This is a genomic window from Micromonospora sp. bgisy143, assembly GCF_057708145.1.
This window is the reverse complement of record NZ_JBYIRN010000009.1, coordinates 1-56,053: the sequence shown is the minus strand read 5'-3', so window position 1 is coordinate 56,053 and position 56,053 is coordinate 1. Positions and strand designations below refer to the sequence as shown.

The window sequence follows — 56,053 nt, the reverse complement described above, 5'->3', positions numbered from 1 at the left end:
ACGAGCGCCTGGACGCCGGGGTGGTGTTCGCCGGCACGGCGGTCGGTGTGGGTACGGCGTTCGCGGGCGCGTCCGCGCCGCAGTTGTTCGTGCACGGCGAGTTGGACGAGGTGGTCGACTACGCGGCGGGCAAGGAGGCGTACGACAAGGTGCCCTGGCCCAAGGCGATGCTCAGCCTGCCCAAGGGCGACCACGGGCGGGCGCTGCTCGGCGACGCCGCGACGCTGCGGGTGGTCTCGGACACGGCCGTGGAGTTCCTGCGCTGGACCCTGTACGGCGACCCGGAAGCCAAGAAGCGCATGGCGACCGAAGCGACCCGCGACGACATCGCCACCTTCGACGACCACCTCTGACCGTCGCCCCCTCGCCTGCGCGATCTTGCACTTTCTGTGGCGACACAGCGGGACTTAGGTCGCAAAACGACAACAGAAAGTGCAAGATCGCGGAGAGCGGCGGGGTGGCGCGGCGGGGTGCGGTGGGTCAGGCTTCGTGGTTGATGACGATCTTGCCGAAGGCCTTGCCGGAGTGCAGGCGGGCGAAGGCGTCCTCGACCCGGCTGAACGGCACCACGCTGTCCACCACCGGGCGGACCTCGTTCTCGGCACAGAACGCCAGCAGCTCGTACAGCTCCCCGGGGGTGCCCATCGAGGTGCCCAGGATCTCCAGCTGCATGGCGAAGACCCGGCGCAGGTTGACCGACGGCTGGTGGCCGGCGGTGGCGCCGGAGACCACGATCCGGGCCATCGGCGCGGCCGACTTCATCGAGTGCTCGAAGGTCGCCGCGCCGACCGTCTCGATCACCACGTCGACCCGCTCCGGCAGCCGGGCGCCGGTCTCCACGGCGGTCGCCCCGAGGGCGGTGATCCGCTCCCGCTTGTCGGCGTCGCGGCTGGTCGCGTACACCCGCTTGCCCATCGCCACGGCGAGCGCGACGGCCGCGGTGGCGACGCCGCCGCCCGCGCCCTGCACCAGCACGCTGTCGGCGTCCGCGACGCGGCCCTTGGTGGTCAGCATCCGCCACGCGGTCAGCCAGGCCGTGGGCAGGCACGCCGCGTCGGTCGCCGCCATGCCGTCGGGCAGCGGGACCAAATTCGACCGGGGTACGGCGACCCGCTCGGCGAGGGTGCCGGCGAAGTGCTCGGAGAGGATGGAGACGCCGCGCGGGTCACCGGGAGTGACGACGACCGGGTAGACGACCACGTCGTTGCCCTCGGGGTCCACACCCACCGCGTCGCAGCCGAGGATCATCGGCAACTGGGCCTCGGTGAGCCCCACCCCGCGCAGCGACCACAGGTCGTGGTGGTTGAGCGAGGTGGCGCGCACCTGCACGGTCACCCAGTCGTCCTCCGGGTGGGTCGGCTCGGGCTGCTCACCGACGGTGAGGGCGGCGAGCGGATCGGCGTCGTCGAAACGGGAGGCGAAGGCAGCACGCATGATCGGCACGGTAACAAGCTGAGCGTTCGTTAAGAAGGGCTCACCGCCGGGCCACGCCGTCCCGGCGGGCGGCCTCGGCCACCGCCTCGGCGACGGCCGGGGCGACCCGCGGGTCCAGCGGCGACGGGACGATCGCCTCGGGGGTCAGCGACTCGGCCACCACGCCAGCGATGGCGTCCGCCGCGGCGACCTTCATCGCATCGGTGATCCGGGTGGCGCCGGCGTCCAGCGCGCCGCGGAACACGCCGGGGAACGCCAGCACGTTGTTGATCTGGTTGGGGTAGTCGCTGCGGCCCGTGGCGACCACCGCGACGTGCCGGGCGGCCACCTCCGGGTGCACCTCCGGCGTGGGGTTGGCCAGCGCGAAGACGATCCCACCGGGGGCCATACCGGCGATGGCGGCCTCCGGGATCTGGCCTCCCGAGACGCCGATCAGCACGTCCGCGTCGCGCAGCGCCTCGGTGATGTCGCCGTGGCGGCCGTCGGCGTTGGTGCTCGCCGCCAACTCGGCCTTGCCGCCGGTCAGCTCCGTACGGTGCGCGCCGATGATCCCCTTCGAGTCGCAGACGACCACCTGGTCGGGGTTGACGCCGCCGGCGATGAGCATCTTCGTCACGGCCACCCCGGCCGCGCCCGCGCCGCTCACCGCGACCCGCAGGTCACCGAGCTTGCGGTTGAGCAGGGTGGCCGCGTTGCGCAGCGCGGCGAGCACCACGATGGCGGTGCCGTGCTGGTCGTCGTGGAAGACCGGGATGTCCAGCGCCTCGTCCAGGCGACGCTCGATCTCGAAGCAGCGCGGCGCGCTGATGTCCTCCAGGTTGATCCCGCCGAACGAGGGGGCCAGCGCCCGCACCACCGCGACGATCTCGTCCACGTCCTGGGTGTCCAGGCAGACCGGCACCGCGTCCACCCCCGCGAACTGCTTGAACAGCACCGCCTTGCCCTCCATCACCGGCAGGGCGGCACGCGGGCCGATGTTGCCGAGCCCCAACACGGCCGAGCCGTCGGTCACCACCGCGACGGCGTGTGCCGCCCAGGTGTACTCGTCGGCGAGGTCGGGGTCGGCGGCGATCGCCTCGCACACCCGGGCCACCCCCGGGGTGTACGCCAGGGAGAGGTCCTCGCGGCTGGTGAGCGGCACCGTCGAGGCGACGGCCATCTTGCCGCCGACGTGCAGTTGGAAAACGGGATCAGCGGGGTCCACGGTGGATGCAGACATGGCGGTGACTCCAGGATCTGTCGAACAGATGTGAGGCGGCGGGCCCGGCCGCGAGGTGGGCGGCGAGCGATGGCACGCGGCGCGGGGGGTCACCCGGGCACTTTCCGAGCATAGTGTCGACCCTGCCCCTCGGATGTGAGCAGGGTCATATAACCCGACGAGGCACCCGTCCGGGGCGCGGCCAGTACCGGGCCACCACCCGGCCGCGCACATCGGCCACCCCGTACGCCCGGGAGTCGTCGGTGATCAACTCGTTGTCACCGCGCAGCCACCAACCGCCGTCCTGCGGCCGGACCGCCCGCTTGACGACCAGCAGCTCCGGCCGGGTCCGGAAGACCGCGACCACCACGTCCCCGGGTCGGATCGGACGTCCGCCCGAGCGCACCAGCACCGCGTCCCCGTGCCGCAACGTCGGCGCCATGGACGGCCCGGTGACCGCAACCGCCGTCAGCGGGCCGCGCAGGCGAGGCGGCTCACCCGGGTGATCGGTGTCCACTGGTTTCACCTCCACCCGGTTCGGGGAGCATTCCCAGGAGTAATGTCGCCTTTGATCATCGCAAACTTCCCATGGAGGATCCCGATGCGACTTCCGCGCATCCTTGCGCCTCGCGTCACCGCGAGCGCTCACTGCGACCTGCCGTGCGGCGTCTACGACCCGGCCCAGGCCCGGATCGAGGCCGAGTCGGTCAAAATGATCTGCGAGAAGTACCAGGCGAACACCGACCCGGAGTTCCGTACCCGGGCGGTCATCATCAAGGAGCAGCGCGCCGAGCTGGTCAAGCACCACCTGTGGGTGCTCTGGACCGACTACTTCAAGGCTCCGCACTTCGAGAAGTACCCGAACCTGCACACCCTGTTCAACGAGGCCACCAAGCTCGCCGGCGCCAGCGGCGTCAAGGGCAGCCTCGACCCGGCCACCGCCGACCAGCTCCTCGCGAAGATCGACGAGATCGCGAAGATCTTCTGGGAGACCAAGAAGGCGTGACCAACCCGGTCACCCCGACGATCCGGCCGGTACGTCCCGAGGACGTACCGGCCGTCGTCGCCATGGTGCACGAACTGGCGGCGTACGAACGCGCCCCCGACCAGTGCCACCTCACCGAGGAACAGCTCACCTCGGCGCTGTTCGCGACTGCTCCGGCGCTCTTCGGTCACGTTGCAGTCGACGAGCACGACGCTCCGCTCGGCTTCGCCCTGTGGTTCCTCAACTTCTCCACCTGGGCCGGCGTGCACGGCATCTACCTGGAGGACCTCTACGTCTCCCCGGCCGCCCGGGGCACCGGCGCGGGTCGACTGCTGCTCGCCACGCTGGCCGACATCTGCGTACGGCGGGGTTACCAGCGGCTCGAGTGGTGGATGATCGAGTGGAACCCGGCCGCCGGCTTCTACGCATCGATCGGCGCCCAGCAGCTGAACGAGTGGGTTCCGTACCGGCTCAGCGGTGCGGCCCTGCGGGATCTGGCCACTCACGCGGAGGCCGCCGTCACGCACCCGGGCGACTGACCGGGTAGAGTCCCCGACCGGGGGGATGAGCGTGACTCAACTGACCGGCCAGCCAGCGACCGACGACGACGTGGTGCACCTCACGGTGCCCGCCGACGGCGGTTACCTCGGCGTGCTCCGCACCGCCACCGCCGGCCTCGCGGCCCGGTTGCAGTTCGCGCTCGACGAGATCGAGGATCTGCGGATCGCCGTCGACGAGGCGTGCGCCATGCTGCTCGCCATCGCCACTCGCGACGCCGAGTTGGAGTGTCGCTTCGCTGTCACCAACGACGCGCTGACCGTTGAGGTGACCGTGCCGACCGTCCGCGGTGCCACGCTGCCCGCCGAGTCGTCCTTCGCCTGGAAGGTGCTCACCGCGCTGACCACGTCGGCGTCCGCCGCGGCCACCGACGGCCGGGCGACGATCTCGTTGCTGACCCGCCGCTCCGGCGGCTACTGACCAACCGGCCCCGCGCGGCGCTGGGCCGCGAGGCGCGGTGTAGCGGGCGGGGTTGACCCCCTCGCGTCAGCGCCGCGACGGGCCGCTGAGCCCGCCGTACGACGTCACTCGAAGCCGAGCGCCTTCGTCGTGGGCGGGCTGACCAGCAGCCAGCCGACGCCCAGGCCGAGCGCCATCAGCGGTACGCCGAGCCAGCCCATCCCGCCCTGGATCATGAACCAGCCGATCGGCAGCAGCATCAGCTGAAGGACGATCGCGGGGGCCCGTGCGCCGGCCCGACGGCGCAGCAGCGCGCGGCCCAGGGCCCAGAGCGCGACGGCCGCCCCGACGGCGAACGCGGTCACCAGCAACGCCGACGCGAGGTCGGTGGTGGTGGCGGTCAGGTCGGCCCAGACCAACCAGACCGCGATCAGCCCGACGGCGACCGCCTCCGCCCACAGCAGCCACACCGCCCAGCGGAGGGTGCTGGGAATCCGGGCCGAGTCGATGGTCACGCGCGCCACGATACCTGTGCTACCGAGAGGTACAGTGCCGCCCATGCGGGCCGTCCTGGTGGTCAATCCGAAGGCCACCACCACCAGCGAACGCAGCCGGGACGTGCTTGTCCGTGCGCTGCGCAGCGAAGTCGACCTCAGTGTGCGCTACACCCGCCGCCGGGGGCACGCCATGGCGCTGGCCCGGGAGGCCGCCGTCGAGGGCGTCGATCTCGTCGTCACCCTGGGTGGCGACGGCACCGTGAACGAGGTGGTGAACGGCCTGATGACGGCCGAACCGCCGGCCGGTGCCGACGGCGCGTCGATGGCGCAGCGGCTGCCCGCGCTGGCCACCGTCCCGGGCGGTTCGACGAACGTGTTCGCCCGCGCGCTGGGTCTGCCCCGGGAGTGGCCCGATGCCACCAGCATGATCCTGGAAGGGCTGCGTCTGGGCCGGCAGCGCACCGTCGGGCTGGGGCGTGCGGACGACCGCTACTTCACCTTCTGCGCCGGGTTCGGGCTGGACGCCGCCGTGATCCATCGGGTGGAGCAGGCCCGCCGCAAGGGGCGGGTCTCGACGCCCGGGCTCTACTTCCGCTCGATCATGAGCCAGTACTTCTTCGCCTCCGACCGGCGGCATCCGGCAATCAGCCTGGAACGGCCGGGTGAGGCGGCCGAGGAGGAGCTGGCCACCGTCATCATCCAGAACACCGCCCCGTGGACGTACCTGGGTGACCGGGAGGTCAACCCGAATCCGGAGGCGTCGTTCGACCTCGGCCTCGACGTGCTGGCGCTGCGTCAGCTCCGGGTGGCTAGCACAACACGGACAGTCACTCAATTCATGTCCCGGCGACCGGATCCGAACGGACGTCAGGTGTTACGACTCCATGACACTGCGGAGTTCACCCTGGTCTCCAGCCGCCCGCAGGCGTTCCAGCTCGACGGCGACTATCTTGGCGAGCGGGAGAAGGTCAGATTCACCTCCATTCCGGCCGCACTGAGAGTAATCTGCTAGGTCTCGGGTACTGCCCTTGGTCGACGCGGCACCGCAACCGCACCGACAGGCGCCGCCACACCGAGGGGCAGGTGCCGGAAATGTCAGCAATGTCACGCGGACTGTACTATATTGATCCTCGACTGTGGCACGGCGGGTAACCAGGAAGGCACTGGAACCCGGACAAATGGGTTGTGGGCTTGCTCACCGCGCGGAGTTTTTCCGAGCGTCACCCTTGACATCGCGAGCGTTCGTGAAAGTATTCACAAGCGAACTTGAGTTACCGGGACATTGCCTGGATATGCTCGACAGGTTGAGCTGTTCCAGCAGGTCCCCGGGGCTGACTGCCTGCTCACGCACTGCCGAATGGTCAGACGCGAACGGTCACCATAGGCACTGCGGATGCATATAGGAAAAGCACTACCCGCAATAAATTGCCACCCATCCAGAATGAGGAGTGTTGCCGCCATGGACTGGCGTCACCATGCTGTCTGCCGCGACGAGGACCCGGAGCTGTTCTTCCCGATTGGGACGTCCGGACCGGCTCTCCTGCAGGTCGAGCAGGCCAAGGCCGTCTGCCGGCGCTGCTCCGTCACCGACCAGTGCCTGCAGTGGGCGCTCGAGTCGGGTCAGGACGCCGGCGTCTGGGGCGGGATGAGCGAGGAGGAGCGGCGCGCTGTCAAGCGGCGCGGCGGCCTCCGGGTGCTGCGCGCTCACTCCGCCTGATCCCCCAACGACACCGCGGTAAGCCCTGGCAGGCGACTGCCGGGGCTTACTGCTGTCCGGGGGCGGCCCAGGTCGACCAGCGGTCAGGCCGGCTCGTCGACCCGACGCAACACCAGCTCGGCCAGCTCGGGCGCATCGGTCAACGGGGCCGCCACCGCCACCGCGCCAGCCGCCCGCGCCGACTCGGCCACCGCGTCGTGGAACAGGCCCGGCGCGAGGAAGTACGCGGACACCGCTACCCGGCGCGCGCCCGCCGCCCGTAGCCGGGCCACCGCCACCCCCGCCGCCGGTGGAGCTGCCGAGGCGTACGACACGCGGCAGGGCACCCCGAAGCCGACGCCGAGCGCGTCGGCCACCCGGCCCACGGACCCGCGCGCACGCGCGTCCCGGGTGCCCGCGGCAGCCAGCACCAGGGCGTCGAAGCGGCCCGGAGCGACCTCGTCGAGCCGCCGCCGCAGCCCCGCCAGCAGGGCCGGAGCCACCGTCCCGTCCGCCGGGCCGAGAACGTCGGTCACCCGTACCGTCAGCGCCGATCCGGCGGCGGCCACCGCCGCCGGGATGTCCACCCGCCGGTGGTACGCGGCGGTCAGCAGCAACGGCACCACCACCGCGCTCCGGTGCCCGGCCTCGGCCAGCATGCGCAGCACCTCGGTCGGCCCCGGCTCGGTGTGGTCCAGCCAACTCGCCCACACCGACAGACCAGGTCGGGCCGCCGACACCGCCCGGGCCAGCGCCCGGGTGGCCTCGGCGGCCCGCGGATCCCGGCTGCCGTGCGCGACCAGCACCACCGGGGCCGCCCCGCCGGCCACACCGGGGCCGGTCGGGGTGGTCGACGACGAGGTCAGACGTGCAGCCCGCACTCGGTCTTCTCGAACATGGCCCACCGGCCGGCACGCGGATCCTCGCCCGCCTTCGTCCGCCGGGTGCACGGCCAGCAGCCGATCGAGCCGTAACCCTGCTTGAACAGCTCGTTGACCGGCACGTTCCAGCGGGCGATGTAGGCGTCCACGTCCCCCTGCGACCAGGCCGCGATCGGGTTGACCTTGACCTTGCCGCGCCGGGCGTCGAAGGTCACCACGGGCGTGTTGGCCCGGGTCGGCGACTCGTCCCGGCGCAGCCCGGCGGCCCAGGCGTCGTACCCGGACAGGGCCCGCTCCAACGGCTCCACCTTGCGGAGCTGGCAGCAGTCGTCCGGCGACTTGTTGAACAGCCGGGGACCGTACTGGCCGTCCTGCTGGCCGACGGTGAGCCGGGGTCGGATCGACCGGACGTTCACCGGCAGCGTACGGGCGACCTCGTCGCGGACCCGGAGCGTCTCGGGGAAGTGCAGACCGGTGTCCAGGAAGACCACGTCCACGCCCGGGGCGACCCGGGACACCAGGTGCGCCAGCACGGCGTCCGCCATCGAGCTGGTGACGCAGAAGCGGTCGCCGAAGGTCTGTGCCGCCCAGCGGGCGATCTCCAGCGCGGGAGCGCCCTCCAGCTCCCGGCCGGCCTCCTCGGCCAGCGCGCGCAGCTCGTCCGGGCTGCGCCCGGCCGGAGCGGTCGACGTCTGGGCGCCCGGACCGACCAGGCGCAGGCTCGCGGCGGAGACGAGACTCACCCGAGCCGGCTCTTCGCTCGCGACTGCGGGGCTCGCAAGCTCACTCCTCGCGCTCACCGGGTCACCGCCCGCGAGAGCAGCCCGGTGAACTTCACCGAGAAGACCCGGGCGCAGGCGTGGCACTCCCAGGCGCCGTGCCCCGCCTCGTGCGGCCGCAGGTCCTCCTCGCCGCAGTACGGGCAGTACAGGGGTGCCGCTCGGTTCTCGCTGCTCACCGCAACTCCTCCTCGTCGACTCTGATCACCCAGTTGGCGAACGTCTCGCCCGCGTCCCGCCCGGCCAGGTAGCGGCGGGCCAGTCGTTCCACGTACTCCGGAAGCTCTTCGGCGGTTGTCTTCAGGCCGCGCAGCTTGCGGCCGAAACCGGCGGTCTGCCCCTGCGCCATGCCCAGCCCGCCGCCCAGGTGCACCTGGAAGCCCTCCACCTGCCGGCCGTCCGGGCCGACCACCAGCTGGCCCTTGAGACCGATGTCGGCCACCTGGGTACGGGCGCAGGCGTTCGGGCAGCCGTTGATGTGGATCGAGATGTCCGCGTCGAAGTCGCGCAGCCGCTGCTCCAGCCGGGCCACCAGCTCCTCACCGCGGGCCTTGGTCTCGACGATGGCGAGCTTGCAGTACTCGATGCCGGTGCACGCCATGGTGCCCCGCCGCCAGGCCGACGGCCGGGCCTCCAGGCCGATGCCGCGCAGCGCGTCGACGAGCGACTCCGTCCGCTCCGACGGCACGTCGAGCACCAGCAGCTTCTGGTACGGGGTGAGCCGCACCCGGTCGCTGCCGTGCGCCTCCACGACGTCGGCCAGTTGGCCGAGCTGGGTGCCGGAAACCCGCCCGACCACCGGGGCGGCGCCCACGTAGTGCCGCCCGTCGGACTGCTCGTGCACGCCGACGTGGTCGATCGGCTTCGACGGCAGGGTCGGCGCGGGACCGTCGAGCAGCGTACGGCCCAGGTATTCCTTCTCCAGGACCTCGCGGAAACGCTCCACGCCCCAGTCGGCCACCAGGAACTTCAGCCGGGCCCGGTTGCGCAGCCGGCGGTAGCCGTAGTCACGGAAGATGCCGACCACCCCGGCCCAGACGTCCGGCACCTCGGCCAGTGGCACCCAGACGCCGAGTCGCTGGGCGAGCATGGGGTTGGTGGAGAGGCCGCCACCGACCCAGACGTCGAAGCCGGGGCCGTGCTCGGGGTGGTCGACGCCGAGGAACGCGATGTCGTTCGACTCGTACGGGGTGTCCACCAGCCAGGAGATCGACGTCTTGAACTTGCGGGGCAGGTTGGAGAACTGCTTGTCGCCCACGTACCGGGAGACGATCTCGTCGAGCGCCGGGGTCGGGTCGAGCAGTTCGTCGCGGGCCACCCCGGCGACCGGGCTGCCCAGCACGATGCGCGGGCAGTCACCGCACGCCTCGGTGGTCTGCAGACCCACCGACTCGAGCCGACGCCAGATCTCCGGCATGTCCTCGACCCGGATCCAGTGGTACTGGATGTTCTGCCGGTCGGTGATGTCGGCGGTGTCCCGCGCGAACTCCCGGGAGATGTCCGCGATGACCCGCAGCTGGGCCAGGCTCAGCTGGCCGCCGTCGATGCGGACGCGGAGCATGAAGAACTCGTCCTCCAGCTCGTGCGGCTCCAGCACGGCGGTGCGCCCGCCGTCGATGCCGGCCTTGCGCTGGGTGTAGAGGCCCCACCAGCGGAACCGGCCGCGCAGGTCCTGCGGGTCGATGGAGGCGAAACCGCGGTGCGCGTAGATGTTCTCGATGCGGGCCCGGACGTTGAGCGGATCGTCGTCCTTCTTGATCCGCTCGTTGGGGTTGAGCGGCTCGCGGTGGCCGAGCGCCCACTGGCCCTCGCCCCGGGGCCGGCGCGGCGGCCGGGCGGGCCGGGCCGTCGGGTCCTCGGGCCGGGACGGGATGCTGCTGACCGCCATCGCGGCGTCCTCCGTTGTCTGCTGTGCCTCGGGGCACGCGCGGGGCGCGGCGGCCGGCCCGACGAAGCGGGCGGACAACGGTGTCTTCAGACAGCCGGCGCGGAGCGCGCCCGAGACGGATTGGTCGGGCGTCGTCAGTGAGCCGGACAGATGGCGCTGCGCACGCGGCCGTAGTCGACGTGGCGACGAGCCACGAAGCGGCGCACGACTGCGGCGGTCATGCAGTCATGCTGCCACACCGCGTAGGGCCCGGCCAATGTCCACGTGCCGGATCCCACATCACGGGCTCGCCCGCTCCCCTCCCCGCGATCTTGCACTTTCTGTGGCGACACAAGGGGCACCGCACCCATTTCGGCGACCGAAACTGCAAGATCGACGCGGGTGGGTGTGGCCAGGTCACCCGGCAGTTCGCGGGGTTCGCCCGGAGGGCTTGGCGGGGTGGCAGGCTCGGGCTGTGGGCGTGGTGTTCGGGAGGATGGTCGGGGTTGCGCGGGGAGTGCCCGTCTGGCTTCCTCCGGCGCTGCTGACCCTGGCGGTCACGCTGACCGGGATCGGCTCGGCCCAGCTCTGGCGCGACGAGCTGGCGACCTGGAGCGCCGCCACCCGGTCACCGGAGGAACTCGCGCGACTGGCCGGGACCATCGACGCCGCCACCGGGCCGTACTACCTGTTCATGCACGTCTGGGTCCGGCTCGTCGGGGACTCCACAATCGCCCTGCGGGTGCCCGCCGCGGTGGCGATGACGGTCGCCGCCGGGTTGCTCGCCGTCCTGGGCGCCTGGCTGGTCGACCGGCGGGCCGGCCTGTTCGCCGGGCTGCTGTTCGCGGTGCTGCCCAGCACCTCCCGGTACGGGCAGGAGGCCCGCCCGTACGCCCTGGCCACCGCCCTCGCGGTGCTCACCACCCTGTTGCTGGTGGCCGCGCTGCGCCGGCCGGGCTGGGCCCGGTGGGCCGGGTACGCGGCAGCCGTGGCCGCGCTCGGGCTCACCCACCTGATCGCGCTCACCCTGCTGGTCGCGCACGCGTTGGTCGTGCTGATCTGCTGGTGGAGGGGCCCCGCCGTGGCGGGCGTCGCCGGGCCGGCCGGCGCGCAGACCGGCGGACCCGGGACGATCGCCGCGGCCGGCGGTCGGGACCGGCGGGTGTGGCGCTGGGCGGTCGCGCTGGTACCGGCCGTGCTGGTGGTGACCCCACTGCTGTTGCTCGCCCGCGCGCAGCGGTCGGAGCAGTTGGACTGGGTGAACCTGACCCGGCCGGACGACCTGAGCGCGCTGCCGGGCGGGGTGGCCCAGAGCAGCGTGGTGGGCGGCCTGCTGGTCGGGGTCGCCGCACTCGGCGCGGCCCGGCTCGGACGGCGTGCCGTGCTACCGCTGGGCGCGGTGCTGCTGCCGGTCCTGCTGCTCTTCGGGGCCGGCGCGGTCGTACCCCTGTGGGTTCCTCGGTACCTGGTCTTCGTGGTGCCGTTCGCCTGCCTGCTGGCCGGCGCGGCGCTGGCGTGGGTGCCCGTGCCGGCCGCGCTCGTGGTGGTGGTCCTGGCCGGGCTCCTCGGCCTCCCCGACCAGGCCGCGCTGCGGCGGACCCACGAGTGGCCGCGCAGCGCGCCGGTGGACTACGCCGGGGTGGCACGGGTGATCGCCGACGGCCAGCGCCCTGGGGACGCCGTGGTCTACTCCCCCCGGCACAGTTGGCTCTTCCTCGACCTCGGCATCGAGTACCACCTCGACGACCCGCCACGGGACGTGCTGGTCACCGAGGACGAGGTCGCCCGGGGCGACCTGTGGGCCGCCGAGTGCCGGCAGCCGGCACAGTGCCTGACCGGTACGACGCGCGTGTGGCTCGTCGTCGCCGGACGGCACGCCGAACCGCTGGCCGCCGTGCCGGGCGCCAAGGGCGACGCGCTGCGCGCGCGGTTCACCGTCACCCAGGTCTGGCCACGCCCGGGCCTGACGGTCGCGCTGCTGACCAGCCGGTGATTGACGAGCCACCGGGCGGACGGGCGCGTCGGCCTGATCGCTCGGCAGGCGGAGCCGGCCAGGCGACGTCGATCCCGGGCCCGACGGCCCACCCACTCGGCGTCGCCTGACGACCTCATCGCCCAGGAGGCGCGGCCGGCCACTGCGATGAGGTTGATGCCGGTGAGTCATCTTGATGACTCACCGGCATCACGCTCATTCCGGTATCCGCGCTCCCCGGAAGGGGGGCGCCGGCAGTGGGCGGCTCAACCCTGGGAGCGGCCGTCCAGCCCGCTGCGGCCCAACGGCACCACGAGCAGCGCCTCGGTGCCACCGTTGACGCCCGCGCGCAACTCGATGGTGCCGCGCAACTCCCCCGTGACCAGGGCACGGACGATCTGGAGGCCGAGTCGGCTGCCGCGTTCGGCGTCGAACTCCGGCGGCAGCCCGCGTCCGTTGTCGGTCACCGAGACGTGCAGCATCTTGCGGAACCGGTGCGCCGAGACGACCACCTCGGGTCGCAGCGCCGGGTCGACCTCGGGTGCGGCGACCGGGACCATGCCCGAGGCGGCCGGCACGGGCTCGTCGGCCTCGTCCGACGATGGGAAGCCGTGCTCGACGGCGTTGAGCAGCAGTTCGTTGAGGACCATCACCAGCGACGTGGCGATCTCGGCGGGCAGTACCCCGAAGCTGCCCTGGCGGCGCATGCCGACGCTCACCTCGGTCGCGGCGACCTCGGTCGCGGCGCTGGCGACCCGGTCGACGATGCCGTCGAACTCGACCGCCTCGTCGCTGGACATCGAGAGCGTCTCGTGCACGAGGGCGATCGAGGCGACCCGGCGGACGGACTCCTCCAGGGCGACCCGGGCCTCCGGCATGGCCACCCGGCGGGCCTGCAACCGCAGCAGCGCGGCCACCGTCTGGAGGTTGTTCTTCACCCGGTGGTGGATCTCCCGGATGGTGGCGTCCTTGGTGATCAACGCCCGGTCCCGGCGACGGACCTCGGTGATGTCCCGCACCAGCACCAGCGCACCGATCGGTACGCCGGCGGGCATCAGCGGGAGCGCACGGGTGAGCATGGTGGCCCCGCGCGCGTCGATCTCCCGGCGGGGCGGGGCCTCGCCCCGCAGCGCGGCCAGGATCCCGGTCGCCGCCTCGGTGCCGTCCAGCGGGTCGCCGGCCAGCCGGCGGTGCAACGCCGCCAGGTCCTCGCCCACCAGGTGGGAGGCGTAACCCAACCGCCGGTACGCGGACTGCGCGTTCGGGCTGGCGTAGGTGACCTTGCCACCGGCGTCGAGGCGTACCAGGCCGTCACCGACGCGCGGTGCGGAGGTGGTCTCGCCCGGGTGCCGGGGCGGCGGGAAGGTGCCGTCCGCGATCATCTGGGCGAGATCGTCGGCCGTGGTCAGGTAGTTGAGTTCGAGCTGGCTGGGCGTCCGCGCGGTGGAGAGGTTGGTGTCCCGGCCCACCACGGCGATCACCTCTCCGGCCTCGCCGTCGGCGGTGCGCAGCCGGACCGGGATCGCCTCGTGCCGGGCCGGCACGTCGCCGTACCAGACCGGATCGCCCTCGCGCCAGATCCGCCCCTGCGAGTAGGCGACCGCCAGGTGGGCCACCTCCGAGCCGCCGATGATCCGGCCCACCTGGTCGTCCTGGTACGCGGTCGGCGCGGTCGTCGGGCGCACCTGGGCGACGCAGAGGAACGTGCCGTCGGCGTCGACCGGCACCCAGAGCAGCAGGTCGGCGAAGGACAGGTCGGAGAGCAACTGCCAGTCACCGGCGATCCGGTGCAGGTGGTCGATGTCGGCCGGACGGAGGTGGGTGTGCTCCTCGGCGAGGTCGCGCAGCGTGGACACGGTGACCAGGGTGCCACGCCGCGCCACGCCTCACATCGTCGCGGTGACCTTCTTCAGGCCACGCGGCGCGTCCGGGTCCTCACCACGGGTCAGCGCCAACGCCAGCGCCAGCCGCTGCAAGGGCAGGATGTCCAGCAGCGGGGCGTACCGCTCGTCGACCTCCGGGACGGCGAGCCGCGCGGTGCCCGGCACGTCGGCGGAGCCGACCACCACCACGTCGGCGCGGCGCTCACCGAGGCGGGGCAGCACCTCGCCCATCGACCGGCCGCCGGGGCCGGAGCCGACAACCGCGAGCACCGGTACCTCCGGGTCGGTCATCGCGAGCGGGCCGTGCAGCAGGTCGGCGCCGGAGAAGGCGAGCGCCGGCAGGTACGAGGTCTCCATCAGCTTCAGCGCGGCCTCGCGGGCCGTCGGGTAGGCGTACCCCCGGCCGGTGGTGACGAGTTGGCGGGCGAAGCGGTACCGCGGCGCGAGCTGGGCCGGGGTGTCGTCGGCGAGGGTGCGCGCGGCCAGGTCGGGCAGCGCGGCGAGCGCCTCGCGCTCGACCGCCGGGAGCGCGCCGTCGCCGGCCCGGATGCCCTCCACCAGCATCAGCAGGGCGAGCAGCTCGGCGGTGTACGTCTTCGTCGCCGCCACCGCGCGCTCGTGCCCGGCGGCGATGTCGATGCTCAACTCGGCCGTCTCGACCAGCGGGGAGTCGGGGGCGTTGGTCACCGCGAGGGTGAGCGCGCCGGAGGCCCGCGCGGCGCGCAGCACCTCGGCCAGGTCGGGTGAGCCACCGCTCTGGCTGACCCCGACGACGAGCGCGTCGGACAGGTCGGGACGCGCGCCGAAGAGGGTGACCACGCTCGGCGAGGCGAGCCCGGCGGGCAGGCCGAGCCGGATCTCGGTCAGGTACGCCCCGTAGAGGGCGGCGTGGTCGGAGGTGCCCCGGGCGGTGAAGACGACGTGCCGAGGCCGACGCTCGGCGACGACCGCGGCCACCTCGGCGATCGCCGCCGCGTTGGCGCTGTCGAGCAGGCGCGCGTAACCGGCGGGCTGCTCGTTGATGTCGGCGGCCATCCCGGACCCTGCACGTGACACGGACACTCCCCTCCTGCGCGATTGCCGCGCGTTTCCTGCTCAGTCTTGCACCCTTCTGCCGGTCACAGCAATTATTCGAGCAGTAGTGCGCAGTTGATCACTTGATCATCTCAATATCAACTACGCTGGCCCCGCCGAGAAACTGCGACGAGAGGACACCGTGCCCGAGGGAAGGGACAACCCCGCGCTCTCCGCGACGGAGGAGCTGGCCCTGGCCCGGCTGGCACTGGGCGAAGGTGACCTCCACCATGCCGCCCGCCACCTCGCCGGTGCGCTGGCCCGCGCCCCCACCCTGCCCGAGGTGCACGAGACGCTGGCCCACCTCGCCGCGGCCGACGGCGGAGGTCTCGACCTCTTCCCGATCAACCACCACACCTTCGTGGGCGCGGTCGTCGCCCGCGCTCACCTGCTGGCCGCCGCCGGCCGCCCCGCCGAAGGGCTGGAACTGCTCGCCGCCGCGACCGGTCACGCGCCCGGCGCCGAGTGGGCCGGCGTGCCCTGGGTGACCGCCCCCGAACTGGCCGAACGGCTGGATCCGGACCGCCTGGCCCGCGTCCTCATGCAGGTCTGCGCGGGGCTGGGCGACCCGGTGCCACGCGCCGGTCGGGCCGCCCTCACGCCGTACCTCACGCTGGCCCGCAACGCCGTCACCGTCCATCCGGACAACGGGACGCTGCTGGGCGCGGCGTCCGCGCTGGCCCGGCGTCTCGGCGAGGTCGCGCTGGCGATCCGCTGGGCCAGCCGAGGGGTACGGAGTCAGCCGTCGAAAATGGGCGAGGTCTGGCTCGGGTACGCGTACCGCAGCGCGGGCCGGACCCGCGACGCCCTCGCGGCCCTGTACCGGGCGGTCGACCTGGACCCCGACGACCTGGCCGTCTACGCCGACATCGCCGGCACCCTGGCGGACATCGGGCGGCTCGACGACGCGCTGGAGTGGACCGAGCGAGCGCTGGCCCGGGACCCGACGTTCGACTGCGCGGTGCACACGACGCACCGCCTGCGGCACCTGCGCGACGGCGACGTGTCCCACCTCGTCGCGCTCGCCGACTTCATCCGTGACCACCCGGACGACAGCCACGAGCACGGCGACCTGGCCCAGTGCTGCCGGGGACGGCCGTGGCTCGGGCAACTGACGCCAGCCGGCGGCCCGCTGCTGGACGCGCTGCGCCGGGCGGTCGCCGACGACGACAACGGTCTCGGCGGCGTCGTACGCCTCGCGGCGGCAGCCCCACCGAGCGCCCTGCGGACCGCGACGTCGGTGGCGCCCGGGCTGCGGATCGAGGTCGAGGCCGAGGACGCGGTCGAGCCGGACCCCCGCGAGCCCCGGCGCGCGTCCGGGCGGCGGCTCTGGACCTTCACGGGGCACCTGCCGACGCCCGCGCTCGCGGCCCCGTCGGCGACGGCGGTCGAACGGATCGGTCAGGTGACGCAACCGGCCTGGCCGCACCCACCGGCCGCCTACGACGCGGCGGTGGGCCTGGCCGGTCTCGACGTGGACGACCTGCTCGGGCTGCTGGTGCACCCGCCCGCCGCGCCGGCCAACGCGCTGGGCCGGCTGCTGGCTGCCCAGGACCCGTCGATCTGGGTACGCGGGGTGCAGGTGTGGGCCTGTCTGGGGCTGCTGCACCAGCGCACCGACGAGCCCTGGGACGGCTCGACGAGACGACAGGTGCTGCTCGACCTGGTCTGGGGCGTGGAGGACTGGGTCACCGAGGCGGCGCTGTTCGCCCTGGTCACCGCCGCCTGGGTGGACCCGACGGCACGGTCGGACGTGGCCCGGGTGGTGGCGGAGCGGTTGGCCGACGCGGCGACGGTGACCCGGACGCGGCCGGTGCCGATCGCGACCTCGCTGGCCCACCTCGCGCTGGCCGCCCCCGCCGTCGACCCGGCCACCACGGCCCTGGCCACCCGGATGCTCGGCGAGCGGGCACCCCGCCTGCCCCGGCCCCGCAACCCGCTGCGCCGGCTCTGGCAGCGCCTGACCCACCGCCGCTGAGCCTTCCGCCCCGCACGCGAGAAGCGCCCCGCCACTGTCGTGGCGGGTCGCTTCTGGTGGAAGGGTCAGGCCACCGGGGCCTTGCCGAGGGCGACCTCGGCCTCCTCCTCCGGAGTCGCCTGCGGCGGCGCCTCGTTGGCGGTGCGCAGCGGGATCTCCTTGATGAACCAGGCGAGCACCGGGATCACCACGGTGAACAGCACGGCCCAGAGGAACACGTGCGAGATCGCGTCGGCCAGGCCGCTGAGGACCAGCTCGCGCGCCTGGGCGGGCAGCTGCTTGAGCTTCTCCAGGTCCATCCCGCCGCCGCTGGACTCGCCACCGAAGGCCGCGCCGGCGGCGGAGTCGGCCAGCCGGTTGGCGAAGATCGCGCCGAACAGCGAGATGCCGAACGAGCCGCCGATGGACCGGAAGAACGTGGCCGCGCCGCTCGCCGCGCCCAGGTCCTTCTGCTCCACGCTGTTCTGCGCGATCAGCATCGAGGTCTGCATGAGGAAGCCCATGCCGACGCCGAGCACGACCATGTAGAGCGAGGACGTCAGCTTGCTGGTGTCGGTGTCGAGCATCGACAGCAGCGCCATGCCGCCGGCCATCACCACACCACCGATGATCGGGTACGCCCGGTACTTTCCGTTCTTGGTGATCGCCCGACCGATGGCCAGCGATACGACGAGCATGCCGAACATCAGCGGCAGCAGCAGCAGGCCGCTGTTGGTGGCCGAGGCCCCCTGCACGGTCTGCTGGTACAGCGGCAGGAAGTTCATCGCGCCGAACATCGCGAAGCCGAGCAGGAAGCCGATCACCGAGATCAGCGCGAAGTTACGGTTGGCGAAGAGCGTCAACGGCAGGATCGGCTCCGGCACCCGGCGTTCCACCAGGCCGAACGCCACCAGTGCGACAAGCGCCAACGCGGCCAGGCCGAAGATCTGCGGCGAGGTCCAGTCGTACTCGTTGCCACCCCACGTGGTGATCAGGACGATCGCGGTGATGCCCACCGAGAGCAGCCCGGCACCGAGCCAGTCGATCCGGTGCTCGGTCCGGTACTTGGGCAGGTGCATGGTGGTGATGAGCACCAGCAGCGCGAGGCCACCGAGCGGCAGGTTGACGTAGAACGCCCACCGCCAGGAGAGGTTGTCGGTGATGAAGCCGCCGACCAGCGGACCGGCGACCATGGCGATGGCCATGATGCCGGCGATCATGCCCTGGTAGCGCCCGCGCTCGCGGGGCGGAACCAGGTCACCGATGATCGCCATCACGCCGACCATCAGACCGCCCGCGCCGAGGCCCTGCACGGCCCGGAAGGCGATGAGCTGGACCATGCCGTCCCCGGGCCCACCGAACATCGAAGAGCCGGCCATACCGCAGAGGGCCGAGCCGACGAGGAAGATGCCGACCGAGGTCAGGAAGACCGACTTGCGGCCGTAGAGGTCACCGAGCTTGCCCCAGATCGGGGTGGAGACGGTCGTGCCCAGGACGTACGCGGTGACCACCCAGGTGAAATGGTTGAGACCGCCGAACTCGCCGACGATCCGCGGCAGCGCGGTGCTGACGATCATGTTGTCGAGCATCGCGAGCATCATCGCGATCATCAGCCCGAACAGCACGACCCGTACATTGGGTCGCACGTCGGCCTGGGTTGCCTGAGTCATGGGTAAGCTCCCCCCGAGGATTGTCGTACTTACTTGCCGCCCGGCTAGTCACCTTACTAGCCGCACGGTAAGTTGGGTACCAACTAGCGGTCAACCGAATTGGAGGGCGTGGGTGAGGGAGAGCACAGGCGGCACCCGAGAGCGGATAAAGGCCGTCGCGTTGGAGCTCTTCACCGAGCAGGGCTACGAGAAGACCTCGCTGCGGGAGATCGCCGAACGCCTCAACGTCACCAAGGCCGCGCTCTACTACCACTTCAAGAGCAAGGACGACATCGTCGCCAGCTTCGTGGAGGATCGGCTCGACCAGATGGACGCGCTGACCGCCTGGGGTGAGTCCCAGCCGGCGACCCTGGAGACCCGCCGCGCGCTGATCTCCCGCTACGCCGACACGATGTTCGGCGGCGACATGCCCTCGGTGATGCGCTTCTTCGAGCAGAACCAGACCGTGCTCAAGAGCCTCTCCTCCGGCCAACAGATGCGCGGCCGGATGATGCAGCTCGCCAACGCGCTCTGCCGCGGCGACGACTCTCCCGCCGCCCAGCTCCGCGCCGCGCTGTCCCTCTTCGCCGTGCACACGAGCTGGTTCGCCGTACGGGCACCCGGCATCACCGACTCCGAGCGCCGCCGGCTCGCGCTGGAGGTCGCCGACGAGTTGCTGGCCGCCATCGGCACACCACGAGACGAGGACGCGACCCCGAGCAGCACGGCCGACGCTCGCGGCTGACCCGCGGCACTCAACCCCGGGGCAGTTCCCGCCGCAGGCCGAGCAGGTCCACGCCCGGCACCGGCGACCAGTCCTTCTCCGGGGTCCGGACGAACCCGAGCCGCTCGTAGAGCCGATGGGCCGGTACGGCCATCCCCGCCCGGACGCAAATCACGACCGCCGTGCAGCCCAGCTCGGCCGCCCGGTCGACACACGCCCGGGCCAGTGCCGCGCCGACGCCCCGCCCCTGGGCAGCCGGGTCGACTGCCAGCATGCGGAACTCCGCCTCGCCCGGCCCGGACAGCTCGGCGAACGGGGTGCCCGGCAGCACGAACGTCACCGAGCCGAGCACCGCGCCGGTCGCCTCGTCCACCGCGACCAGCACCGCGCCGGCGGCGGCCCGGGTCGACACGTCGGCCAGCACCGCCGCGTACCCGTGCTCGCCCTTGAGCTGACCATCCGCCTCGTACGCGGCAACGGTCAGGCGGGCGACCGCCGGGAAGTCGGCCGGATCGGCGAGCCGGACCAGAAGGCCGGTCAACCGATCACCGCGATCAGGTCACCGTCCTGCACGACGTCACCCTCGTGCACGGCGAGCTGCTGGACCACGCCGTCGGCCTCCGCGACGACCGGGATCTCCATCTTCATCGACTCGAGGATCACCAGGGTGTCGCCCTCGGACACGGTGTCGCCCGCCGACGCGACGACCTTCCAGACGTTCGCCACCATCTCGGCGCGGATCTCCTCGGCCATGTCCACGGCCCTCCCTTTTCGCGATGTGCCTGCCGACGTATCCAATCACGCGAGGCTGGGGCGTGGGTGCGCAGCGGCGCGGTCGGCCCCGGGGGGAGGGACGAGGTGCCGGTCGCACTACCATCAGCGGGTCGGACCCGACGCCGGGCGGCCGGTGGGTGCAACCGGCGCGCGGCCGCGCGTGAGACGGATCCGACCCATCACGAGGAGGTCAGCATGGCGAAGAAGGCCCGCAAGAAGAAGGCCCGCAAGAAGAGCAGCGCGAACCACGGTAAGCGCCCCAACTCCTGAACGCGCCGACGGGCGGACAGCCCGTCGACGGTCAGCTCAGCCCCGGCCGAGGCCGGGTATACCGGTGGCCCGGGTCGGTATCGACCCGGGCCACCGGTATGTGTGCTTCGGTACGGCGACGCTCAGTCGGCCAGTTCGCGCGAATCGCTGGTCTCGAAGACCACCAGCTCGGTGAGCTTGACCCGCAGCCGCTCACGCAGCTGATCCGGCGCGGTCTCGTTGCCGCAGCAACGCGCGACCAGCGCCCGCACCTCCTGCTCGAGCCCGTACTCGCGCAGGCACGGCCCGCACTCGTCGAGGTGGTGCCGGATCAGCGCGCGCCGCTCGTCGGCGCACTCGAGATCCAGGTAGAGGTAGACCTCCGCGAGCACCTCGCGGCAGTCCGTCTCGTGCGGCTCTCCACAGCTCACGTCACACCTCCCGGCCGGCAGCGGCAGCGGTCGAGCCCTTCGCGGACCGGGCCGGGCTGAAGCCTCGCTCCGCGGCGTACTGCTCGAGCAGCTTGCGCAGATTACGACGGCCACGGTGCAGACGCGACATCACGGTGCCGATCGGCGTGCCCATGATGTCGGCGACCTCCTTGTACGAGAAGCCCTCGACGTCGGTCAGGTAGACGGCCAGGCGGAACTCCTCCGGCAACTGCTGGAGGGCCTCCTTCACGTCGCTGTCCGGCAGCCGGTCCAGTGCCTCGGTCTCCGCCGAACGCAGACCGCTGGAGGTGTGCGACTCGGCCTCGGCGAGCTGCCAGTCGGTGATCTCCTCGGTCGGCGCCTGGATCGGCTGGCGCTGCCGCTTGCGGTAGGAGTTGATGTAGGTGTTGGTCAGGATCCGGTAGAGCCAGGCCTTCAGGTTCGTGCCCTGCTCGAACTGGTGGAAGGCGGCGTACGCCTTCAGGTACGTCTCCTGGACCAGGTCTTCGGCATCCGCCGGATTACGCGTCATGCGCAGCCCAGCAGCGTAGAGCTGATCGACGAATGGCATCGCGTCCCGCTCGAACCGGGCCCTGCGCTCGTCCGTCTTCTCGGTGGTCAACCGCACATCCCCTCGCGTCGGATGCTTTCCCGCCGAGGATACGCGCACGGACCTGCCCACAGATTCACTTCCGGCCGGTGTGCTCGTGCTCACCGCACCCACCCCGCCCGGTCCCGCTGTCACGGGCCAGTCCGGACCAGCCAGCAGCCGCCGTAGCTGCCGGGCGTCCCGCTCGTCCCGTTCCAGGCTTCGTGTCTCGGTCGGCACCGGTCACCCCCCTCGCAGAAAAGTCGTCCGGGGTTAGTAACGCGAGATGACCACTGGGGCATTCCGTCCGGCTCTCCCGTTCCTGGTCCCGGCCCCGGTGACGCCGGCGCTGGGACCAGGAAGGGCCTGGGAGGACTGGCACCACCTGTCCGGATCGGACCGGCGGCACCATCGGATGCAACGACCCGCGCCCGGCACCGGAAACGGTCGGCCGATCAGTCCGCCGTCCACCCGTGGGAGCGCAGCCAGTCCCGTACCACCGCGCCGGTGCCGGCCGGGTCCCGCCGCAGGTCGTGCGTCTCCCCCGGCCGGATCACCACCTGCACGCCCGGCCCGGACTCCGGTACGCCGAACGGGTCCCGGTCGCCGTTGACCACGAGCGTGGGCAGGCCGGTGGCGAGTTCGGCGGCCCGGGACCGCTCCGGCTTGCCGGGCGGGTGCAGCGGAAAGGCCAGCGCGAGGACACCGGCCGCGCCGACCACGCCGGCCGTCCGGCAGGCGACCCGCGCGCCGCTGGAACGGCCGCCGACCAGGATCGTGGGTACGTCGGCGTACCGCTCGCGCAGCGCGGCGAGCACGGCGGTCCAGGCCTCGTCGAGGTGCCCGGCGGGAGCCGGCGCGCGACGACCGGCGACCCGGTAGGGCTGTGTCACCCGGATCACCGTCAGGCCGGCGGCCACCGCCGCGTCCCGCACCGCGAGCAGGTCGGGCGCGTCCACGCTGCCGCCGGCCCCGTGCCCGAGCACCAGCAGGGCGGCCGGCGGCCGAGCCGGTGCGGCGCCGGCCGGACGGCCCGGCGCGCCGGTCGGCCCGGCCGGTGGGTCGGTGTCGATCCGCGCCGGACCGCGCGGTGTGTTGATCTCTTCGCTGGGCGGCACCGGCCCATTCTGCGCCGACCGGACCGGTCAGCGCGCTCGGTTCACCACCATGGTCAGCTCAGCGGCACCAGGGTGAGCAGGCGGTCGCGCACCGGAGGCCCGGCGTCGTCGGCCGCGTCCGGATCGGGCTCGACCTCGCCGCGCCAGGCGACAAGCATCGCCCGCCGCTCGCGGGGGGTGGTCGCCCCCCACACGCCGTGGCAGTCGCCGACCTCCAGTGCCCATGCCAGGCAGGAACCCTGCACGTCGCAACTGCGGCACAGCGCGACGGCGGCGTCCGCCGGTTCGTTCGGCGCCGGAAAGAACGTCTCCGGATCGACGCTCTGGCACGTCCCTCTGGTGCGCCACGCCTCGTCCTGCCGACGTTCCCGTAGCGCCCGTAGCAGCCGCGGATCTCTGCGTGCCGCAGCAACCTCGTGCGGGCGGGGCATACGCGCCCGTGTCATTTCACCCACCTCCCCCGTGGGACCGGCAGGATCGGTGAAGTCGTCCGCCCCGTGCGAATCGACAGCCACTACCGGCGCTGTGTTGTATCGCACTTTCGGACACCGGGACAAGGGGCTTTCGAGAACATGACTGAACGGCCAGGCGACGAATCGATCAGAACCTGGCAAATCGGCGCTCGACGATGCCTCTCATTGTCAGAACAGAGTCAACTCCGGCGCGGACGACATTGACGGAACGGACACCCGGGCGGTCAACTCCGGGCCGTCGTTGCGGACGTCACCCACCGCCGGCCCGACCGGGCGGATCTCCAACCCGGCGAGAAGGTCGGATGACACGGGCGCGAGCAGACGCTCCGGCTCGTCGCACGGCGTCAGCCACGACGACCACCGGTCGGGGGCCAGCAGCACCGGCATCCGGTCGTGCACCTCGGCCAGCTCGCCGCGCGCCGCCGTGGTCAGCACGCTGAAGGTGAGCCGACTGTCCGCGCCGGACTCCCAGAACGACCAGATCCCGGCCAGGGCGAGCACCGAACCGTCGGTCGGGGTCATGAAGTACGCCTGCCGGCCACCGTCGGGGCGGCGCACCCACTCGTACCAGCCGTCGGCCGGCACCAGGCAGCGGCGGCGGGCGAACGCGCCGGCGTACGCCCGGCTGGTCGCCACCGTCTCGGCCCGCGCGTTGATCATGCGGGCCGCGCCGGCGGCAAACCGCGACCAGTGCGGCAGCAGGCCCCAGCGGGCGACGCAGAGGCTGCGGTGTCCCTCGGCGCTGAGCCGGACCAGCGGCACGCGATCGGTGGGCGCGACGTTGTGATCCGGCCGGAGCACCCCGTCGGTGTCGTCGGACGACTCGAACAGGGCGCTCAGCTCACCGGCGCCCCGGGTCGTCGCGTACCTGCCGCACATGCGCTCACGCTAACCCGTGAAGGGCCCCGCCTGCTGTCCCGCCAACCGGGAGTACGTAAGCCGGTCGACGTCACCCACCCGCCGACACGGCAGAATGTAACCGTGGGGAATCTGACCGCGACCCGGCCGCCACAGCCGTGGTCCGCACCGACCGCGTCCGATCCGGTGGCGGCGACACTGCGCCTACCCGGCTCCAAGTCGATGACCGCCCGCGCCCTGGTGCTCAGCGCCCTGGCCGCCGGGCCGTCGACCCTGGCCGAGCCGCTGCGCGCCCGGGACACCGAGCTGATGTCCGCCGGCCTGCGCGCGATGGGCGCGCACGTCTCGATCAGTGACGACGAGCGCTGGCTGGTCCGGCCGCACCCGCTGGTCGGCCCGGCCCACGTGGACGTCGGCCTGGCCGGCACCGTGATGCGGTTCCTGCCGCCGGTGGCCGGGCTGACCGACGGGCAGGTCACCTTCGACGGCGACCCGTACGCCCGCACCCGGCCGCTCGGCCGGCTGGTCGACGCACTGCGCTCGCTGGGCGTACGGATCGACGTCACCGGCACCGGCAGCCTGCCGCTGACCGTGCTCGGCACCGGCGGGGTCACCGGCGGGGAGGTGACGATCGACGCGTCCGTGTCCAGCCAGTTCGTCTCCGCGTTGTTGCTGGCCGCCCCGCGGTTCGACCGGGGCGTGGTCGTGCGCCACGTCGGCCCGCCGGTGCCCTCCGCGCCACACCTGCGGATGACCGTGCAGATGCTGCGCGCCGCCGGCGCGGCCGTGGACGACACCACCCCCGACGTGTGGACCGTCGAGCCCGGCCCACTCACCGGGCGCGGCTGGGAGATCGAGCCGGACCTCTCCGGCGCGGTGCCGTTCTTCGCCGCCGCGCTGGTCACCGGCGGTGAGGTGACGCTCCAGGGCTGGCCGCACCGCAGCGCGCAGCCGGTCGAGCAACTCCGCTCGTTGCTCCAGCAAATGGGCGCCGAGGTCACCCTCTCCACCGGCGGGCTGACCGTCCGCGGCACCGGGGTGGTGCACGGGCTGACCGCCGACCTCTCCGACGTCAGCGAGCTGACCCCGGTGCTGACCGCGCTGGCCATGCTCGCCGACTCGCCCTCGGTCTTCACCGGGGTCGAGCACATCCGCGGCCACGAGACCGACCGACTCGCCGCCCTCGCGCAGGAGTTCGCCGCGCTCGGCGCGGACGTCACCGAGTCGCGGGACGGCCTGGCCATCCGGCCCCGGCCGCTGCGCGGCGGGGTCTTCCGCACCTACCACGACCACCGCATGGCGCACGCCGCCGCGGTGGCCGGGCTCGCCGTGCCGGGCATCGAGGTGGACGACGTCGGCTGTACCTCGAAGACCATGCCCGAGTTCCCGGCACTATGGTCAGCGATGGTGACCGGCAAGTGATCTGACGCGGAGAAGGGGACGGGTTCTGGCGACCAAGCGGCGGGAGTACGACGAGGACGACGTACGGGTGCGGCCCGGCAGGTCGTCGCGTCCGCGTACCCGCACCCGACCCCGGCACGATGACGCGGTGGACGGCTTCGTCATCGCCGTCGACCGGGGGCGCTACCAGTGTGTGCTGGCCGGCGCCGAACGGGGCGTCGTCGGGGCCGAACTGCCGACGGTGACCGCGATGCGAGCCCGGGAACTGGGCCGCAAGTCGGTGGTCGTCGGTGACCGGGTCAGCCTCGTCGGGGACACCTCCGGCGCGCAGGGCGCTCTCGCCCGGATCGTCCGGATCGCCGAGCGCCGCTCGGTGCTGCGCCGCACGGCCGACGACGACGAGACCACCGCCGAGGGCCGGCTGGAACGGGTCGTCGTGGCCAACGCCGACCAGTTGGTGATCGTCAGCGCGCTGGCCGACCCGCCGCCGCGCACCGGGTTCATCGACCGCTGCCTGGTGGCCGCGTACGACGCGGACGTCGACCCGCTGCTCTGCCTCACCAAGGCCGACCTGGCCGGGCCGGAGGAGGTGCTGGGCTACTACACGGAGCTGGAGCTGCCGTACGTGCTCAACCGCCCCGACTCCGACCTGGACGCGCTGCGCGCGCTGCTCAGCGGCAAGGTTTCGGTGCTCGTCGGGCACTCCGGGGTGGGCAAGTCGACGCTGGTGAACCGCCTCGTCCCGGACGCCGCGCGCGCGGTCGGGGTGGTCAGCGCCATCGGGCGCGGCCGGCACACCTCCACCAGCGCGGTGGCGCTGCGGCTACCGCCGGTGCCCGGCGTCGACAGCGACCCGGGCTGGATCATCGACACCCCGGGCATCCGCAGTTTCGGGCTGGCGCACGTCTCCGCCGACAGCCTGCTGCACGGCTTCCCCGACCTGGTGGAGGGCACCGTCGACTGTCCGCCCAACTGCCCGCACACCGCCGACGAGGCCGACTGTGGGCTGGACGCCTGGGTGGCCGCCGGCAAGGCCGACCCGCGCCGGCTGGCGTCGTACCGCCGGTTGCTGGCCTCTCGGGCCGGCGACGGCGACGCGCGCGGCGAGAGCGACCAGCGCGGGCCTGGCGAGGGCGATCAGCGCGGGCCCGACGAGTGACCCGCGGCATGCGACGGTGGGCGTCGGCTAGGTTCCCGGCATGACCGGGTACGCCGACGACCTCGCCCTCGCCCACCTGCTCGCGGACCGCGCCGACATCATCGCCACCGCCCGCTTCCGGTCGCTGGACCTGCGGGTGGACACGAAGCCGGACCTGACGCCGGTCTCCGACGCGGACACCGCCGTGGAGCGGGAGATCCGCGCCCTGCTGGCCGAACACCGCCCCGACGACGGGCTGCTCGGCGAGGAGTACGGCGCACAGCCGGCCGGCGGGCCGGGGGGCCGCCGGTGGATCGTCGACCCGATCGACGGCACCAAGAACTTCGTTCGAGGGGTGCCGGTGTGGGCCAGCCTGATCGCGCTGTACGACGGTGACCGGCCGGCGGTCGGTGTGGTCTCCGCCCCCGCGTTGGGCCGGCGCTGGTGGGCGAGCGCGGGCGCGGGCGCGTACGCCGGTCCCGGTCCCGCCGCGGGCGAGCGGATCGGCGTCTCCGCGGTCGGCGACGTCGCCGACGCCAGCGTCTGCTACTCGTCGCTGACCGGCTGGGAGGACGCCGGGCGGCTCGACGCGATGCTCGACCTGCTGCGGGCCGGCTGGCGCAGCCGGGCGTACGGCGACTTCTACGGCTACATGCTGCTGGCCGAGGGCGCGTTGGAGGTGATGGTCGAGCCGGAGCTGTCCCTGTGGGACGTGGCGGCGCTGGTGCCGATCGTGACCGAGGCGGGCGGCACGATCACGGATCTGACCGGTCGACCCGCGCCGACGGGCCGGCCCGGCACCGAGAGCAGCGTGGTGGCCACCAACGGTGTGCTGCACGCCGACATCCTCGCCCGCCTGGCTCGACCAGCCGAGCGCTGACTCCCGACAACCTCTATCCTCGCCAGGTGGTCTCCTCCGGCTGGTGCTTCCTCGCGGCGATGATCGTCGCGTACGGCTTCGCCAACCTGCTCCAGTCGGTGGCCGCGGCCCGGACCACCGTGCACCACACCTTCGACCCGGGTCTGCTGCTGAGACTGGCCGGGCACCGGACGTACCTGGTCGGGTTGATCTGCCAGATCGGCGGTTTCGTGCTCGCCTTCCTGGCCCGGCGCGACCTGCCCCTGTTCCTGGTGCAGGCGAGCGTGGCGGCCGGGCTCGGCGTGACCGCGATCATCGGGGTGCTGGTGTTGAAGTGGCGGCTGCCGATGGCGGAGGTGGCCCTGTTGGCCCTGCTCTTCGCCGGGATCACCGCGCTGGTGCTGGCCGCGCGGCCCGCGCCGTCGAAGCAACTCGGCACCGCCGGCTCGGTGGCGCTGCTGGTGGCGCTCGGCGTCATCGCGGTGCTCGGCATCTTCGCCGTCCGGCTGCACGGCGCCCCCGGCTCGGTGGCGCTGGGCTCGTTGGCCGGCCTGGCGTTCTCCTCGGCCGCGGTCGCGGCGCGACCGCTGGCCTCCGCGCCGTCGGCCGAGGCGTTCCTCGCCGACCCGCTGTTCTACCTGCTGATCGGTCATTCGATCGTCGGCCAACTACTGCTCGGCCTGGCCATGCAGCGCGGCTCGACGACCGCCGCGGTCGCCGCCATGGACGCCGCCGGCGCCGTGCCCGCGGCGATCGTCGGCCTGCTGCTGCTCAACGACAAGATCTGGCCGGGGCGGGAATGGTTGGCCGCCGCCGGTTTCCTGGTCACCCTGGCCGCCGTGATCGGCCTGACCCGGTACGCCCAACCGCAGCAGCACCGGGCGTTGGCACGCCGCCGTGACCGGGACATGGTCGGCGCCGGCCGGCCCGCGTGAACAGAAGACCCACGCCGCGTCGCACCGACACGGCGTGGGCTGCTGTCGCGATCTCAGGCCTCGACCGGCTTGCGGCGACTCACCACCCGCTCGTAGAGGCGTTCCAGCGCACCGGCGGTCCGTTCCCAGGTGTAGCTGCTGCGGACCCGGTCCACGGCGGCATGACCGTAGGCGAACCGGCCGGCGTTGTCGGCGAGCAGCCGGCGCAGGGACAGCCCCAGCGTCCGGACGTCACCGGGTGGCACGAGCCGACCGGTGACCTCGTCGACGACGGCGTCCGCCAGGCCGCCCATCGCGTAGCCGACCACCGGTACCCCGCACGCCATCGCCTCCAGGGAGACGCGTCCGGCCGAGGAGTAGTGCGGGGTGCAGGCGACCACGTCGGCCGAGCGGTACCAGGTCGCCATCTGGTCGTGCGGTACCGCCCCGACGAGGCGTACCTGCTCGGCCACCCCGGCGCGCTCGGCAAGCTCGCGCAGGCGGCGTGCCTCCGTGTGGTGGGACAGTTGCTCGGCGGGTGGGCCACCGGCGATCACCAGTTCGGCGTCGCCGACCAGCCGCATCGCCCGGATCAGGTCGTCCTGGCCGTGCCCCGGGGACAGCCCGCCGACGGAGAGGATCCGGGCCCGCTGTTCGCGGGGGGCCGCCTCGCCGTCCGGATGGAACTGCGCGGTGTCCACCCCTGCCGGCACCATCGCGACGGAGGTCCGTTGCAGACCCATCCGGGTCAACTCGTCCACCTCGTCGTTGGACTGGGCCACCGCGATGTCCACCGCCCGGGTCAACGCCCGTTCCAGCGGGATGCGCTCCCCCGGGCCGTCGTACCCGCCGCCGAGGTGGCGTAGCTGCTCCACCCCGAGCGAGTGGAAGGTCTGGACGACCGGGATGTCGGTCTCCCGGACGGCGTGCGCGGCGGCCAGCCCGCCGATCCAGTAGTGCCCGTGCACCACCTCGGGACGCCAGGCGCCGCCCCACTCGTCGGTCAGCCAGCGCCCGAACTCGGTGACGTGCGGGATGAGTCCGGCGGTGGGCAGGGCGGTCGGCGGACCGACGGGTACGCGATGCACCCGGTAGCCGTCGACCTCCGCCGTAGGCGGCAGCTCGGGATCGTCCCGACGCTCGTAGATGCGGACATCATGGCCCCTGCCAGCAAGCTCGGCGGCGACCCGGGCGATGTGTTGTCGGGTGCCTACCGGCGGGCCGTCGGCGTGCCGGTACGAACTGCTGTGCGCGCAGACGAGGCCGACGCGCATGGGTCACCTCCCTGCGAACTCTTCCTCGGCGGTCCCGGTCAGAGCGTCCCATTAACCTGGGGGCCCCGAGTCGAAACCTGGCAGATCGGGAACAGTCACCGCAGGTGCCACCGACACTTGCGCCACGGCAATCACAACGGTCCCGAATCGGATCGTCGCCGGCCGGGGGTATGACCGGCCCCGCCCCGGGGTACCGCTGGAGAATGCCGCTGACCCGGAGCCTCGACGACTCGACCGTGGTGATCACCGGCGCGTCCAGCGGGATCGGCACAGCCACCGCGTACGCGCTGGCCCGCCGTGGTGCCGCCGTGGTCCTCGCCGCCCGCAGTGAGCAGGCGCTGGAGCAGGTGGCGCAGCGCTGCCGGCAACTGGGCGGCCAGGCGTTGGCCGTACCGACCGACGTCACCGACCTCGACTCGGTACGCCGCCTGGCCGAGCGGGCGGTGGTCGAATTCGGACGGGTCGACGCCTGGGTGAACAACGCGGCGGTGAGCGCGGTGGGTCTGTTCGATGAGATTCCGGTCGCCGAGTTCCGGCGCGTGCTGGAGGTCAACCTGCTGGGCACGGTGCACGGCATCAAGGCCGCACTGCCGTACCTGGAGGCGGCCGGCGGCGGCGTGCTGGTCAACAACGCCTCGGTGCTGGCCGAGGTGGCGATGCCGTACCAGTCGGCGTACAACGCCGCCAAACACGGCATCCGTGGCCTGGCCGACACCGTCCGGCAGGAACTGCGGGTGACCGGTCGTGGGCAGATCTCCGTCTGCACCGTGCTGCCGGCCACCATCGACACCCCGTTCTTCCGGCACGCGGCGAACCACAGCGGTCGGGAACTGGTACCGCCTCCGCCGATCTACCCGCCGGAGGTGGTCGCCCAGACGATCGTGCGGCTGCTGCGCCGGCCGCGCCGGGAGGCGTACGCCGGTGGGGCCGCACGGCTGCTCGGCCTCCAGTGGCGGCTGGCGCCGGCGCTGGTCGAACGGACCCTCGGGTGGTACGCCCACCGCACCCAGTTCGGCCCGGGCGCGCGGCTGGACAGCACGGGCAACGTCTTCCACGCCGACGGGCAGGCCAGCCGGGACGGTGGCTGGCACGGTCGACGGCGTCAGCTGGTACGGATGACGGCGGCGTTCGGTCTCGCCGCGGCCGGCACCGCCGTCGGCACGATGGCGGCGATCAACCGGCGCTCCCGGTCGCCGCGCTGATGACAGGCTCTCCTTCCGGTTACGGCGGGAGGGCAGCGGGTAGTGATCAGACATGCGCGACAACGAGTACCCGACCCCCGTGTCCGACACCGAGGCGGAGGGTCTGCCCGACACCGCCGATGACGACTCGACCGCCTACGACGACGTCCTGACCGGGCGCGAGGCGGACGGCCCGGAGCCGGCCCAGATCCCCGGTGACCGGACCCCGGTGGCGGTGGACCGCTTCGGGACGACCGCCGAGGAGCAACTGGACGGGGAGTCGTTGGACTACAAGCTCGGTCGGGAGATGTACGAGCGCCCGGTGGACGACCCGCTGGCCGGCCCGGTCGACCCGAAGATCGCCTTCGAGGCGGAGAACGAGGCCGCCGCGGCGGAGGCACAGCTCGACGCCGACGTGATGGACCCCGGTCCCACCTCGGACCCCAACTCACCGGTCTCCCTCTACGACCACGGTCAGCTCGGCACGGTCGCCGACGCCACGGTGGGTCGGCTGGTGGAACCGGACGAGGGGGCACACACCGACCAGGAGACCGACTCGGTGGCGTACGACGCCGGTTCGGCGGGCGGCGGCGCCACCGCGGAGGAGTTGGCCATCCACGAGACCGAGCCGCCGCGGTCGGTCTGAGCGGGTCAGTCGTCCAGCCCACGCTCGATGGCGTAGCGGGTCAACTCGACCCGGTTGTGCAGGTGCAGCTTGCCCAGCGTGTTCTGCACGTGGTTCTGCACCGTCCGGTGGGACAGGCCGAGCCGCTGGGCGATCTGCTTGTACGACATCCCCTTGGCCACCAGACGCAGCACCTCCGTCTCCCGAGCGGTGAGCCGGGGCGTCCCCGGCTCACCGTCGTCGGCGGCGTCCGCCGTCGGTCCGGAGGCCAACCGGCGGTACTCCCCCAGCACCAGCCCCGCCAGGCCGGGCGTGAAGACCGGATCGCCGTTGGCGGTGCGGCGCACCGCGTCGAGGAACTCGCTGGGCGCCGTCGACTTCACCAGGTAGCCGGTGGCGCCCGCCTTGACCGCGTCGAGCACGCTCTGCTCCTCGCCACTGGCACTGAGCATGAGCACCCGCACGTCGGGCAGGGCGGCGCGCAGCCCGACGACCACCTCGACCCCGGAGATGTCCGGTAGTTGCAGGTCGAGCACGACCACGTCGGGTCGGACGGCGGCGGCGACCCGGATCGCCTGCCGCCCCTCGCCGCTTGTCGCCACGACCAGGAAGCCGGCCTCGGCCAGGTCCCGGGCCACCCCCTCACGCCACATCGGATGGTCGTCGACGACCATCACCCGCACGGCGGTCACCGCCGCGTCCTCGGCACGGTCAGCTCGACCTCGGTGCCGGCGTCGGGACTCGACATGATCCGGACCGTCCCGCCCAGGTCGGTCACCCGGCCCCGGATCGACTGGGTGACGCCGAGCCGCCCCTGCGCGGCGGCCTCGGCCAGTCTGCCCTCCTCGATGCCCGGCCCCTCGTCCCGGATCGACACGGTCACCGTCTCCCCCTCGTCCTCGACCAGCACCCAGGCCCGTCCCCCGGCGTGCCGGCCGACATTGTCCAGGGCCGCCCCGGTGGCGGCCGCCAACTCGCCGGCCACCTGCCGGGGCAGGGTCACCGGGGTGGCGGGCGCGGAGAGCGACACCGCCGTCGAGGCGTACCGGCCGAGCAGGTCCCGCAGGTCCACCGCGTCCGTCCCGGTGACGGCGGCGGGTGTGGTGCCGGCGATCAGGGCACGCAGCGCGGCCTCCTGCTCACCGGCGAGCCGGGCCAGCTCGCCGGCCTCGCCGGGCAGGTGCGCGCCACGCCGCTGCACCAGCGCCAGCACCTGGAGGACCGAGTCGTGAATGTCCCGGGCCAGCCGCTCCCGCTCGCGGGTGGCCGCCTCCAACTCCACCGCGTGTTGCAGGCGCTCCTCGGCGGTCACGGCGAGCCGGGCGACGTGCCCGACCACCACCCCGGCGAGCAGCAGCAGAATCACCCCGGTGAACGAGGACTGGCCGATCCGCTCCCGGGTGGCCAGGTCCGCGCCGGCCACCAGCAGCGCGGCCACCGTGCCCCGCCGCCGGCCACCGGAGACGGCCCAGGCCAGCACCGGACCGGCCATCCAGGCCACCCCGAGAGTGGGTACGCCGTGCCCGAGCGCCTGCCGTCCCACCACCCACGGGCTGGACAGCACGATGGCGATCACCAGGCCGAGGTCGACCAGCAGCAGCGGCCAGCGGCGCCAGGCCGGCCGGGCGTACGCGACGGCGGTCACCCCGGTCCAGACGACCATCACCAGCACCAGGACGCCGACGGCGATCGGATGGGCGTACCGGTCGGCGTCGCGCACGGCGAGCACGCAGACGTACCCGAGGGAGGCCAGCCGGAACACGGTGAGCGCCCGCCAGAGCGGCACCTCGAACCCACCCGGCGGCGACGGCATGGCGGTCAGGATGCCACAGTCGGGTCGCCGACGCGGAGGCCACGTGGTGCGCTCCGAGAAACCCTGACGTACGGTGGAAAAGCCGCGAAATACTTCGAGATCCGCTGCCGGGACAGGGCCATGACGAATGCAGATCCGCACGCACCGCGTACGGTTGTGCCCATCGAACCGTCCCTGCTGATCGCCGAGGCCTTCGACCAGGCCCAGGTGACCGAGATTCGACACTCGGTCACCTCCTGCGCGCATGCCTGCGGGCTGGACGGGCAGCGGCTGGACGACTTCGTGCTCGCCGTCAACGAACTGATCACCAACGCGGTGCGGCACGGCGGCGGTCGGGGCTGGCTGCGACTCTGGCGGGAGCCCGGCGAGTTGCTCTGCGAGGTGGCCGACCACGGGCACGGCATCACCCCGCAACGGCTGGGCGACCGGAGCCGTCCCGCCCCGGACACCGCCGGCGGATGGGGCCTCTGGCTGGCCCGCGAACTGACCGACGCAATGGAGATCGCCACCAGCTCCTCCGGCACCACCGTCCGCATAACCGCAACCCTCCCCAAGCTCTAACCCCCACCCCCTTTCGCGTCGATCTTGCACTTTGTGTTGACGAAATGCTGCCTTAGGTCGGCTTTGTCGCCACAGGAAGTGCAAGATCGACGGGAAAAGAGGGGCGGGGACGGGGGCGGGGCGCTCAGCCGAAGAGGGCGGAGACTGACTCGCCGTTGTGGATCCGGCGCATCGCCTCGGCCAGGGCCGGGGCGACCGAGAGGACCTGGAGCTTCTCCACCCGCTTCTCGGCCGCGATGGGGACGGTGTTGGTGCAGACGATCTCCAGCACGCCGTCCTGTTCGCTGAGCCGGCGCAACGCGTCGCCGGAGAACAGGCCGTGCGTACAGGCCAGCCGGATCGAGCGGACCTTCAGGTCGCGCAGGTGCTCCATCAGCTCGATCACCGTGCTGCCCTTGGCGATCTCGTCGTCCAGCACGATGACGTCCCGGTCGGCGACCTCACCGATCACCGCGCTGATCTTGACGAGGTCGTCGCTGAACCGCTGCTTCGCACCGGCCGCGACGGGCGTGCCGAGCAGTCGGGCGAACGCGGCGGCCTCCTTGGCGTTGCCCAGGTCCGGCGAGACCACCACGGTGTTGCTGAGGTCGTACCGCCGGAAGTGGGTGGCCAGCTCCCGCAGCGCGTGCAGGTGGTCGACGGGGACGCTGAAGAAGCCGTGCACCTGCGGCGAGTGCAGGGTCAGCGCGAGCACCCGATCCGCTCCCGCCGAGGTCAGCAGGTCGGCGACGAGCCGGGCGCCGATCGAGATCCGGGGCGCGTCCTTCTTGTCCGAGCGGGCGTAGGCGTAGTGCGGCAGCACCACCGTGATCCGGCCGGCGGACGCGCCGCGCGCCGCGTCGATCATCAGCAGCAGCTCGACCAGATTTTCCTGTACCGGTGGCACCAGCGGCTGGATCAGGAAGACGTCCCGCTCCCGGCAGTTGGCCTGCAACTGCACTTCGAGACAGTCGTTGGCGAACCGGGAGACCCGGACCGGGTGCAGCGGCACCCCCAGGTGGGCGCAGATCTCGGCGGCGAGGTCGGGATGGGCAGTTCCACTGAAAACGGCGATGTCGCGCACGTTCGCACATCGTAGGCGACGTGCGGGCCGACGTGACGCGTGTCGCACCGCGCGGCGGCTGCGGGTACGGTGCTGCCGTGACCCCCCAGTACGTCGCCGCCATCGACCAGGGCACCACCTCCTCGCGGTGCATCGTGTTCGACTCCGCCGGGGAGATCGTCGCCGCTGCCCAGCGCGAGCACCGCCAGATCTTTCCCCGGCCCGGCTGGGTGGAGCACGACGCCGAGGAGATCTGGGACAACGTCCAGCGGGTGGTCGGCGAGGCGCTGCGATCGGCCGGCATCGAGCCGTCGGGGCTCGCCGCCGTGGGCATCACCAACCAGCGGGAGACCACCGTCGTCTGGGACCGGGCCACCGGCCGGCCGGTGGCCAACGCCGTGGTCTGGCAGGACACCCGCACCGGGCCGCTGCTCCGCGAGCTCGCCTCGGCGTACGGCGAGGAGTGGTTCCGGGCCCGCACGGGTCTCCCGCTGGCCACCTACTTCGCCGGCCCGAAGCTGCGGTGGCTGCTCGACGAGGTGGAGGGCCTGCGCGAACGCGCGGAGCGCGGCGAGGTGCTGTTCGGCACGATGGACAGCTGGCTGATCTGGAAGCTCACCGGTGAACACGTCACCGACGTGACAAACGCCAGCCGGACCCTGCTGATGGACCTCACCACCCTCGACTGGGCCCCGGAACTGCTGGACGCGCTGGGTGTGCCCGCCGCGATGCTGCCCGAGATCCGCTGCTCCGCCGAGGTGTACGGGACGGCCGGCGGGGTGCTCGCCGGGGTACCGGTGGCCAGCGCGCTCGGCGACCAGCAGGCCGCCCTGTTCGGGCAGACCTGCTTCCAGCCCGGCGAGGCCAAGTGCACCTACGGCACCGGCAGCTTCCTGCTGCTCAACACCGGCGCCAGCCCGGTCCCGTCCACGCACGGCCTGCTCACCACGGTCGCCTACCGGATCAAGGACCAACCACCGGCGTACGCCCTGGAGGGCGCGATCGCGGTCACCGGATCGCTGGTGCAGTGGCTGCGGGACAACCTCGGGTTGATCTCCTCCGCGTCCGAGGTGGAGGACCTGGCCCGCACGGTGGACGACAACGGCGGCTGCTACGTCGTGCCGGCGTTCTCCGGCCTGTTCGCCCCGCACTGGCGCAGCGACGCGCGTGGGGTGATCGCCGGCCTGACCGGCTACATCACCAAGGGGCACCTGGCCCGGGCGGTGCTGGAGGCCTCGGCGTGGCAGACCCGCGAGGTGGTCGACGCGATGGACGCCGACTCCGACGTGGCGCTGCGCCGGCTCCGGGTGGACGGCGGGATGACCGCCAACGCGCTGCTCATGCAGTTCCTCGCCGACGTGCTCGATGTCCCGGTGGTCCGCTCCCGGATCACCGAGACCACCTGCCTCGGCGCCGCGTACGCCGCCGGCCTGGCGGTGGGCTTCTGGCCCGACCTGGCCACGCTGCGCGCGCAGTGGCGCTCCGACGCGCAGTGGGAATCGACAATGGCCCCCGAGCTGCGCGAGGCGGAGCTGCGCCAGTGGCGCAAGGCCGTCCAGCGCACTCTCGACTGGGTGGAGTGAGTCATGCCGCTGGTGGTCCTGATCATCCTGGCGGGCCTTGGCCTGGCCGGGATGGCGTACGCCCTCGTCCGGTTCCGGCGCGACCTCGCCCTGCTGCGCCGGGGCGTACGGACGCCGGGTGAGGTGGTGGAACTTCGTCCGGTCACCCGGGGGAACGGTCCCCGCACCTACTACCCGGTGGTGCGGTACCGAACGGCCGACGGCGCCGTGGTGACCGCGACGCCGGGCCGCTTCCGGCAGACCCCGCTGTCGGCCGCGCCCGGACCGGTCACCGTGGTGTACGAGCCTGAGCGTCCGAACCGGATCCTCGTCGAGTCGCCGAGCATCGTGGGAAGGTCCTCGGTGCTGGTGCCGTTCGTCTCCCTGCTCACCGTCAGCGTGGTGGTGCTGGTCGTCGGCGTCGGGATCTTCCTGAGCCTGGGCTGATCCCCGCTCCACAGTGGTCCGGCCCCCCAACGGTGGGTCGCGGTGGGTACCGTCGGCCGGTCAGACCGACGACAGCGGGAGGGGCACGATGAGCGGGCCGATCGGCGGCGCACCGAACCCGGACGTGATGGCGCAGTTGGCCGCACGGATGCGGGAGCAGTTGGGTCGCGGGGAGGAACTGCGCGGCCGGTTGACCGGGCTGACCGGTCACGCGGAGAGTGAGAACGGGTTGGTGCGCGTCACCTGCACCGCCGACGACCCGGCCCGGGAACTCCACATCGACCCACGGGCCCTGCGCCTGCCCGCCGCCGAGCTGTCGGAACTGGTCGCCGGCCTCCTGCGCGAGGCGCGGGCCGACCTGGCGCGGGCTACCACCGAGGTGATGCGTGAGTTGGGCGGTCCGGCCGGGCCCGCGACGCTCGTGCACGATCCGGCGGCGGCGCAGGCGAAGCTGGCGCAGCTCAACGACATGGTCAGCGGGCCGCTGCGGGAGAGCACGGAGATGCTGGAACGGCTGCGGCGTCAACTGGGGGTGTGACGGACGCCGGCCCGGGAGCGGGTCAGCGGCCGCGCCGCACCCGCTGCACGGCCGCCCGCAGGAAGACGACGGCGAGCGCCACCATGGCGGCCAGCAGGGCCAAGCCCACCAGCAACGGGGCGATGGCCCAGGCCATCAGGCTGACGGTGGCCTGGTCGTCGTTGGCCCAGCCGTCGACCCGATCGCCGGTGTGCAGCGAGCCGCCGCCCACCGGGCCACTGACCACCCTTCCGTCGGACATGGTCCAGGTGCCCCGGCACCGCTGGGTCCCCTTGGCACCACCGTTGTCACAGGACTCGACCTGGATGCTCGCCCGCTCGGCGCCGATCAGATTGCGGCCGAGGCCGACGGGCAGCACCAGGAGGGCCAGGAGCAGCAGGATCGGCAGCAGAATCCGCTGCCAGCGCGGCCGGCGGGCCATCCGGGCCGCGTAGTTGTCGGGGGGCGTCGACGGTCCGGCTGGCATGGGTCGCAGGCTACCAGCGACGGGCACTCACGCCCATCCATGATCCTGTTAGGCTGTCCGCGCTCCGGCACCATGAACATCGATCGCGTACACGGGGAGAGTCGATGATCGAGGTTGACCCGCCGGCGATCCGTGCGCTCGGCGAGACGATCGAACGTCAGGTCGGGCCGCCCCTCGACGCCTGCGCCGAACTGCTGGCGTCCGCCCGCCTCATCGAACACAGCAACTTCACCTCGGTGGTGCCACAGCTCGCGGTCGCCTACGTCGGCGCCGTCGAGTTCGTCGAGGAGCAGTTGCGCACCAAACGCGAGCACCTCGCCGAGGTCCGTTCCCGGTTGGCCCGCACGGCGGACAACTGGGAGGCCGCGGAGACCGCCAGCACCATCGCTCCCCGCTGAGACCGCCGGAGACCGACATGGCAAACCCCAGCTACCCCGCGGCCGCCGCGAAGATCGCGATGGCGGAGATCAGCGTGGCCGCCTCGGTCATCCCCGCCGCCTGGCCGATCGCCCAGATCGTCTACTTCAACCAGTGCGACCCCGAGACGATCATGCGCAAGGGCGGTGACTGGTTGTCCATGTACGACCAGCTCGGCACCGCCCACGGCAACCTCGACGACGCCCTCGCGACCCTCACCCCGGCCCAGTGGAGCGGCAAGGACCGCGACGCGTTCGGAGTGCACATCAAGGCGTACGGCGTCCAGGTCGTCGGCACCCAGGTGCTGGCGGTCACCGTGGGCGTCACGATGCTCTGCGTCGGCGCCGCCCTGCTCTGCCTCGTCGTGGCGTACGCGGTGGTGTCCACCATCCTGCTGGCCTTCGCCACCTTCATCGTGGCGGCCTCGGCGACCGTCGTCGGAGCGCCCGCCGCGGCGTCGGCCGAGGCCACGGCAGCCTCCTTCGCCGCCTCGGCGCTCAGTTTCCTCAAGGGCATCGAGACGATGGCCGAGGCGATCGCCACCGGCGGGGCGGCGGCCATCGCGGGTGCCGCCTCGTTCGACGTCGGCACCCATCTGGGCAGCGGCGACACCCAGGTGCTCAAGGACCTGGTCCAGGCCACCGTCGACGGGCTCGACAACGTGGCCGCCGGGTTCCTGTCGAAGTGGGAGCGCGACTTCGTCGGGTACGGCATCCACAGCAGCGCCCGACACGCGGTGGGCTCCCCGACCGGGCCGGGCTACCTGGTCTACGGCGGCGGCACCCAGCTCGCGCCGGCCGGGACGGACGACGACGGGGACACCGTCTGGGGCACCTCGGGCGTGGTGGACAACCTGTGGTCGCGGCTGTTCGGCAACGACGCCTGGAACCACTGAGCGGGTCGCCGTGCCGCCGGGGTCACTCCCAGCGGTTGCCGGTGAGCTTCTCGTACACCTGGACGTAGCGGGCGCGGGTCGCCTCGACGACCTCGGCGGGTACGTCCGGCGCGGGCGGCAGCTTGTTCCAGCCGCTACCGGTGGCCCAGTCCCGCACGTACTGCTTGTCGTAGGAGAACTGCACCCGGCCCGGCTGGTACGACTCGGCGGGCCAGAACCGCGACGAGTCGGAGGTCAACAGCTCGTCGGCGAGCACCAGGGTCCCGTCCGGCGCCCAGCCCAGCTCGATCTTGGTGTCGGCGATCAGGATGCCCCGGTCGGCGGCCAGTTCGGCCCCGCGCCGGTAGATGTCGAGGGTGATCTGCCGCAGCCGTTCTGCGGTCTCCCGACCCACCTTGGCCACCACGTCGTCGTACGTGATCGGCTCGTCGTGCTCGCCGGCCGGCGCCTTGCTCGACGGGGTGAAGATCGGCTCGGGCAGGATCGACGCCTCGCCGAGCCCTCGGGGCAGCGGTACGCCGGAGACCGTGCCGGTGCGCTCGTACTCGCGCAGGCCGCCGCCGGTGAGGTAGCCGCGGGCGACGCACTCGACGGGCACCATGTCGAGCCGCTGGCAGCGGATCGCCCGGCCGGCGAACTCGGCCGGCACGTCGGTGGCCGAGATGACGTGGTTCGGCACCAGGTCGGCGAGCTGCTCGAACCACCACAGCGAGAGCGCGGTGAGCAGTCGGCCCTTGTCCGGGATCGGTGTCGGCAACGGCACGTCGTAGATCGAGATGCGGTCCGAGGCGACCAGGATCAGGTCGTCGCCGTCCGCGTACACGTCCCGAACCTTGCCCGAGTGCAGAAGTTCCACGTGCCCTAGTACACCATGTGACGTCGCCGGGCCCGTTCCGGCCACCTATCCGCCCACGGGCCGACGGGCGTGACCGGACGGACGTTGACACCCTCCTGCGCCGCCTGCGTGAATGGTCCGGCCCCCGTCCGTTGGTGCCAGGAGACCCCGTGCCCGCTGTTCGTCCCCCGATCGACCGGTTTGACGCCGACCCGGGCCGACGCCGGGTGCTCACCGCGCTGTTCGGCGCTCCCCTGTTGGCGACCGGTGGACTGGCCGGATGCAGCGACGGCGCCGACACCTCGACCGGGAGCGGACCGGTCGAGCTGTCGATCTTCTGGTGGGGAGGGGCGAAGCGGGCCGAGCTGACGGAGAAGGTCCTGCGGCTGTACTCGGAGCGCAACCCCGGGGTCACCTTCCGGGTGACCTGGCAGGGCGCCGACGGCTACTACGAGCGGCTGGCCACCCAGGCGGCCGGCGGCAACGTCCCGGACCTGATCCAACTCGACGACTCGATGCTGGCCGAGTACACCCAACGCCAGATCACCCTGGACCTGACCGAGCCGATCGCCGCGCACCGGCTGGACCTGCGTGGCCTGCCCGAGGGCCTGGTCCGGTACGGCACGGTGGACGGGCGGACGACGGGGGTCGCCGCCGGGCAGACCCTCGCGGCCGTGGTCTTCAACCGGGACCTGCTGCGTGAGCTACAGGTGCCCGAACCGCGTGGCGGGATGTCCTGGGCGGACTACATCGCGTGGGCGCAACTGGTCACCGAGGCCAGCGACGGCCAGGTGGCCGGCACGATGGACGCGTCCGGCGACTACCGCGCCCTCTGGCTCTGGCTCCGGTCCCAGGGTGGCGAGTTCTACCGGGGGCGGGAGCTGGGCTTCGGCGCCGACGAGCTGATCGCCTGGTTCGAGCTGTGGCAGCGCGCCCGCGCCGGCCGTGCCACTCCGGGCGCGGCCCTCGTCGAGCAGGCCGACAGCGGGGAGCCGTCCCGGCAGCCGGTGGTCACCGGGTTGACGGCCGCGTCCTTCGCCTGGTCCCACCAGCTTCCGGAGCTGCAACGACTCACCGACTCCGAGCTGGGCGTGGTGGGGTTCCCCGGGCCACCGGGCGCCCAGTGGGCGCGCGCGTCGATGTACTGGGCCGGGTTCCGGGGAACCCGGCACCCGGACACGGTGGCCGACGTGATCAACTTTTTGACCACCAACGGCGAGGCCGGGACGGTCCTCGGCCACGAACGGGGCCTCAACGCCAGTCTCGCGGTCCGCCGGTACACCCAGGGCAGCATCACCGACCCGGCTCAACTGCGTGCCGCCGCCCTCGGTGACACCCTGGCCGACCAGCTCGGGCCGGCGCCGGCGCCGCCGCCGAAGGGCCACGCCAAGGTACGCACCCTGCTGGTCACCGCCGCCGAGCGGGTCCGGGTCAAGCGGGACGGCACCCGCGAGGCCACCGCCCGCTTCCTGTCCCAGGCCATCGGCGCCCTGGCGGGCTGAGCCCCGCCGGTCGTCAGCGCGGCGGGCCGCCGCGGCGGTTACGGGTGAGGCGCAGCACCAGGAACACGATGATCGCCACCACCACGAGGCAGCAGAGCAGACCGAGGAAACCGAAGCCGCCACCACGGGAGCGCCGCCGTGCCGCCTCCACCACCACCTCGCCGGTCCCGGTGGAAGCCCAGGCAGCGACCGGCACGAAGACCGCCAGGACGACGGTACCGAGGACCGCGCTGAGCCGGCCCCACCACTTTGCGAAGGAAGACATGCGCCCATCCTCGCCGAAGGGCGCAACCTCGGCACGGCGGTCCACGCCGAATTCACGGGACCGGGCGGTGCCGCCCGCGCAATACAGCCGCAACGCGGCGGTAAAGAAGATGATCTTTACATGAATGCCTTCGGATGATCAGATTCGGCAACTGGTCATCTCTGGAGGCACTGTGCGGCTCTCTCTCACCCGAAGATCTGCGGCAGCAGCGGTGGGCGTTACCCTCGTCACCGCTCTCGTCAGCCCGACGACAGCCCACGGCGCTCCGGCGTCCCCACCACCGACAGCGCCGACGGGCCGGGGCGCGGACGCCCACGGCGCACCCGTGACGGTCACGCTCATCACCGGCGACCGGGTGACCGTCACCCCCGGGCGTGCCGGCGCGCCGCCCACGGTGGACGTCGCCCGGCCGTCGGGCGCCACCGGCTCCGTACGCGTCGCCACCGAGCGCGGCGACACCTACGTGTATCCGGACGAGGCGCTGCCGTACCTGGCCACCGGTCGCCTCGACAAGCAACTCTTCGACGTCACCCAACTCGTCGCGCAGGGCTTCGACGACGCCCGGGCCAGCGCGCTGCCCCTGATCGTCACCCGCGCCGCGGACTCGGCGGCGCTCCGTACCCGCACCGACCTGCCGGGCGCGGAGACCACGCTGGACCTGCCGTCGGTCCGTGGCGAGGCGATCCGGGCCCACCGCCCGCAGGCCGCCGACTTCTGGTCGGCCCTCACCGGTGGCAACCGGCCCGGGGCGGCGGCGTCGACCGCCCGCTCCTCCGACGCCGCAGCGCCCTCCTTCACCGCGGGCGTCGACAAGGTCTGGCTCGACGGCCGGGCGAAGGCCGCCCTCGCCGACACCACCGCGCAGGTCGGCGCGCCGGCGGCCTGGGCCGCCGGCGGGACGGGCGCCGGCGTACGGGTGGCCGTGCTGGACACCGGGGTGGACACGACCCACCCGGACCTCGCGGACCGGATCGTGGCGTCCCGGAGCTTCATCCCCGGTCAGGACGTCATCGACCGCGGCGGGCACGGCACCCACACCGCGTCCACCATCGCCGGGACGGGCGCCGCCTCGGGTGGCCGGGAGAAGGGCGTTGCCCCCGGCGCCGACCTGGTGATCGGCAAGGTCCTCGACGACTTCGGGGGCGGATCGATCTCGGGGATCATCGCCGGCATGGAGTGGGCGGCACGGACCGAACACGCCAAGGTGATCAACATGAGCCTGGGCGTCAGCGCCTGGCACAGCCAGGACGATCCGCTGAGCCAGTCGCTCACCCAACTGACCGCCGAGACGGGCGCGCTCTTCGTCGTCTCCGCCGGCAACAGCGGCCCCGACGCGTACACCCTGGGAGCGCCCGGGACGGCGGACGCCGCGCTGACGATCGGCGCGGTGGACGGCGCCGACCATCTGGCCGACTTCTCCAGCGCCGGGCCCCGGATGGTCGACGAGGGCCTGAAGCCCGACCTGACCGCCCCCGGTGTGGACGTGCTGGCGGCGCGCTCGCAGTACATGGAGTTCGGCGAGGGCTTCTACCGGCTGGACAGCGGCACCTCGATGGCGGCGCCGCACGTCGCCGGGGCCGCCGCCCTGCTCGCGCAGAAGCACCCGACCTGGAGCGCCCGGCAGATCAAGGACGCCCTGATGGGCACCAGCGTGCCCACGCCCGACTACAGCGCCTACCGGGCCGGTAGCGGGCGGTTGAACGTGGCCGCCGCCTACCACCAGGACCAGATCATCGCGACCGGCTCGGTCGACGCCGGTCTCGTCCCGTCGTCGCCCGGCGCGCAACCGCAACGGATCACCCGGAAGATCACTTACACCAACACGACCGACAGCGCGGTCACGTTGGCGCTCTCCGTCGACGGCGCCGACGCCCCCGCCACGACCTTCACGGCGGGTGCCGCCCAGGTGACGGTGCCGGCGCGGGGCAGTTCGACGGTCGACGTCGTGGTCGACCCGAAGGGGCTCGCACCGGGCCGCTACTCGGCCCGGATCACCGCCCGGCACGCGGGCGGCGTCGTACACACGGCCGTCGGGGTCAGCGTGGACTCCAAGAGGTACGACCTCACGATCAACCTGAAGGACCGCACCGGTCGGCCGGCGAGCGGCGAGGTCGAGGTCGTCAGCGCCGACGGCGTCTCCACCTTCATGTGGGTACGGGACGGAAAACTCGTGAGCCGCTGGGCCCCCGGCACCTACGCCCTGATCGGTGCCATCGACGTGCAGGGTCAGCACGGCGAGGCGTCGCTCGGACTCGCGATGCTGACCGCGCCCGAAGTCGAGCTGACGGCCGACCGGGTCGTCGACCTCGACGCCTCGAAGGCCCGCCAGGTGAAGGTGGCGACACCGCAGCCGACCAGCATCACCGACAGCCGGATCGACATCTTCCGCTCGTTCACCTCCCGCGAGCCGGCGCCCAACGACTACGGCGCCCTGCGCGAGGTGTTCTTCCCCGGGGCCACCTACGACAGCCTGTGGGCGCTCCCGACCAGGGTTCCGGTACGACAGGGCAGCTTTGTCTTCACCACCCGGATCCGGGCCCAGCAGACGCCGCTGGAGATCACCCACAACGGTCGGCCCATCGGTGACCCGCTCACGCAGCCCGGTTCCCGCCCACTGGCCGACGGCACCTCGCGCCTGGACGCCGTCTTCGCCGGCACCGGTGCGGCGGCGGACTACGCCCGCGTGTCGGCCCGTGGCAGGGCCGTCGTCGTCCGCCGCGACGATTCCGTACCCCCGTCGGAGCGTGTGCGGGCGGCGACCGCCGCCGGCGCGGCGCTGCTCCTGGTCGTCAACGACGGCAAGGGCCGGGCCAGCGAGTGGTACGGGAACTCCGACGGGAGGACGCCCGGGTCGCTGCCGGTCGCGTCGCTGGTCGGCGGCGAGGGCGAGAAGCTGATCGCCGCGATCACCGCCGCCGGCCGCAAGGGGGTACGGCTGACCGTCACCGCGCACCCCTCGCCGAGGTACCTCTACGACCTGGTCGACTACCACCCGGGCGGCGTACCCGACGACCCGTCGCCCCGGACGGACCCGAAGCACCTCGCCCGGATCGACCTCGTGTTCGCCCCGCCGACCGGCAAGCCGGCCGCCGAGTCGCGGACCGACTTCCCGCCGTACTCGTACGTGGCCGCCCCGGCGTTCCCGATGCGGTCGGTGGCCCCCGGGCCGCGTACCGACTGGGTGTCCGCCGGTGACGGCGTCCGCTGGAAGCAGACCGCCGACGTGGTCGGGTGGGGACGCTCGTACACGGAGGAGATCGCCTACCGGCCGGGCAGCGTCCAGCAGGACCGGTGGTTCGGGCCCGTCACCCGACCGCGCCTGCTGATGTACGACATCCCGTTCCGTGGCGAGTTCGGGATGAGCGCCTACATCCAGGGGTTCGGCGACGGTGGTTCCGTGCACAGTGGCAGCGGCAGCGGCGAGATGCGGCAGCGGATCTCGCTCTACCAGGGCGACAAGAGACTGACGCAGATGGAGAACGCCGCGGAGCTGTTCGTCGGCGACCTTCCCACGGAGACGGTGCCGTACCGGCTGCTCGTCGAGACGGAGAGCATTCCCGAATACAGCCCGTACTCGTCGAGCACGCGCACCGACTGGACCTTCTTCTCCGGCGCTGTCTCCGGCACGGACGTGCAGGCGATGCCGCTGGTCCAGTTGGACTACGCCACCGAGGTGGACCTCGCCGGTCGCGCACCGCGCCGGAACGACCTCACCATCACCCCGGTGGTGATGGGCAGCACGGCCGCGAAGGACGGGGTCTCCTCGCTCGACCTCGAGGTGTCGTACGACGACGGGCGCACCTGGCAACGGCAGAGCCTCAAGGAGCGCAAGGGTGCCTGGACGGCGGCCCTGAACGCGCCGGGCCGGGCCGAGTACGTGTCGATCCGGGTCACCGCCAAGCAGCGCAACGGCGGTGGCGTCACCCAGACCGTCATGCGGGCCTACGGCCTGCGGTGACCTGCGGGCGGGGGCCGCTTCGCGCCGGCCCCCGCCCACGGCGGCGGCGACGTCGACCGGGAACGACAGAACCCGGCCCCCATCAGGGGACCGGGTTCTGTCGTACGTGGTAGCGGGGACAGGATTTGAACCTGCGACCTCTGGGTTATGAGCCCAGCGAGCTACCGAGCTGCTCCACCCCGCGTCGGCTGTTAAAGCTTAACCCACTCGTCCCGGCGATGATCAGCCGGGGTCACCGCCGGGCAACCGCACGGGCGGGCACGACAATGACGAAAGCCCGCCTCCGGAAGATCGGAGACGGGCTTTCACTCTCGTAGCGGGGACAGGATTTGAACCTGCGACCTCTGGGTTATGAGCCCAGCGAGCTACCGAGCTGCTCCACCCCGCGTCGGCTCGATAACCGTAGCGCACCGACCCGGGACACCGCAAAGCGACTCCGATACCGCCGTCAGCCCAGCCAGTTCTCGATCGCCGCCACCGCCCGCCGGCTGTCGGCGTCGACCTGCGCACGCTCGGCGGCGGTGTACTCCCACCCCTGCTCCCAGAGCACCGTCACCACGTCGTCGATCCGGACCGCCCGGACCAGCCGCACCTCGTCCGCGCCCGGGTCACCCATGCCCGCCGGGTACGGGGCCCGCAACTCGAACAACACCGACTCGTCGCCGTACGCCCCGGAGTCCAGCAGGCGCTGCCGCCACACCCTGGTGTCGTCCGACAACGTCTGCCGGGGGCACGCCCGGACGGCCTGCCGCAACTCCCGCAGCGCGTCGTCGGCGCGGCCGGGACGGTAGATGGTGATGCTGTGCCGGTAACTGCCGTCCGGCACGCTCCCGGCCCGGGTCTCCGGCCGCTTGTAGGCGATCGACCGGGCGCGGCGCTGCACCACCGCCGACTCGCTGGTGTACCGGGCGTCGCACAGCTCCGGCAGGACCGGCCCGGCAGCGGTCGATTCCAGACCGGTCCGGTTGGCGGCCGCCAGCACGAAGAAGGCCCGGTCCGGGATCGAGGTGGGCGCGTGGGCGGTCGCCTGGCCGGTGGGCGCGACCGGCCGCGTACCCCCTGCCGTGGTGCGGGACGCCGTCGGGGACGACTGCGGCGCGGACGGCGTGGGCGGAGCGGACGCCGACCGGACCGGCGTGGGACTGGCCCCGGTCGACGGCGGGGCCGGCGTGTCGGCCGGTGGGGGCAGCGGCGCGGACCCGTCCACCGGGAACGCCAGGCGTCCGCCGACGGCGACCCCACCGAGCAGCAGCGCCACCGCCAGCGCGCTGCCGGCCGCTCGGACGTGGGCCCGCCGGTCGGCGTGCCGCCGGACCACCTCGGGATCCGCCACCGTCACGTCCTCGGCGGCGACGGTGAGCGACCGGTACAGGTCGGAGAGTTCAGTGGACATCGTTCGCCTCCAGTTCGTCGATGTGGACGTCGGGCAGCAGTACGGCCAGCCGGCACCGGCCGCGGGACAACCAGGACTTGACGGTGCCGACCGGCACGTCGGCCTCCCGGGCGATCTCCTCGACCGACATGTCGAAGAGGTAGTGCAGGGCCAGCGCCTGTCGCTGTGCGGCCGGCAGTTGGCGCAGCGCGCCCACCAGCAGCACCCCGTCCTCACCCGGTGGGGGCGCGCTCGGCGGCGGACCGCTGCGGCTCAGCAGCATCCGCCGACGGCGCAGGTGCCGCCAACGGTCGTTCGCCAACCGGGACACCACCAACCGCAGCCACGCCTCGGGCGCCGGGTGCTCGGCCAGCCGCCCCCACTGCCGCCAGGCCCGCGCGAACGCCTCCTGCACGACGTCCTGCGCCTCGGTGTGGTCCCCGGTCACCGCGTAGCCGTACCGGATCATCCGCCGGACGGTCCCCCGGTAGAAATCGTCGAAGCTCTGTGCGTCCCTCACGACTGCCCCCTTGTCCGCGCCCCGATGCATCACTGACGGCAGGGGGCCGGGCCGGGTTGCGGGTCAGCCGGACAAAGCGTGTCGGAGAGGCGACAGGCCGGCATACCGTACGGACGCGGCGGAGCCCCCGACGTGCGGACCCGGCGGGGTCCGACGTCGAGGGCTCCGGTTGCTCCTCGGGCGGCTGGTCAGCCGCCCGTTCCGCCACTCGGGGTGGCGGACGGTGCGGGCGGCGCGCCGCCGCCCGGGTTGGCCGCCTGCTGCGCCTGCTGGAACGCGGTCAACGCCTCGTCCAACGCCTTCAGCGCCCGGCCGTACCGCTCGAAGTCCCCGGAGCTCTGCGCGGCGCGGACCTCGGTGATGGCGGACTGCACCCGGTCCGCGGCGGCGGCCAGGTCGCCGGTCGGCGGGGTCGTGTTGCCCGGCGTCGGGGTCGTACCGCCCGGCGTCGGCGTCGCGCTCGGCGACGGGCTGGTCGGGTTGCCGCCGGTGGTGGGCGGCGGCGAGGTGCCCTGCCCGGCCTTCTTGCCCTGCTCGACCAACTGCTTGATGCCGTCGTTGATGTTGTCGGCGAGCGCCACGAACGAGCCGCCGTCACCGTAGGAGAGCAGCACCTTCTGCAACAGCGGGTACGCGTCCTGCTGGTTGCTCTTCACGTAGACCGGCTCGACGTAGAGCATGCCGTCGGCGAAGGGCAGCGACAGCAGGTTGCCGTACTGCACCTGCGCCTGGTTGCTGGAAAGCAGGTTGAGCTGCTGGCGGATGTTCGCGTTGTTGGTCATCTGCTGGTGCACCTGCACCGGACCGGAGATCCGGGTCTGGTCCGGCAACTCCAGCACCTCGAGTCGGGGTTTCCCGTCGACGTACGACCCGGAGATCAGCGCCGCCAGGTTCTGCCGGCCGTTCGGGGTGACCGCCGAGGTGAGCTGGAACCGCGGGCTGTCCTGCCCCGGGAACTGGGTGAACAGGTAGTACGGCGGCTGCTTCTGGCCGCTGTCCGGTGCGTCCGGCACGTTCGGCACCTGCCAGAAGTCCTGCGCGGAGTAGAAGTCACCCGGGTTGGTCACGTGGAACTTGGTGAGCAGGTTGCGTTGCACCTTGAACATGTCCGCCGGATAGCGGAAGTGCTCGTTCAACTCGACCGGGATGTCCGCCTTCGGCTTGATCAGGTCACCGCCGAACGCCTTGTTCCACGCCTTGAGCACCGGGTCGGTGTCGTCGTACTCGTAGAGCGTCACGGTGCCGTCGTACGCGTCCACGGTCGCCTTCACCGAGTTGCGCATGTAGTTGACGTTCTCCCGGGCCAACTGGAAGGTGCCCCGGTTGGTCAACTCGTCGGTCGTCTCGACCTGGAGGTTGACCCGCTCGGCGTACGGGTAGGTGGCGGCCGTCGTGTAACCGTCGACGATCCACTGCACCCGACCGTCGACCACCGCCGGGTACGGGTCGCCGTCCAGGGTGAGGAAGGGCGCGACCTTCTCGACCCGATCCCGCGGGTTGCGCACGTACAGCAGCTTGGAGTCCTTGTTGACCGCCTCGGAGAGCAGGAAGTTCGACTCCTGCTCCTTGATGGCGTAGAGCAGCCGACGGGTGAAGGAGCCGATCTTGACGCCGCCCTCGCCGGTGTAGGTGTAGGACTCGCCGCCACCCTCACCGACCGGCCGGTCGAACTCGGCCTTCTTGTTCGGGTCGGACTGCCCGACGATCGCGTAGTCGTCGGCGGCCATCCGCTCGCCGTAGTAGATGCGCGGCTGCTTGGCCGGAATCTGCTCGGTCTGCGAGGAGCACGCCTCCTGGGTCCGCTCGCCGAGGAAGCCGGAGACGAAGAAGGGCTGCCCGCCGCACACCACCTGGTTCGCCGGGGCGGCCACCAGGCCGTACCCGTGGGTGTAGACGGTGTGCCGGTTGATCCAGGTGTTCTGCTGATCGGTCAGCTCGCCGTAGTTGATCTCGCGGACGCCGACGACGTAGTCGGACGTCTTGCCGTTCACCCCGTACCTGTCGATGTCCAGCTTCGGGCCGAAGTCGTAGAAGCCGCGGACCTGCTGGAGCTGGGTGTACGTCTCGCTGACCAACTGCGGGTCGAGCAGCCGCACGTTGGACACCACGGACGTGTCGGTGGCCAGGTTCGCCGGTGGGGTGAGGTTGTTCGCCGCGTACGGGGTGGTCTCGGTGCCGCCCAGTCCGAACGCGGCCCGCGTCGCGTCGATGCTGCGCTGGATGTACGGCGCCTCCTTGTCCTTGGCGCTCGGCTTCACCTCGAAGGTCTGCACCGCCCAGGGGTAGATGCCGCCGATCGCCACCGCGGAGACGCCCAGCAGGGCCAGCGAGATGCCCGGCCACACCAGGTTCCGCATCCAGGCGTTGGAGAACACGATGATCGCGATGGCCACCACGACCGAGATGTACGCCAGGATCTCCTTCGCCGGCAGCAGCGCGTTGACGTCCGCGTAGCCGGCGCCGTACAGCTTGGCGCCCTCGTTGTACTCGAGCAGCATCGCCCGCCGGTCCAGCACGTACGCGAGGGCCTTGAGCAGGACGAACACCGCGACGAGGCTGCTCAGGTGCGCGCGTGCCGCGTTACTCATCCGGTCCCCGACGCCCTGAAGGCGGACCCCACCGAAGAGGTAGTGCACCGCCAGCGCGCCGATCAGCGCCAGCACCACGGCGGTGAAGCCGACACCCAGCAGGTAGCGCCAGAACGGGAGCTGGAAGACGTAGAAGCCGATGTCCACCCCGAACTCGGGGTCCTTGACGCCGAAGTCACCACCGTTGCGGAACAGCAGCCACTGGTTCCACCGGCTCTGCGCGGACAGGCCGGCGAAGAGGCCGATCACGGCGGCGGTCAGCGCGATCCAGGTGCCGAGGCGCGGGCTGAGCGCCATCCGGTAGCGCTCCAGCGTGGCCTGTTCCACCGAGTGCGGTCGCAAGCGCGGCCGCAGCCGGTACGCCAACCACAGGTTGCCGCCAACGACCACCGCCATGCCCAGGCCGATGACGAGGAAGAGCAGCAGCCGGGTGACGAGCACCCCGGTGAAGACCTCGGTGTAGCGCACCTCGTCGAACCAGAGCCAGTCGGTCCAGGCCTGGACACCCCAGCCGAGCAGGGTGAAGAGCACGAACACCCCGACCAGGACGGCGATGGTGACCCGGCCCCGCCGGCTCATCCTCGGCAGGGGGCTGCTGCTACGCATGACCACTGTTGGCTCCGCACGCTCGATGTGATCGGCTCCGATCAGGCACCCAGAGTACGGGGTGTTCCTGAGCGTGTCGGGGCACGGTCACACGGGTCAGCAGCGGGTCGGCTGACCACCGGCGCGCAGCGTCTCCAGCGCGGTCAGCGCCTCGTCCAGCGAGCCCACCTTCAGCAACGGCAGGTCGGGCTGCGGGTTACGGACCGCCTCGGCGCAGTTGTCGGCCGGTACCAGGAAGACCTTGGCGCCCGCCCGCTTCGCGCCGACCAGCTTCTGGGCGATCCCGCCGATCGGGCCGACCGTGCCCTCGTCGTCGATGGTGCCGGTGCCCGCGATGACCTTTCCACCGGTGAGGTCGGCCGGGGTCAGCTTGTCCACGATGCCCAGGGCGAACATCAGACCGGCGCTCGGCCCGCCGATGTCCTCCAGGTCGATGCCGAGCGTGAACGGGTGCGGCTGCTGCTGGTCGATCTCGACCCCGATCCGGGGCCGGCCGTCCTGCTCCCGGCTGGTCACCGTCGCGGTGGCCGGCGTGCCGTCGCGGGTGTAACCGATGGTCAACGCGGTGCCCGCCGGCTTGGCCCGAATCAGCTCGGTCACCTTGGCGGCCACCGGCACCGGCTTACCGTCGACCGAGGTCACCACGTCACCGACCTTGAGCACTCCGGCGGACGGACCGTCCGCCGCCACCGTCTTGATCACCACCTGCACCGGGAAGCCCAGTTCCCGCAGCGCGGCGGTCTCGGCGCTGGTCTGCGACACCTTGAAGTCCTCGGCGTTACGCTGCTCGACCTGCTCGGTCGACTCCCCCGGCGGGTAGACCAGCTCGCGCGGCACCACCGCCTCGTCGTCGGAGAACCAGCCGGCGATCGCCGAGCGCAGCCGCACCGTCGGCTGCACCCCGACCGTGGTCAGCCGGAGCTGGCCCGCCGAGGTGGAGGTCTCCCGACCGGTGACCTGGATGACCTCCTTGCCGTCGGCCGTGCCGAGGGTGTTGACGGTCGGGCCCGGGCCGAGCACCACGTACGGGATCGGCACCCGGAGCACCCCGATGCTCAGCAGGGCGGTGAACAGGGCACCGAGCAGCACCGTCAGGCCACGACGTCTCATGCGCCAGAGCGTACCGATCGCTGGCCGCCGGTCCGACGGATGCGCCACGCGACTTCGCCCTCAGCGCAACGCCAGCGGCGACTACCTGGGGCGCGGCCCGCGTACCGTAGAGGTCGTGCCTGATATTCCGTTCGGTTTCGCGCTCCCGGGTGGGCAACCACCAGACCCCAACGATCCCGCGCAGATGCAGCAGTTCATGTCGCAGTTGCAACACCTGCTCTCGGCGCCGGGCAGCGGTCCGGTCAACTGGGACCTGGCCCGGCAGGTAGCGGCCAGCCAGCTCGCCGCCGCCGGCGACCCGGCCGTGTCGCCGTACGAGCGCAACGCGGTCGAGGAGGCGTTGCGCCTGGCCGACCTGTGGCTGGAGCCCGCCACGGCGTGGCCGTCCGGCATCCAGTCCCCGGTCGCCTGGAACCGCAACGAGTGGATCTTCAAGACGCTCGACGTGTGGCGCAAGCTCTGCGACCCGGTGGCCAGCCGGATGGTCGGCGCGATGGGCGACCTGGTGCCCCCGGAAGCGCGCGCCCAGCTCGGCCCGATGCAGTCGATGGTCGCCACCCTCGGCGGCGCGCTCTTCGGCGGCCAACTCGGCCAGGCCCTCGGCTCGCTCGCCGCGGAGGTGCTCTCCGCCGGCGACATCGGTCTCCCGCTCGGCCCGGCCGGCACGGCCGCGCTGATTCCGGCCAACATCCGCGCGTACGGCGAGGGCCTGGAACTTCCCGAGGACGAGGTACGCCTTTACGTGGCGCTGCGTGAGGCCGCCCACCAGCGGCTGTTCCAGCACGTCCCGTGGCTGCGCGGGCACGTGCTCAGCGCCGTGGAGATGTACGCCTCGGGCATCCGGGTCAACCGGGAGGCGATCGAGGAGGCGATGGGCCGGGTCGACCCGACCGACCCGGAGTCGATGCAGGCGATCGCCCTGGAAGGCATCTTCACCCCCGAGGACAGTCCGGCCCAGAAGGCCTCGCTGGCCCGCCTGGAGACCGCGTTGGCCCTGGTCGAGGGCTGGGTGTGCCACGTGGTGGACAGCGCCGCCAGCGACCGGCTGCCGAACGTCGTACGGCTGGGCGAGGCGTTCCGCCGCCGCCGCGCCGCCGGCGGCCCGGCCGAGCAGACCTTCGCCGCCCTCGTCGGCCTGGAACTGCGTCCGCGCCGGCTGCGCGAGGCGGCGGCGCTGTGGGCGGCACTCACCCAGCACCGGGGCATCGAGGGCCGGGACGCCGTCTGGGGTCACCCGGACCTGCTCCCGTCGGACGACGACTTCGCCGACCCGGTCGCGTTCGCGATGAACGACATGGACCTGAGCGAGCTGGACAGCTTCGACTTCACCGCCCCGGGCGGCGCGCACGAGAAGGCACCGGGCGAGTCCGACGACGACACCGGCACCGAGGGGAACACCGGTACGGATGGCGACGCCAAGAGCTGACCTGGACGGGTGCGGGCGCTGCGCGCCCGCTGGTGAACGGGTCGGCAGCGGCTCGACCGGCCGCTGTTCGCCTCGCGGTGATCGACTCGCGCTGATCGACTCGCGGTGATCGACTCGCGGTGATCGACTCGGTTTCCCGGGAACCGGGGTGTCCGCGCCACGCGGACCGCCCGACTTTCCGGAACCCGAGTCGATCATGCCGCCAAGGCTCGTCTGCGACGGTCGGCGGGGCGGCGGGCGCTGATCAGGCGGCGACTCGCCGGGCGGCGGTCGACCGGGCGGGGCGCGGGCGGGCGCGGGCGGGCGCTGATCAGGCAGCGACTCGCCGGGCGGCGGTCGGGCGAGCGGCGCTCGGCCGGGCAGGCGGGCGGCGGTCGGTCTCCCCGGCGGCTGGGCGGGCTGGCTTGTCGATCAGGCGGGACGGCCCGAGCCCGACAGCAGCGAGCGAGTCGCCTCCCAGCCCTCGAAGGCCGGGTCCAGCGCCGCCAGATCGGCCGGGCCGCGCTGGCGTCGCCAGCCGGCCGTGACGGCGACGTCGCCCGGCTGAGGGGCGCCGACCCGAGCGTCGGCCGGCATCGCCGTGTCAAAGTCGAGCGTGGGCAACCACTGCGGCACCGGCAGCCGTACGGCCACGCCGAGCAGACCCGGGCCACCACCCTCGGCCGGCGCGACGGCGACCGGCCGGGTGGTGAGCGGGCGCAGCAGCTTGCCGACGGTCAGCGCCGGCAGGTCCGGTACGTCACCGGCGAGCACCGCCGCCTGGTCGTAGCCGTCAAGCGTGGCGAACACCGCGTTCGGCGTCGGCTCGGGCACCTCGTGGACGGCGGTTCCGGGCCAGACCAGCGCGTCGGCCAGCGGACGGTCCGCCGGGGTCACCGCGACCGCGACGTCCACCTCGTTGAGGGTCGCGACCAGGTCGATGACGTCCTCGGCGAGCGCCGCCCGCCACTGTTCCCGGTCGACGCCGGGCGGCGACCACCGCACCGACCCGAGCATGACCACCACCACCCGCCGCGCCATTCCCCGACCCTAGCGCCCCGGCCCGCTGCCTCACCCACCCCGCCGAGCCCCACGCGCCCGATCCGCCGAGCGCGCCAGCCCATACGAGCCGGTCAGCCGGCGGGCCAGCCACCCGACGGGCCAATCGGCACGCGGGCCAGCCGGCACGCGGGCCAGCCGGCACGCGGGCCAATCGGCCGGCGGGGCCGGTGATCGACTCCAGATCGGCGATGTCGGGCCATCCCACCGCCAGGACACCGCAACATCGCCGACCTGGAGTCGATCAAGGCCGGACGAGGCCCCGCTGGGCCAGCAGACCGGCAAGGCCGCGCAGGCCGGCAACGCCGCGCAGGCCGGCAACGCCACGCAGACCAGCAGAGCCGCCGGCTGGAGTGCGGCAGGGCAGGTCAGCTGGGTACGGGCGCGCAGGAGGCGGCGGCGACGCCCTCCAGGTAGCCGCGAGCACGCTCCGACTTGGGGTACCGGCCGACGAGTGCCCAGAAGCGGGCGTTGTGGCTGGGCACGATGAGGTGGGTCAACTCGTGCAGCAGCACGTAGTCGATCACCCAGTCGGGCATGTCCTGGACCCGGTGTGAGATGCGGATGCTGCGGTCGGCAGGGGTGCACGAGCCCCAGCGGCCGTTCTGGTTGGTGACCCAGCGGACACTGGCCGGGACGGCCTTCTCGCCGTACCCGCCGAGGTAGAGGTCGATCAGCCGGTTGGCCCGGGCGACGAGTTCGTCGTCGGAGCGGGCCAGTCGGCCCTCGCGGGCGGCGAGCCGCGCCAGCATGCGGTCGACCCACTCGCTCTCCTCGGCCCGGGAGAACTGGTCCGGGATGAGGACGACCACCCGCTCACCGTCACGGTACGCAGACACCGTGCGTCGCCGACGCTGGCTGCGCCGTACCTCGACGACCGGCTTACGCGTCCCCGCCATCACTGGGCCGCGCAGCCTCGGCTACGTGTCACGAGGGAAAGCTAATGCGTACTGACCAGGGGTCCGCAAGAGTCAACCGCACGACACGCGCCCAAAAAATGGTGATTGGTCGCCCGGCGTCCCGAAAATTTCTTGACTGGATCACCGCCGAAGCGTCATCCTGCCGCCTCGTCACCCACCGTGTACGCCGACGGCGGCACCGCGCGGTCCTCCGCTCCACCGTAGGTGATCACGGCGTCGGACGCTGTCGCGGGGGCACCCGCAGGGGTGGCTGTCAGGGTTTGGTCGGCGTGTCCCCGCCAAACTGACTTATCCGACCTAATTCGCCATGCACACTCTCGACGTCGACTTGCTCACAGTGTCGATGCACAGCTGACATGGAACTGCCCAGACCTGGGTAGGGTCCGCGGACCAGCGGTCACGAAGGTGGCCGTGGAGTAAGACCCAGCGCCGGCGCCCCGTGTGGCCCGCCGCCGGGCATTCCGCCGGGACCGTATTGACCGGCGGACGAGACGAGGAGGGCACCGTGGCCGACCAGGCCCAGACCTACAACGGTTACTGCGTGAAGTGCAAGGAGAAGCGGGACTTCGAGGGGCACGTGGAGGTCTCGAAGACCGGCATGAACATGGCCAAGGGTAAGTGTCCGGTATGCGGCACAACAGTGAACCGGATTCTCGGTAAGGCGAAGGTCTGACCCGTACGGGTCTGCGGGGGCGGGGGGGGGGGGGGGGGGGGGGGGGGGGGGGGGGGGGGGGG

General features: G+C 72.3%; 57 protein-coding genes and 2 tRNA genes (1 of these 59 cut by a window edge). 26 read left to right on the top strand and 33 right to left on the bottom strand.

The genetic code is table 11. The features are described 5' to 3' along the window. Positions 1-353 carry the 3' end of an alpha/beta hydrolase family protein gene (locus tag AC3EN4_RS13470; protein ID WP_435206224.1) on the top strand. Its footprint begins 613 nt before the window's first position, so only the last 353 of its 966 coding nucleotides appear in the window; its start codon lies beyond the left edge, outside the window; the stop codon is at positions 351-353. Positions 354-480: 127 nt separating this feature from the next. Here AC3EN4_RS13470 and AC3EN4_RS13465 read toward each other — a convergent pair whose 3' ends face one another. The 3 genes from AC3EN4_RS13465 to AC3EN4_RS13455 all read right to left on the bottom strand — a co-directional run bounded on the left by AC3EN4_RS13465 (position 481) and on the right by AC3EN4_RS13455 (position 3,149). After that, positions 481-1,443, bottom strand: coding sequence for a zinc-binding dehydrogenase (locus AC3EN4_RS13465; protein WP_435206223.1), 963 nt, complete (start codon positions 1,441-1,443; stop codon positions 481-483). A gap of 31 nt (positions 1,444-1,474) precedes the next feature. Further along, a complete protein-coding gene (locus AC3EN4_RS13460) occupies positions 1,475-2,653 on the bottom strand; it encodes an NAD(P)-dependent malic enzyme (protein ID WP_435206222.1) in 1,179 nt (392 codons plus the stop codon). A 145-nt stretch (positions 2,654-2,798) separates the two neighbouring features. Further along, positions 2,799-3,149, bottom strand: a complete 351-nt coding sequence (locus AC3EN4_RS13455) for a S24/S26 family peptidase (protein WP_435206221.1) — start codon at positions 3,147-3,149, stop codon at positions 2,799-2,801. 84 nt (positions 3,150-3,233) lie between these two features. On the opposite strand from AC3EN4_RS13455, the gene sodN reads away from it, so the two are divergent. Genes sodN through AC3EN4_RS13440 form a run of 3 tightly spaced genes read left to right on the top strand, consistent with a single transcriptional unit; the run spans position 3,234 to position 4,595 of the window. After that, complete coding sequence (sodN, locus tag AC3EN4_RS13450) at positions 3,234-3,638, top strand: superoxide dismutase, Ni (protein WP_355050524.1); 405 nt, start codon at positions 3,234-3,236, stop codon at positions 3,636-3,638. Then, on the top strand, positions 3,635-4,156 hold the full coding sequence (locus tag AC3EN4_RS13445) for a GNAT family N-acetyltransferase (RefSeq protein WP_435206220.1): 522 nt from the start codon (positions 3,635-3,637) through the stop codon (positions 4,154-4,156). Before sodN ends, AC3EN4_RS13445 begins: the two co-directional genes overlap by 4 nt. 31 nt (positions 4,157-4,187) lie before the next feature. Then, positions 4,188-4,595 carry an ATP-binding protein gene (locus tag AC3EN4_RS13440; protein ID WP_435206321.1) on the top strand — a complete coding sequence of 136 codons (408 nt, stop codon included), beginning with the start codon at positions 4,188-4,190 and terminating at the stop codon, positions 4,593-4,595. Positions 4,596-4,699: 104 nt separating this feature from the next. On the opposite strand, the gene AC3EN4_RS13435 is transcribed toward AC3EN4_RS13440, so the two are convergent. After that, positions 4,700-5,089 (bottom strand): hypothetical protein, encoded by a 390-nt coding sequence (locus AC3EN4_RS13435; RefSeq protein ID WP_422736739.1) that lies wholly within the window; start codon positions 5,087-5,089, stop codon positions 4,700-4,702. Between the two features lie 43 nt (positions 5,090-5,132). On the opposite strand from AC3EN4_RS13435, the gene AC3EN4_RS13430 reads away from it, so the two are divergent. Both AC3EN4_RS13430 and AC3EN4_RS13425 read left to right on the top strand, forming a co-directional pair. Continuing rightward, positions 5,133-6,083 carry a diacylglycerol/lipid kinase family protein gene (locus AC3EN4_RS13430; protein WP_435206219.1) on the top strand — a complete coding sequence of 317 codons (951 nt, stop codon included), beginning with the start codon at positions 5,133-5,135 and terminating at the stop codon, positions 6,081-6,083. A gap of 447 nt (positions 6,084-6,530) precedes the next feature. After that, the gene (locus AC3EN4_RS13425) at positions 6,531-6,788 is read left to right on the top strand and encodes a WhiB family transcriptional regulator (RefSeq protein ID WP_007072794.1); all 258 of its coding nucleotides are present in this window, start codon (positions 6,531-6,533) and stop codon (positions 6,786-6,788) included. 83 nt (positions 6,789-6,871) lie between these two features. Here AC3EN4_RS13425 and AC3EN4_RS13420 read toward each other — a convergent pair whose 3' ends face one another. Genes AC3EN4_RS13420 through AC3EN4_RS13405 form a run of 4 tightly spaced genes read right to left on the bottom strand, consistent with a single transcriptional unit; the run spans position 6,872 to position 10,315 of the window. Then, positions 6,872-7,648, bottom strand: a complete 777-nt coding sequence (locus AC3EN4_RS13420; RefSeq protein ID WP_435206218.1) for a sirohydrochlorin chelatase — start codon at positions 7,646-7,648, stop codon at positions 6,872-6,874. After that, positions 7,630-8,391, bottom strand: a complete 762-nt coding sequence (locus tag AC3EN4_RS13415; protein ID WP_435206217.1) for a phosphoadenylyl-sulfate reductase — start codon at positions 8,389-8,391, stop codon at positions 7,630-7,632. Before AC3EN4_RS13415 ends, AC3EN4_RS13420 begins: the two co-directional genes overlap by 19 nt. A 53-nt stretch (positions 8,392-8,444) precedes the next feature. Then, positions 8,445-8,606 (bottom strand): hypothetical protein, encoded by a 162-nt coding sequence (locus AC3EN4_RS13410; protein WP_167517323.1) that lies wholly within the window; start codon positions 8,604-8,606, stop codon positions 8,445-8,447. After that, entirely contained in the window at positions 8,603-10,315 is a 1,713-nt protein-coding gene (locus tag AC3EN4_RS13405) for a nitrite/sulfite reductase (RefSeq protein ID WP_435206216.1), read from the bottom strand. Before AC3EN4_RS13405 ends, AC3EN4_RS13410 begins: the two co-directional genes overlap by 4 nt. Before the next feature lie 475 nt (positions 10,316-10,790). Here AC3EN4_RS13405 and AC3EN4_RS13400 point away from each other — a divergent pair, with 475 nt between their 5' ends. Next, positions 10,791-12,287 (top strand): glycosyltransferase family 39 protein, encoded by a 1,497-nt coding sequence (locus AC3EN4_RS13400; RefSeq protein ID WP_435206215.1) that lies wholly within the window; start codon positions 10,791-10,793, stop codon positions 12,285-12,287. A 245-nt stretch (positions 12,288-12,532) separates the two neighbouring features. Here AC3EN4_RS13400 and AC3EN4_RS13395 read toward each other — a convergent pair whose 3' ends face one another. After that, on the bottom strand, positions 12,533-14,122 hold the full coding sequence (locus AC3EN4_RS13395) for a histidine kinase N-terminal domain-containing protein (protein WP_435206320.1): 1,590 nt from the start codon (positions 14,120-14,122) through the stop codon (positions 12,533-12,535). Positions 14,123-14,152: 30 nt separating this feature from the next. Continuing rightward, positions 14,153-15,184, bottom strand: coding sequence for an SIS domain-containing protein (locus AC3EN4_RS13390; protein ID WP_422740819.1), 1,032 nt, complete (start codon positions 15,182-15,184; stop codon positions 14,153-14,155). 181 nt (positions 15,185-15,365) lie between these two features. On the opposite strand from AC3EN4_RS13390, the gene AC3EN4_RS13385 reads away from it, so the two are divergent. Next, positions 15,366-17,201, top strand: a complete 1,836-nt coding sequence (locus AC3EN4_RS13385; RefSeq protein ID WP_435206214.1) for a tetratricopeptide repeat protein — start codon at positions 15,366-15,368, stop codon at positions 17,199-17,201. Positions 17,202-17,266: 65 nt separating this feature from the next. Here AC3EN4_RS13385 and AC3EN4_RS13380 read toward each other — a convergent pair whose 3' ends face one another. Continuing rightward, positions 17,267-18,850, bottom strand: a complete 1,584-nt coding sequence (locus AC3EN4_RS13380) for an MDR family MFS transporter (protein WP_435206213.1) — start codon at positions 18,848-18,850, stop codon at positions 17,267-17,269. A 112-nt stretch (positions 18,851-18,962) separates the two neighbouring features. On the opposite strand from AC3EN4_RS13380, the gene AC3EN4_RS13375 reads away from it, so the two are divergent. Beyond that, positions 18,963-19,574 (top strand): TetR/AcrR family transcriptional regulator, encoded by a 612-nt coding sequence (locus AC3EN4_RS13375; RefSeq protein ID WP_435206212.1) that lies wholly within the window; start codon positions 18,963-18,965, stop codon positions 19,572-19,574. A gap of 10 nt (positions 19,575-19,584) precedes the next feature. Here AC3EN4_RS13375 and AC3EN4_RS13370 read toward each other — a convergent pair whose 3' ends face one another. Both AC3EN4_RS13370 and AC3EN4_RS13365 read right to left on the bottom strand, forming a co-directional pair. Then, complete coding sequence (locus AC3EN4_RS13370; RefSeq protein ID WP_435206211.1) at positions 19,585-20,094, bottom strand: GNAT family N-acetyltransferase; 510 nt, start codon at positions 20,092-20,094, stop codon at positions 19,585-19,587. After that, a complete protein-coding gene (locus AC3EN4_RS13365; protein WP_007464729.1) occupies positions 20,091-20,312 on the bottom strand; it encodes a biotin/lipoyl-binding carrier protein in 222 nt (73 codons plus the stop codon). Before AC3EN4_RS13365 ends, AC3EN4_RS13370 begins: the two co-directional genes overlap by 4 nt. Positions 20,313-20,522: 210 nt before the next feature. Here AC3EN4_RS13365 and AC3EN4_RS13360 point away from each other — a divergent pair, with 210 nt between their 5' ends. Next, positions 20,523-20,597: a 50S ribosomal protein bL37 gene (locus AC3EN4_RS13360; protein ID WP_369752275.1), complete on the top strand. Its 75-nt coding sequence runs from the start codon at positions 20,523-20,525 to the stop codon at positions 20,595-20,597. A 122-nt stretch (positions 20,598-20,719) separates the two neighbouring features. Here AC3EN4_RS13360 and rsrA read toward each other — a convergent pair whose 3' ends face one another. From rsrA to AC3EN4_RS13335, 5 genes are all read right to left on the bottom strand, one after another. After that, a complete protein-coding gene (rsrA, locus tag AC3EN4_RS13355; RefSeq protein ID WP_355050536.1) occupies positions 20,720-21,007 on the bottom strand; it encodes a mycothiol system anti-sigma-R factor in 288 nt (95 codons plus the stop codon). A gap of 1 nt (position 21,008) precedes the next feature. Beyond that, positions 21,009-21,836 carry a sigma-70 family RNA polymerase sigma factor gene (locus AC3EN4_RS13350; protein ID WP_435206210.1) on the bottom strand — a complete coding sequence of 276 codons (828 nt, stop codon included), beginning with the start codon at positions 21,834-21,836 and terminating at the stop codon, positions 21,009-21,011. Between the two features lie 215 nt (positions 21,837-22,051). Further along, positions 22,052-22,714: an alpha/beta hydrolase family protein gene (locus AC3EN4_RS13345; RefSeq protein ID WP_435206209.1), complete on the bottom strand. Its 663-nt coding sequence runs from the start codon at positions 22,712-22,714 to the stop codon at positions 22,052-22,054. Between the two features lie 53 nt (positions 22,715-22,767). Beyond that, positions 22,768-23,160 (bottom strand): WhiB family transcriptional regulator, encoded by a 393-nt coding sequence (locus tag AC3EN4_RS13340; protein WP_422736750.1) that lies wholly within the window; start codon positions 23,158-23,160, stop codon positions 22,768-22,770. A 195-nt stretch (positions 23,161-23,355) separates the two neighbouring features. Further along, positions 23,356-24,066, bottom strand: a complete 711-nt coding sequence (locus AC3EN4_RS13335) for an SOS response-associated peptidase (RefSeq protein ID WP_435206208.1) — start codon at positions 24,064-24,066, stop codon at positions 23,356-23,358. 102 nt (positions 24,067-24,168) lie between these two features. On the opposite strand from AC3EN4_RS13335, the gene aroA reads away from it, so the two are divergent. From aroA to AC3EN4_RS13315, 4 genes are all read left to right on the top strand, one after another. Further along, positions 24,169-25,467: a 3-phosphoshikimate 1-carboxyvinyltransferase gene (gene aroA, locus AC3EN4_RS13330; RefSeq protein ID WP_435206207.1), complete on the top strand. Its 1,299-nt coding sequence runs from the start codon at positions 24,169-24,171 to the stop codon at positions 25,465-25,467. Positions 25,468-25,534: 67 nt separating this feature from the next. Then, the gene (rsgA, locus tag AC3EN4_RS13325; protein WP_435206206.1) at positions 25,535-26,605 is read left to right on the top strand and encodes a ribosome small subunit-dependent GTPase A; all 1,071 of its coding nucleotides are present in this window, start codon (positions 25,535-25,537) and stop codon (positions 26,603-26,605) included. Positions 26,606-26,645: 40 nt separating this feature from the next. Then, positions 26,646-27,464, top strand: coding sequence for a histidinol-phosphatase (gene hisN, locus AC3EN4_RS13320; RefSeq protein WP_435206205.1), 819 nt, complete (start codon positions 26,646-26,648; stop codon positions 27,462-27,464). A 59-nt stretch (positions 27,465-27,523) separates the two neighbouring features. Further along, positions 27,524-28,378 (top strand): hypothetical protein, encoded by an 855-nt coding sequence (locus AC3EN4_RS13315; protein WP_435206319.1) that lies wholly within the window; start codon positions 27,524-27,526, stop codon positions 28,376-28,378. 53 nt (positions 28,379-28,431) lie between these two features. Here the strand turns inward: AC3EN4_RS13315 and AC3EN4_RS13310 are convergent, their stop codons facing one another. After that, positions 28,432-29,631, bottom strand: coding sequence for a glycosyltransferase (locus AC3EN4_RS13310; RefSeq protein ID WP_435206204.1), 1,200 nt, complete (start codon positions 29,629-29,631; stop codon positions 28,432-28,434). A gap of 203 nt (positions 29,632-29,834) precedes the next feature. On the opposite strand from AC3EN4_RS13310, the gene AC3EN4_RS13305 reads away from it, so the two are divergent. Both AC3EN4_RS13305 and AC3EN4_RS13300 read left to right on the top strand, forming a co-directional pair. Continuing rightward, the gene (locus AC3EN4_RS13305) at positions 29,835-30,833 is read left to right on the top strand and encodes an SDR family oxidoreductase (RefSeq protein ID WP_435206203.1); all 999 of its coding nucleotides are present in this window, start codon (positions 29,835-29,837) and stop codon (positions 30,831-30,833) included. A gap of 52 nt (positions 30,834-30,885) precedes the next feature. Continuing rightward, positions 30,886-31,458 (top strand): DUF5709 domain-containing protein, encoded by a 573-nt coding sequence (locus tag AC3EN4_RS13300; RefSeq protein WP_435206202.1) that lies wholly within the window; start codon positions 30,886-30,888, stop codon positions 31,456-31,458. A gap of 5 nt (positions 31,459-31,463) precedes the next feature. Here the strand turns inward: AC3EN4_RS13300 and AC3EN4_RS13295 are convergent, their stop codons facing one another. Beyond that, complete coding sequence (locus AC3EN4_RS13295; protein ID WP_435206318.1) at positions 31,464-32,111, bottom strand: response regulator; 648 nt, start codon at positions 32,109-32,111, stop codon at positions 31,464-31,466. Between the two features lie 14 nt (positions 32,112-32,125). Next, positions 32,126-33,250, bottom strand: coding sequence for a MacS family sensor histidine kinase (gene macS, locus AC3EN4_RS13290; RefSeq protein WP_435206201.1), 1,125 nt, complete (start codon positions 33,248-33,250; stop codon positions 32,126-32,128). A 120-nt stretch (positions 33,251-33,370) separates the two neighbouring features. Here macS and AC3EN4_RS13285 point away from each other — a divergent pair, with 120 nt between their 5' ends. Continuing rightward, entirely contained in the window at positions 33,371-33,811 is a 441-nt protein-coding gene (locus AC3EN4_RS13285) for an ATP-binding protein (protein WP_435206200.1), read from the top strand. Positions 33,812-33,935: 124 nt separating this feature from the next. On the opposite strand, the gene AC3EN4_RS13280 is transcribed toward AC3EN4_RS13285, so the two are convergent. After that, positions 33,936-34,874 carry a ribose-phosphate diphosphokinase gene (locus tag AC3EN4_RS13280; RefSeq protein ID WP_422736760.1) on the bottom strand — a complete coding sequence of 313 codons (939 nt, stop codon included), beginning with the start codon at positions 34,872-34,874 and terminating at the stop codon, positions 33,936-33,938. Positions 34,875-34,951: 77 nt separating this feature from the next. Between AC3EN4_RS13280 and glpK the strand changes: the two genes are divergently transcribed. The 3 genes from glpK to AC3EN4_RS13265 all read left to right on the top strand — a co-directional run bounded on the left by glpK (position 34,952) and on the right by AC3EN4_RS13265 (position 37,400). Further along, positions 34,952-36,436, top strand: coding sequence for a glycerol kinase GlpK (gene glpK / locus AC3EN4_RS13275; protein WP_435206199.1), 1,485 nt, complete (start codon positions 34,952-34,954; stop codon positions 36,434-36,436). A 3-nt stretch (positions 36,437-36,439) separates the two neighbouring features. After that, entirely contained in the window at positions 36,440-36,862 is a 423-nt protein-coding gene (locus tag AC3EN4_RS13270) for a DUF3592 domain-containing protein (protein WP_435206198.1), read from the top strand. Between the two features lie 88 nt (positions 36,863-36,950). Then, positions 36,951-37,400, top strand: a complete 450-nt coding sequence (locus tag AC3EN4_RS13265; protein ID WP_435206197.1) for a YbaB/EbfC family nucleoid-associated protein — start codon at positions 36,951-36,953, stop codon at positions 37,398-37,400. 22 nt (positions 37,401-37,422) lie between these two features. Here the strand turns inward: AC3EN4_RS13265 and AC3EN4_RS13260 are convergent, their stop codons facing one another. Beyond that, positions 37,423-37,866, bottom strand: a complete 444-nt coding sequence (locus AC3EN4_RS13260) for a hypothetical protein (RefSeq protein WP_435206196.1) — start codon at positions 37,864-37,866, stop codon at positions 37,423-37,425. Between the two features lie 104 nt (positions 37,867-37,970). On the opposite strand from AC3EN4_RS13260, the gene AC3EN4_RS13255 reads away from it, so the two are divergent. Both AC3EN4_RS13255 and AC3EN4_RS13250 read left to right on the top strand, forming a co-directional pair. Then, on the top strand, positions 37,971-38,264 hold the full coding sequence (locus AC3EN4_RS13255) for a hypothetical protein (protein WP_422736765.1): 294 nt from the start codon (positions 37,971-37,973) through the stop codon (positions 38,262-38,264). Positions 38,265-38,281: 17 nt separating this feature from the next. Beyond that, positions 38,282-39,178 carry a hypothetical protein gene (locus AC3EN4_RS13250; RefSeq protein WP_435206195.1) on the top strand — a complete coding sequence of 299 codons (897 nt, stop codon included), beginning with the start codon at positions 38,282-38,284 and terminating at the stop codon, positions 39,176-39,178. Positions 39,179-39,200: 22 nt separating this feature from the next. Here the strand turns inward: AC3EN4_RS13250 and AC3EN4_RS13245 are convergent, their stop codons facing one another. Then, positions 39,201-40,034 (bottom strand): phosphoribosylaminoimidazolesuccinocarboxamide synthase, encoded by an 834-nt coding sequence (locus AC3EN4_RS13245; RefSeq protein WP_435206194.1) that lies wholly within the window; start codon positions 40,032-40,034, stop codon positions 39,201-39,203. A 149-nt stretch (positions 40,035-40,183) separates the two neighbouring features. Between AC3EN4_RS13245 and AC3EN4_RS13240 the strand changes: the two genes are divergently transcribed. Continuing rightward, positions 40,184-41,515, top strand: coding sequence for an ABC transporter substrate-binding protein (locus tag AC3EN4_RS13240; protein ID WP_435206193.1), 1,332 nt, complete (start codon positions 40,184-40,186; stop codon positions 41,513-41,515). A 13-nt stretch (positions 41,516-41,528) separates the two neighbouring features. On the opposite strand, the gene AC3EN4_RS13235 is transcribed toward AC3EN4_RS13240, so the two are convergent. After that, positions 41,529-41,780, bottom strand: a complete 252-nt coding sequence (locus tag AC3EN4_RS13235) for a hypothetical protein (protein WP_435206192.1) — start codon at positions 41,778-41,780, stop codon at positions 41,529-41,531. Positions 41,781-41,991: 211 nt separating this feature from the next. On the opposite strand from AC3EN4_RS13235, the gene AC3EN4_RS13230 reads away from it, so the two are divergent. Next, positions 41,992-45,738: a S8 family serine peptidase gene (locus AC3EN4_RS13230; RefSeq protein ID WP_435206191.1), complete on the top strand. Its 3,747-nt coding sequence runs from the start codon at positions 41,992-41,994 to the stop codon at positions 45,736-45,738. Positions 45,739-45,845: 107 nt separating this feature from the next. Here AC3EN4_RS13230 and AC3EN4_RS13225 read toward each other — a convergent pair. From AC3EN4_RS13225 to AC3EN4_RS13200, 6 genes are all read right to left on the bottom strand, one after another. Beyond that, positions 45,846-45,922, bottom strand: a tRNA-Met gene (locus AC3EN4_RS13225). A gap of 130 nt (positions 45,923-46,052) precedes the next feature. Further along, positions 46,053-46,126 (bottom strand) — tRNA-Met (locus AC3EN4_RS13220). Positions 46,127-46,186: 60 nt separating this feature from the next. Continuing rightward, the gene (locus AC3EN4_RS13215; RefSeq protein ID WP_435206190.1) at positions 46,187-47,131 is read right to left on the bottom strand and encodes a superantigen-like protein SSL4; all 945 of its coding nucleotides are present in this window, start codon (positions 47,129-47,131) and stop codon (positions 46,187-46,189) included. Next, positions 47,121-47,630, bottom strand: a complete 510-nt coding sequence (locus AC3EN4_RS13210) for a SigE family RNA polymerase sigma factor (protein ID WP_422736772.1) — start codon at positions 47,628-47,630, stop codon at positions 47,121-47,123. The genes AC3EN4_RS13215 and AC3EN4_RS13210 overlap by 11 nt, the downstream gene beginning before the upstream one ends. A gap of 188 nt (positions 47,631-47,818) precedes the next feature. Further along, the gene (locus tag AC3EN4_RS13205) at positions 47,819-50,824 is read right to left on the bottom strand and encodes a UPF0182 family membrane protein (RefSeq protein WP_435206189.1); all 3,006 of its coding nucleotides are present in this window, start codon (positions 50,822-50,824) and stop codon (positions 47,819-47,821) included. Between the two features lie 96 nt (positions 50,825-50,920). Continuing rightward, complete coding sequence (locus AC3EN4_RS13200) at positions 50,921-51,934, bottom strand: YlbL family protein (protein ID WP_422736774.1); 1,014 nt, start codon at positions 51,932-51,934, stop codon at positions 50,921-50,923. Positions 51,935-52,049: 115 nt separating this feature from the next. On the opposite strand from AC3EN4_RS13200, the gene AC3EN4_RS13195 reads away from it, so the two are divergent. Then, positions 52,050-53,360: a zinc-dependent metalloprotease gene (locus AC3EN4_RS13195; RefSeq protein WP_422736775.1), complete on the top strand. Its 1,311-nt coding sequence runs from the start codon at positions 52,050-52,052 to the stop codon at positions 53,358-53,360. Positions 53,361-53,771: 411 nt separating this feature from the next. On the opposite strand, the gene AC3EN4_RS13190 is transcribed toward AC3EN4_RS13195, so the two are convergent. Together AC3EN4_RS13190 and AC3EN4_RS13185 are read right to left on the bottom strand one after the other, a co-directional pair. Then, positions 53,772-54,380 (bottom strand): hypothetical protein, encoded by a 609-nt coding sequence (locus AC3EN4_RS13190; protein ID WP_435206188.1) that lies wholly within the window; start codon positions 54,378-54,380, stop codon positions 53,772-53,774. 386 nt (positions 54,381-54,766) lie between these two features. Further along, positions 54,767-55,297 (bottom strand): M48 metallopeptidase family protein, encoded by a 531-nt coding sequence (locus AC3EN4_RS13185; RefSeq protein WP_433115312.1) that lies wholly within the window; start codon positions 55,295-55,297, stop codon positions 54,767-54,769. A gap of 526 nt (positions 55,298-55,823) precedes the next feature. Here AC3EN4_RS13185 and AC3EN4_RS13180 point away from each other — a divergent pair. Continuing rightward, positions 55,824-55,991 carry a DUF5679 domain-containing protein gene (locus tag AC3EN4_RS13180; RefSeq protein ID WP_007464795.1) on the top strand — a complete coding sequence of 56 codons (168 nt, stop codon included), beginning with the start codon at positions 55,824-55,826 and terminating at the stop codon, positions 55,989-55,991. Positions 55,992-56,053: the final 62 nt, after the last annotated feature.

Coding starts and splice junctions, on each gene's coding strand:
- AC3EN4_RS13315 (WP_435206319.1), top strand. CDS start 27,524: ATGATCGTCGCGTACGGCTTCGCCAACCTGCTCCAGTCGGTGGCCGCG.
- AC3EN4_RS13300 (WP_435206202.1), top strand. CDS start 30,886: ATGCGCGACAACGAGTACCCGACCCCCGTGTCCGACACCGAGGCGGAG.
- AC3EN4_RS13190 (WP_435206188.1), bottom strand. CDS start 54,380: ATGGCGCGGCGGGTGGTGGTGGTCATGCTCGGGTCGGTGCGGTGGTCG.
- AC3EN4_RS13260 (WP_435206196.1), bottom strand. CDS start 37,866: ATGCCAGCCGGACCGTCGACGCCCCCCGACAACTACGCGGCCCGGATG.
- AC3EN4_RS13460 (WP_435206222.1), bottom strand. CDS start 2,653: ATGTCTGCATCCACCGTGGACCCCGCTGATCCCGTTTTCCAACTGCAC.
- AC3EN4_RS13215 (WP_435206190.1), bottom strand. CDS start 47,131: ATGTCCACTGAACTCTCCGACCTGTACCGGTCGCTCACCGTCGCCGCC.
- macS (WP_435206201.1), bottom strand. CDS start 33,250: ATGCCGTCGCCGCCGGGTGGGTTCGAGGTGCCGCTCTGGCGGGCGCTC.
- AC3EN4_RS13425 (WP_007072794.1), top strand. CDS start 6,531: ATGGACTGGCGTCACCATGCTGTCTGCCGCGACGAGGACCCGGAGCTG.
- AC3EN4_RS13200 (WP_422736774.1), bottom strand. CDS start 51,934: ATGAGACGTCGTGGCCTGACGGTGCTGCTCGGTGCCCTGTTCACCGCC.
- AC3EN4_RS13255 (WP_422736765.1), top strand. CDS start 37,971: ATGATCGAGGTTGACCCGCCGGCGATCCGTGCGCTCGGCGAGACGATC.
- AC3EN4_RS13250 (WP_435206195.1), top strand. CDS start 38,282: ATGGCAAACCCCAGCTACCCCGCGGCCGCCGCGAAGATCGCGATGGCG.
- AC3EN4_RS13405 (WP_435206216.1), bottom strand. CDS start 10,315: ATGGCGGTCAGCAGCATCCCGTCCCGGCCCGAGGACCCGACGGCCCGG.
- AC3EN4_RS13390 (WP_422740819.1), bottom strand. CDS start 15,184: ATGGCCGCCGACATCAACGAGCAGCCCGCCGGTTACGCGCGCCTGCTC.
- AC3EN4_RS13265 (WP_435206197.1), top strand. CDS start 36,951: ATGAGCGGGCCGATCGGCGGCGCACCGAACCCGGACGTGATGGCGCAG.
- AC3EN4_RS13340 (WP_422736750.1), bottom strand. CDS start 23,160: ATGACACGGGCGCGTATGCCCCGCCCGCACGAGGTTGCTGCGGCACGC.
- AC3EN4_RS13430 (WP_435206219.1), top strand. CDS start 5,133: ATGCGGGCCGTCCTGGTGGTCAATCCGAAGGCCACCACCACCAGCGAA.
- AC3EN4_RS13285 (WP_435206200.1), top strand. CDS start 33,371: ATGACGAATGCAGATCCGCACGCACCGCGTACGGTTGTGCCCATCGAA.
- AC3EN4_RS13295 (WP_435206318.1), bottom strand. CDS start 32,111: ATGGTCGTCGACGACCATCCGATGTGGCGTGAGGGGGTGGCCCGGGAC.
- hisN (WP_435206205.1), top strand. CDS start 26,646: ATGACCGGGTACGCCGACGACCTCGCCCTCGCCCACCTGCTCGCGGAC.
- AC3EN4_RS13400 (WP_435206215.1), top strand. CDS start 10,791: ATGGTCGGGGTTGCGCGGGGAGTGCCCGTCTGGCTTCCTCCGGCGCTG.
- AC3EN4_RS13235 (WP_435206192.1), bottom strand. CDS start 41,780: ATGTCTTCCTTCGCAAAGTGGTGGGGCCGGCTCAGCGCGGTCCTCGGT.
- AC3EN4_RS13270 (WP_435206198.1), top strand. CDS start 36,440: ATGCCGCTGGTGGTCCTGATCATCCTGGCGGGCCTTGGCCTGGCCGGG.
- AC3EN4_RS13305 (WP_435206203.1), top strand. CDS start 29,835: ATGCCGCTGACCCGGAGCCTCGACGACTCGACCGTGGTGATCACCGGC.
- sodN (WP_355050524.1), top strand. CDS start 3,234: ATGCGACTTCCGCGCATCCTTGCGCCTCGCGTCACCGCGAGCGCTCAC.
- AC3EN4_RS13380 (WP_435206213.1), bottom strand. CDS start 18,850: ATGACTCAGGCAACCCAGGCCGACGTGCGACCCAATGTACGGGTCGTG.
- AC3EN4_RS13310 (WP_435206204.1), bottom strand. CDS start 29,631: ATGCGCGTCGGCCTCGTCTGCGCGCACAGCAGTTCGTACCGGCACGCC.
- AC3EN4_RS13205 (WP_435206189.1), bottom strand. CDS start 50,824: ATGCGTAGCAGCAGCCCCCTGCCGAGGATGAGCCGGCGGGGCCGGGTC.
- AC3EN4_RS13335 (WP_435206208.1), bottom strand. CDS start 24,066: ATGTGCGGCAGGTACGCGACGACCCGGGGCGCCGGTGAGCTGAGCGCC.
- AC3EN4_RS13185 (WP_433115312.1), bottom strand. CDS start 55,297: ATGGCGGGGACGCGTAAGCCGGTCGTCGAGGTACGGCGCAGCCAGCGT.